Annotated in this window: 56 protein-coding genes (2 of these 56 only partly in view); 40 read left to right on the forward strand and 16 right to left on the reverse strand. The window is 52.6% G+C overall.

All coding sequences use genetic code 11. From position 1 onward, the window contains the following. Positions 1-75: 75 nt before the first annotated feature. Positions 76-861, reverse strand: coding sequence for a DUF2189 domain-containing protein (locus Q9292_RS08765; protein WP_313986984.1), 786 nt, complete (start codon positions 859-861; stop codon positions 76-78). Positions 862-1,436: 575 nt separating this feature from the next. On the opposite strand from Q9292_RS08765, the gene Q9292_RS08770 reads away from it, so the two are divergent. The 5 genes from Q9292_RS08770 to Q9292_RS08790 all read left to right on the forward strand — a co-directional run bounded on the left by Q9292_RS08770 (position 1,437) and on the right by Q9292_RS08790 (position 6,406). Then, positions 1,437-1,898: a DUF2244 domain-containing protein gene (locus Q9292_RS08770; RefSeq protein WP_313986986.1), complete on the forward strand. Its 462-nt coding sequence runs from the start codon at positions 1,437-1,439 to the stop codon at positions 1,896-1,898. Between the two features lie 20 nt (positions 1,899-1,918). Further along, positions 1,919-3,085 (forward strand): cytochrome c oxidase subunit II, encoded by a 1,167-nt coding sequence (gene coxB, locus Q9292_RS08775; RefSeq protein ID WP_194749335.1) that lies wholly within the window; start codon positions 1,919-1,921, stop codon positions 3,083-3,085. Positions 3,086-3,115: 30 nt separating this feature from the next. Continuing rightward, entirely contained in the window at positions 3,116-4,708 is a 1,593-nt protein-coding gene (gene ctaD / locus Q9292_RS08780) for a cytochrome c oxidase subunit I (RefSeq protein WP_313986990.1), read from the forward strand. Between the two features lie 185 nt (positions 4,709-4,893). Then, on the forward strand, positions 4,894-5,433 hold the full coding sequence (locus tag Q9292_RS08785) for a cytochrome c oxidase assembly protein (protein WP_194749337.1): 540 nt from the start codon (positions 4,894-4,896) through the stop codon (positions 5,431-5,433). Positions 5,434-5,473: 40 nt separating this feature from the next. Then, positions 5,474-6,406, forward strand: coding sequence for a cytochrome c oxidase subunit 3 (locus Q9292_RS08790; RefSeq protein ID WP_275356679.1), 933 nt, complete (start codon positions 5,474-5,476; stop codon positions 6,404-6,406). Positions 6,407-6,463: 57 nt separating this feature from the next. Here the strand turns inward: Q9292_RS08790 and Q9292_RS08795 are convergent, their stop codons facing one another. Beyond that, complete coding sequence (locus Q9292_RS08795; protein WP_194749339.1) at positions 6,464-6,664, reverse strand: twin transmembrane helix small protein; 201 nt, start codon at positions 6,662-6,664, stop codon at positions 6,464-6,466. 49 nt (positions 6,665-6,713) lie between these two features. On the opposite strand from Q9292_RS08795, the gene Q9292_RS08800 reads away from it, so the two are divergent. Genes Q9292_RS08800 through cyoE form a run of 4 tightly spaced genes read left to right on the forward strand, consistent with a single transcriptional unit; the run spans position 6,714 to position 9,949 of the window. Continuing rightward, a complete protein-coding gene (locus Q9292_RS08800; protein WP_313986997.1) occupies positions 6,714-7,439 on the forward strand; it encodes an SURF1 family protein in 726 nt (241 codons plus the stop codon). A 2-nt stretch (positions 7,440-7,441) separates the two neighbouring features. Next, positions 7,442-8,056 carry a hypothetical protein gene (locus tag Q9292_RS08805; RefSeq protein ID WP_313987000.1) on the forward strand — a complete coding sequence of 205 codons (615 nt, stop codon included), beginning with the start codon at positions 7,442-7,444 and terminating at the stop codon, positions 8,054-8,056. A 3-nt stretch (positions 8,057-8,059) separates the two neighbouring features. Beyond that, on the forward strand, positions 8,060-9,034 hold the full coding sequence (locus tag Q9292_RS08810; protein ID WP_313987003.1) for a COX15/CtaA family protein: 975 nt from the start codon (positions 8,060-8,062) through the stop codon (positions 9,032-9,034). Between the two features lie 18 nt (positions 9,035-9,052). Then, positions 9,053-9,949 carry a heme o synthase gene (gene cyoE, locus Q9292_RS08815; protein WP_194749343.1) on the forward strand — a complete coding sequence of 299 codons (897 nt, stop codon included), beginning with the start codon at positions 9,053-9,055 and terminating at the stop codon, positions 9,947-9,949. A gap of 76 nt (positions 9,950-10,025) precedes the next feature. Here the strand turns inward: cyoE and Q9292_RS08820 are convergent, their stop codons facing one another. The 5 genes from Q9292_RS08820 to Q9292_RS08840 all read right to left on the reverse strand — a co-directional run bounded on the left by Q9292_RS08820 (position 10,026) and on the right by Q9292_RS08840 (position 14,992). After that, entirely contained in the window at positions 10,026-10,547 is a 522-nt protein-coding gene (locus Q9292_RS08820; RefSeq protein WP_228518914.1) for a superoxide dismutase family protein, read from the reverse strand. A gap of 157 nt (positions 10,548-10,704) precedes the next feature. After that, positions 10,705-11,568 carry a fatty acid desaturase gene (locus tag Q9292_RS08825; protein WP_313987007.1) on the reverse strand — a complete coding sequence of 288 codons (864 nt, stop codon included), beginning with the start codon at positions 11,566-11,568 and terminating at the stop codon, positions 10,705-10,707. Then, positions 11,569-12,441 (reverse strand): fatty acid desaturase, encoded by an 873-nt coding sequence (locus Q9292_RS08830; RefSeq protein WP_313987010.1) that lies wholly within the window; start codon positions 12,439-12,441, stop codon positions 11,569-11,571. 178 nt (positions 12,442-12,619) lie between these two features. Then, positions 12,620-12,907, reverse strand: coding sequence for a PsiF family protein (locus Q9292_RS08835; RefSeq protein WP_194749345.1), 288 nt, complete (start codon positions 12,905-12,907; stop codon positions 12,620-12,622). A gap of 147 nt (positions 12,908-13,054) precedes the next feature. After that, positions 13,055-14,992, reverse strand: coding sequence for an SMP-30/gluconolactonase/LRE family protein (locus tag Q9292_RS08840; protein ID WP_313987015.1), 1,938 nt, complete (start codon positions 14,990-14,992; stop codon positions 13,055-13,057). 184 nt (positions 14,993-15,176) lie between these two features. Between Q9292_RS08840 and Q9292_RS08845 the strand changes: the two genes are divergently transcribed. Both Q9292_RS08845 and Q9292_RS08850 read left to right on the forward strand, forming a co-directional pair. Then, on the forward strand, positions 15,177-16,142 hold the full coding sequence (locus tag Q9292_RS08845) for an AraC family transcriptional regulator (protein WP_194749347.1): 966 nt from the start codon (positions 15,177-15,179) through the stop codon (positions 16,140-16,142). Between the two features lie 155 nt (positions 16,143-16,297). Next, positions 16,298-17,341, forward strand: a complete 1,044-nt coding sequence (locus Q9292_RS08850; RefSeq protein ID WP_313987019.1) for an NAD(P)-dependent alcohol dehydrogenase — start codon at positions 16,298-16,300, stop codon at positions 17,339-17,341. A gap of 124 nt (positions 17,342-17,465) precedes the next feature. On the opposite strand, the gene Q9292_RS08855 is transcribed toward Q9292_RS08850, so the two are convergent. Next, positions 17,466-17,807 carry a FlxA-like family protein gene (locus Q9292_RS08855; RefSeq protein ID WP_313987024.1) on the reverse strand — a complete coding sequence of 114 codons (342 nt, stop codon included), beginning with the start codon at positions 17,805-17,807 and terminating at the stop codon, positions 17,466-17,468. A gap of 494 nt (positions 17,808-18,301) precedes the next feature. Between Q9292_RS08855 and ureE the strand changes: the two genes are divergently transcribed. The 18 genes from ureE (at position 18,302) to Q9292_RS08945 (ending at position 37,803) form a co-directional block, all read left to right on the forward strand. Continuing rightward, a complete protein-coding gene (ureE, locus tag Q9292_RS08860; RefSeq protein WP_313987026.1) occupies positions 18,302-18,748 on the forward strand; it encodes an urease accessory protein UreE in 447 nt (148 codons plus the stop codon). Further along, a complete protein-coding gene (locus tag Q9292_RS08865; RefSeq protein ID WP_313987028.1) occupies positions 18,741-19,418 on the forward strand; it encodes an urease accessory protein UreF in 678 nt (225 codons plus the stop codon). The genes ureE and Q9292_RS08865 overlap by 8 nt, the downstream gene beginning before the upstream one ends. 25 nt (positions 19,419-19,443) lie before the next feature. Then, entirely contained in the window at positions 19,444-20,145 is a 702-nt protein-coding gene (locus Q9292_RS08870; protein WP_287032402.1) for an urease subunit gamma, read from the forward strand. A 3-nt stretch (positions 20,146-20,148) separates the two neighbouring features. Beyond that, positions 20,149-21,858, forward strand: a complete 1,710-nt coding sequence (ureC, locus tag Q9292_RS08875; protein WP_313987032.1) for an urease subunit alpha — start codon at positions 20,149-20,151, stop codon at positions 21,856-21,858. Further along, the gene (gene ureG, locus Q9292_RS08880) at positions 21,855-22,490 is read left to right on the forward strand and encodes an urease accessory protein UreG (protein WP_313987034.1); all 636 of its coding nucleotides are present in this window, start codon (positions 21,855-21,857) and stop codon (positions 22,488-22,490) included. The genes ureC and ureG overlap by 4 nt, the downstream gene beginning before the upstream one ends. Before the next feature lie 214 nt (positions 22,491-22,704). Continuing rightward, complete coding sequence (locus tag Q9292_RS08885) at positions 22,705-23,403, forward strand: urease accessory protein UreD (protein WP_313987036.1); 699 nt, start codon at positions 22,705-22,707, stop codon at positions 23,401-23,403. Positions 23,404-23,448: 45 nt separating this feature from the next. Next, entirely contained in the window at positions 23,449-24,021 is a 573-nt protein-coding gene (locus tag Q9292_RS08890; protein ID WP_313987038.1) for a HupE/UreJ family protein, read from the forward strand. A gap of 56 nt (positions 24,022-24,077) precedes the next feature. Continuing rightward, entirely contained in the window at positions 24,078-25,229 is a 1,152-nt protein-coding gene (locus tag Q9292_RS08895) for a transporter substrate-binding domain-containing protein (protein WP_313987042.1), read from the forward strand. A gap of 1 nt (position 25,230) precedes the next feature. After that, entirely contained in the window at positions 25,231-25,851 is a 621-nt protein-coding gene (locus tag Q9292_RS08900) for an ANTAR domain-containing response regulator (protein WP_313987045.1), read from the forward strand. Between the two features lie 130 nt (positions 25,852-25,981). Beyond that, a complete protein-coding gene (locus Q9292_RS08905; RefSeq protein WP_313987048.1) occupies positions 25,982-26,485 on the forward strand; it encodes a MarR family winged helix-turn-helix transcriptional regulator in 504 nt (167 codons plus the stop codon). Positions 26,486-26,545: 60 nt separating this feature from the next. After that, positions 26,546-28,033 carry an efflux transporter outer membrane subunit gene (locus Q9292_RS08910; protein WP_313987049.1) on the forward strand — a complete coding sequence of 496 codons (1,488 nt, stop codon included), beginning with the start codon at positions 26,546-26,548 and terminating at the stop codon, positions 28,031-28,033. Next, positions 28,011-30,182, forward strand: coding sequence for an FUSC family protein (locus Q9292_RS08915; RefSeq protein WP_313987051.1), 2,172 nt, complete (start codon positions 28,011-28,013; stop codon positions 30,180-30,182). Before Q9292_RS08910 ends, Q9292_RS08915 begins: the two co-directional genes overlap by 23 nt. Before the next feature lie 12 nt (positions 30,183-30,194). Further along, positions 30,195-30,407: a DUF1656 domain-containing protein gene (locus Q9292_RS08920; protein ID WP_194749352.1), complete on the forward strand. Its 213-nt coding sequence runs from the start codon at positions 30,195-30,197 to the stop codon at positions 30,405-30,407. Between the two features lie 11 nt (positions 30,408-30,418). Continuing rightward, a complete protein-coding gene (locus tag Q9292_RS08925) occupies positions 30,419-31,303 on the forward strand; it encodes an efflux RND transporter periplasmic adaptor subunit (protein ID WP_313987056.1) in 885 nt (294 codons plus the stop codon). A gap of 72 nt (positions 31,304-31,375) precedes the next feature. Beyond that, positions 31,376-32,470 (forward strand): calcium:proton antiporter, encoded by a 1,095-nt coding sequence (locus Q9292_RS08930; protein ID WP_313987059.1) that lies wholly within the window; start codon positions 31,376-31,378, stop codon positions 32,468-32,470. A 51-nt stretch (positions 32,471-32,521) separates the two neighbouring features. Continuing rightward, complete coding sequence (locus Q9292_RS08935) at positions 32,522-33,463, forward strand: DedA family protein/thiosulfate sulfurtransferase GlpE (protein ID WP_313987062.1); 942 nt, start codon at positions 32,522-32,524, stop codon at positions 33,461-33,463. Continuing rightward, the gene (locus Q9292_RS08940; RefSeq protein WP_313987065.1) at positions 33,456-36,650 is read left to right on the forward strand and encodes an efflux RND transporter permease subunit; all 3,195 of its coding nucleotides are present in this window, start codon (positions 33,456-33,458) and stop codon (positions 36,648-36,650) included. The genes Q9292_RS08935 and Q9292_RS08940 overlap by 8 nt, the downstream gene beginning before the upstream one ends. Continuing rightward, on the forward strand, positions 36,643-37,803 hold the full coding sequence (locus tag Q9292_RS08945) for an efflux RND transporter periplasmic adaptor subunit (RefSeq protein WP_313987067.1): 1,161 nt from the start codon (positions 36,643-36,645) through the stop codon (positions 37,801-37,803). Before Q9292_RS08940 ends, Q9292_RS08945 begins: the two co-directional genes overlap by 8 nt. Before the next feature lie 45 nt (positions 37,804-37,848). On the opposite strand, the gene Q9292_RS08950 is transcribed toward Q9292_RS08945, so the two are convergent. From Q9292_RS08950 to Q9292_RS08960, 3 genes are all read right to left on the reverse strand, one after another. Then, complete coding sequence (locus Q9292_RS08950) at positions 37,849-38,220, reverse strand: YidH family protein (protein WP_194749358.1); 372 nt, start codon at positions 38,218-38,220, stop codon at positions 37,849-37,851. Positions 38,221-38,263: 43 nt separating this feature from the next. After that, positions 38,264-40,498 carry a bifunctional (p)ppGpp synthetase/guanosine-3',5'-bis(diphosphate) 3'-pyrophosphohydrolase gene (locus Q9292_RS08955; RefSeq protein ID WP_313987070.1) on the reverse strand — a complete coding sequence of 745 codons (2,235 nt, stop codon included), beginning with the start codon at positions 40,496-40,498 and terminating at the stop codon, positions 38,264-38,266. 115 nt (positions 40,499-40,613) lie between these two features. Continuing rightward, positions 40,614-40,823, reverse strand: coding sequence for a DUF1328 domain-containing protein (locus Q9292_RS08960; protein WP_409934489.1), 210 nt, complete (start codon positions 40,821-40,823; stop codon positions 40,614-40,616). 217 nt (positions 40,824-41,040) lie between these two features. On the opposite strand from Q9292_RS08960, the gene Q9292_RS08965 reads away from it, so the two are divergent. Further along, the gene (locus tag Q9292_RS08965; protein ID WP_313987072.1) at positions 41,041-41,547 is read left to right on the forward strand and encodes a hypothetical protein; all 507 of its coding nucleotides are present in this window, start codon (positions 41,041-41,043) and stop codon (positions 41,545-41,547) included. Between the two features lie 122 nt (positions 41,548-41,669). Here the strand turns inward: Q9292_RS08965 and Q9292_RS08970 are convergent, their stop codons facing one another. Further along, positions 41,670-43,115 carry a sensor histidine kinase gene (locus Q9292_RS08970; RefSeq protein WP_313987074.1) on the reverse strand — a complete coding sequence of 482 codons (1,446 nt, stop codon included), beginning with the start codon at positions 43,113-43,115 and terminating at the stop codon, positions 41,670-41,672. Continuing rightward, positions 43,112-43,783, reverse strand: coding sequence for a response regulator transcription factor (locus Q9292_RS08975; RefSeq protein ID WP_194749362.1), 672 nt, complete (start codon positions 43,781-43,783; stop codon positions 43,112-43,114). Before Q9292_RS08975 ends, Q9292_RS08970 begins: the two co-directional genes overlap by 4 nt. 208 nt (positions 43,784-43,991) lie before the next feature. On the opposite strand from Q9292_RS08975, the gene Q9292_RS08980 reads away from it, so the two are divergent. The 10 genes from Q9292_RS08980 to Q9292_RS09025 all read left to right on the forward strand — a co-directional run bounded on the left by Q9292_RS08980 (position 43,992) and on the right by Q9292_RS09025 (position 52,634). Further along, positions 43,992-44,666, forward strand: coding sequence for an MtnX-like HAD-IB family phosphatase (locus Q9292_RS08980; RefSeq protein ID WP_194749363.1), 675 nt, complete (start codon positions 43,992-43,994; stop codon positions 44,664-44,666). 15 nt (positions 44,667-44,681) lie between these two features. After that, positions 44,682-46,055: an aspartate aminotransferase family protein gene (locus tag Q9292_RS08985; RefSeq protein WP_194749364.1), complete on the forward strand. Its 1,374-nt coding sequence runs from the start codon at positions 44,682-44,684 to the stop codon at positions 46,053-46,055. A gap of 10 nt (positions 46,056-46,065) precedes the next feature. Further along, the gene (locus Q9292_RS08990) at positions 46,066-46,938 is read left to right on the forward strand and encodes an arginase family protein (protein ID WP_313987306.1); all 873 of its coding nucleotides are present in this window, start codon (positions 46,066-46,068) and stop codon (positions 46,936-46,938) included. After that, a complete protein-coding gene (locus Q9292_RS08995; RefSeq protein WP_313987080.1) occupies positions 46,935-47,303 on the forward strand; it encodes an EamA family transporter in 369 nt (122 codons plus the stop codon). The genes Q9292_RS08990 and Q9292_RS08995 overlap by 4 nt, the downstream gene beginning before the upstream one ends. Next, positions 47,300-48,139 (forward strand): alpha/beta hydrolase, encoded by an 840-nt coding sequence (locus Q9292_RS09000; RefSeq protein ID WP_275356715.1) that lies wholly within the window; start codon positions 47,300-47,302, stop codon positions 48,137-48,139. Before Q9292_RS08995 ends, Q9292_RS09000 begins: the two co-directional genes overlap by 4 nt. 31 nt (positions 48,140-48,170) lie before the next feature. After that, entirely contained in the window at positions 48,171-48,425 is a 255-nt protein-coding gene (locus tag Q9292_RS09005; RefSeq protein ID WP_313987085.1) for a phosphopantetheine-binding protein, read from the forward strand. Further along, on the forward strand, positions 48,425-49,663 hold the full coding sequence (locus Q9292_RS09010) for a beta-ketoacyl-[acyl-carrier-protein] synthase family protein (RefSeq protein ID WP_275356717.1): 1,239 nt from the start codon (positions 48,425-48,427) through the stop codon (positions 49,661-49,663). Before Q9292_RS09005 ends, Q9292_RS09010 begins: the two co-directional genes overlap by 1 nt. A gap of 2 nt (positions 49,664-49,665) precedes the next feature. Then, positions 49,666-50,817 carry a GNAT family N-acetyltransferase gene (locus tag Q9292_RS09015; protein WP_313987088.1) on the forward strand — a complete coding sequence of 384 codons (1,152 nt, stop codon included), beginning with the start codon at positions 49,666-49,668 and terminating at the stop codon, positions 50,815-50,817. Beyond that, positions 50,792-51,187 carry a hypothetical protein gene (locus tag Q9292_RS09020; protein WP_194749370.1) on the forward strand — a complete coding sequence of 132 codons (396 nt, stop codon included), beginning with the start codon at positions 50,792-50,794 and terminating at the stop codon, positions 51,185-51,187. The genes Q9292_RS09015 and Q9292_RS09020 overlap by 26 nt, the downstream gene beginning before the upstream one ends. Before the next feature lie 232 nt (positions 51,188-51,419). Next, positions 51,420-52,634 (forward strand): diguanylate phosphodiesterase, encoded by a 1,215-nt coding sequence (locus Q9292_RS09025; RefSeq protein ID WP_313987092.1) that lies wholly within the window; start codon positions 51,420-51,422, stop codon positions 52,632-52,634. On the opposite strand, the gene Q9292_RS09030 is transcribed toward Q9292_RS09025, so the two are convergent. Next, positions 52,631-54,046, reverse strand: a complete 1,416-nt coding sequence (locus Q9292_RS09030) for an efflux transporter outer membrane subunit (RefSeq protein ID WP_313987094.1) — start codon at positions 54,044-54,046, stop codon at positions 52,631-52,633. The two genes, Q9292_RS09025 and Q9292_RS09030, sit on opposite strands and share 4 nt — an antisense overlap. Beyond that, on the reverse strand, positions 54,043-57,170 hold the 3' portion of the coding sequence (locus Q9292_RS09035; RefSeq protein WP_313987097.1) for an efflux RND transporter permease subunit. The gene runs 1 nt beyond the window's last position; the window shows 3,128 of its 3,129 coding nt (coding positions 2-3,129); its start codon straddles the right edge of the window (only 2 of its three bases are visible, at positions 57,169-57,170); its stop codon occupies positions 54,043-54,045. Before Q9292_RS09035 ends, Q9292_RS09030 begins: the two co-directional genes overlap by 4 nt. Next, positions 57,168-57,170, reverse strand: partial view of an efflux RND transporter permease subunit gene (locus tag Q9292_RS09040; protein WP_313987100.1) — the final stretch only. 3,084 nt of this gene lie beyond the right edge of the window; the window shows 3 of its 3,087 coding nt (coding positions 3,085-3,087); its start codon lies off the right edge, out of view — the gene reads right to left on this strand; the stop codon is at positions 57,168-57,170. Before Q9292_RS09040 ends, Q9292_RS09035 begins: the two co-directional genes overlap by 4 nt.

The raw sequence follows: 57,170 nt of genomic DNA on the forward strand, positions 1-57,170 counted from the left end.
TTGCTCATTTAATACTCCTATTAACCTCAAGTATGAGGCTAAAAAGTATCTAATGCAGCCGGGGCGATTCACGGATTAATTTTTTACCTCAATCAAATCCCGATAGACATGCCAACTTGCGTGCCCAACCACGGGCATGGTCAGCATTAAACCTAAAAAGTTGGTCGCCAGGCCAAATCCGATGAGCACGACAATACAAAAAGCCCAGAACAGCATGGGGATAGGGTTGCGGGCGCAGGTGCGCAGGCTAGTAATGGCGGCGGTCCAGGCGCTGGTGTTTCTATCTAGCATGAGGGGCATGGCAATTACGCTGATGCTGAAAATGGCAGCGGCAAACAAGGCGCCAGTGCCAAAGTAAACTAACAGGAAAACCGGTTGTTTGAATGTGAATACATTGATGACGACATCGGTAAAGGTGGGCAGCGCACCGTGAAAGTAATGCGAGAAAATGGTCATGGAGAGCCGCACCCAGCTTAAGAACAAACATACCAGCAACACGGTAAACAGAGTGATGTTGATGAGGTTGGGTAGCCAGGCCATGAGCGTGGGGGCGAGGGCGGGGGGCTCACCAGCTTCCATGCGTCTGCTCAGATCGTATAGCCCCATGGCCAGAAATGGTCCTAGCAGGAAAAACCCGGTAGTGAGCCCGGCTAGCAGCCAGTAATTTTCAGCGAAGATGGTGTGTAACAGAATGCCTGTTGCCGCAAAAAAAATGCCATAAAACAGGCTGGCACGGCCACCGAGATGAATGTCAGTGACGCCGGAGTGTAGCCAGTCTGGAATGATTTGGATTGGGACTTTTCGAATTAAAAATTCATCGTCAGCGTGTATTTTGTTGGCTGAAATATGCTGTATGCCCATGTGTTTGGCCCCCGTCAAAAATGATGGCTATCATTCATTGCTGCTGGCAGTGGGGCCGGTCTTAAAACTAAAAATACACTTTCGTGGACGGCGGTCCCGCTACTGGCATTTCTAATCAATCAACACAAAAAACTGCTTTGAATGCGCCAAGGTTTGAGGCTTTGCGCACGTCACCCGGAGCGCATTTCTGTTCCGAGAGTTGTTTAGCTTAATCATGAATGGTGGCTTAAGCAACAACAAAAATGTGACAACACCCACCGGAATATTTTCTTGATTGTGCTTTTAAGTGACATTTTGCGGTGCGGGTGAGCACAACTATCTTGATGGCCGAACCAAGGTTTTGAATTGCTTTGCCGCGTTTTTAAGGGGCTGTGAGGGGGATTGCAATTGTGAGATTGGTAGAGTGAGAGTGTTTTTTTGTTAAGCGTGGCTATTCATAAATTTACATTGATGACATTGGCACCGGCCATTTTTTGTCTTGTCACTGCGATTATCTTGTGCTAATTTACAACATGTAACAAATTTGTAACTAAACGTAATTTGGTTGATACAAGCTGAATTCTGGGTTGGCAAACATGTTATCTATTTGCGAAACACAATGCGTTACCAGGCCAAATGCCTCGGCTTCATCGGAAAGTGTGTTGAAGTTGTTGCTGAGTTTGGGCGTGTTTTCGGGGCTGATTGCCATGGCTTTTTTGCATATCGGTGCCTGGATGGTGTTGCCATTTGCTGGCTTGGAATTGGTGTTGGTGGTTCTGGCGTTTGTGGTGGTGCTGCGTCATAGCGGTGACTACGAAAAAATCACTTTCGTTGAGGATCATATTGAAATCGAACAAAGTGTGTTGGGGAAAATAAAACACGTTCGGTTTCAGCGCTACTGGACCCGTATAACGCTCAGGGAAGGTGAGAACGGCAAGACGTCACTGTGGATAGGGTCCCATAATCAAGAAGTCGAGTTTGGTCGAGATACCATGGATGATGCGCAACGCGAAGCCCTGGCCTCTCATCTCAAACGAACACTTCTAAAAACTAGATAACTGGATTTTGGAGCGATTAGATGCAAGGGATGAAGAAACTCGGGGTTGGTGCGGTTGCATGGTTTTTGTCTTTAAGTGCGCATGCTGACTACACCTGGAATTTTCCGGAGCCAGTCACGCCAATGGCTTTGGATACCCTCCACGTACATAATAAATTCATGCTGATTACTGCCGTGATTTTTGTGGTGGTGCTGGCAATCATGATTTACTCGATTGTGACCCACCGTCACAGCAAAGGCTACAAACCTGTCGCCGATAACCCCCCCTCTACTGCCGTAGAAATTTTCTGGACCTTGATCCCGTTTGCGATCCTGCTGTTGATTGACTTTGTCATCATGGGTATCCCGGCCTATCACAGCGTAGTGATGATGGAAGACACGCGAGACCAATCGACCATGGTGATCAAAATTACCGGGTCACAGTGGCGCTGGCAATATGAGTATCTTGATGGCGATGCCAAGGGCATCAAGTTCGTCAGCAACCTGGCGACGACTAACGGCCAAATGCATAACGAGGAAGATAAAGGCGAGCACTACCTGCTTGAAGTCGATAATCCGCTAGTGTTGCCTGTCGGCGAGAAGGTGCGCATTTTGATGACGGCCTCTGATGTGTTGCATAACTGGTGGGTGCCACAGTTTGGCTCGTCACGTGTGGCCGTGCCTGGGTTTATCCGTGAAACCTGGGTGCAAGTCGAGAAGCCAGGCGTCTACCGCGGCCAATGCAAAGAACTCTGTGGCAAGGGGCATGGCTATATGCCGGTGGTTGTGAATGCGGTTTCCAAAGAAGAGTTTGCGCAGTGGGCAAACAAAAAACAGGATGAGCAAAAAGCCGCGAATGATGTGAAAGAAATGACCAAGGATGAGTTGGTGGCGCAGGGGAAAGTGGTTTACGAGAAAAACTGTGCCGTCTGCCATCAGGTGACCGGGGCTGGCTTGCCGCCTGCATTCCCGGCCTTGACCGGCAGCAAAATTGCGACGGGCGCTATTTTTGGCTCTGATGGCAAATATCAGAAAGATAGCCACCTTGACCGCGTGCTGAATGGCAAGGGTGTGATGCCCGCCTGGAAGGCAACTTTGAACGATACGGAAATTGCAGCGGTGATCACCTATGAGCGTAATGCCTTGGGTAACGCGGCGGCAGTGGATGCCGTGTTGCAGCCGGCGCAAGTTAAAGCAGCCCGTGAATAAATATTTAAGCGATTGATTTAGGAGAGCACTATGAGTACTACTTCAGTAGCACATCATGACGAGCATCAGGATCACCCAACCGGGATCATGCGTTGGCTGACGACGACAAACCACAAAGATATCGGGACCATGTACCTGACGTTTTCACTGATTATGTTCCTGGTTGGTGGCAGCATGATTCTTGGTATCCGTGCCGAGTTGTTCAAGCCCGGACTGCAATTGATGAACCCCGAGTTCTTTAATCAGTTAATTGGCGTGCATGCGCTGATCATGATTTTTGCAGCGTTGATGCCGGCTGCAACCGGATTTGCCAACTGGATGTTGCCGTTGCAGATTGGTGCGCCAGACATGGCTTTACCGCGCTTGAATAACTGGGGCTTCTGGATTTTGCCCCCTTCCGCCATCTTGCTGACGTTGCCATTCACTCTGGCATTGTTTGGTGTGGGTGATGGCGCGCTGGCCACCGGTTGGACCTTTTACCCGCCGCTGTCTGTGCAAGGCGGCATTGGTGTGGACTTTGCCATTTTTGCGGTGCACTTGCTGGGTATTTCGTCTGTGTTAGGTTCAATCAACATTATTGTGACGATTTACAACATGCGTGCGCCTGGCATGACCTTGATGAAAATGCCGATGTTTGCCTGGGGTTGGCTGATCACCGCTTTCTTGCTGATTGCCACCATTCCTGTACTGGCCGGCGCAGTGACCATGTTGCTGACGGACCGTCACTTTGGTACACACTTCTTTGACGCGGCCGGTGGCGGTGACCCGATTATGTTCCAGCATTTGTTCTGGTTCTTTGGTCACCCGGAAGTCTACATTCTGCTATTGCCCGTCTGGGGCTTTATCCCCCAGATTCTGCAAACCTTCAGCCGCAAGCCTATGTATGGCTATAAAGCGCAAGTGTATTCATTGTGGGCGATTGGCGCTTTGGCGGTCGTTGTTTGGGCGCACCACTTCTTTACAGCCGGTATGCCTGTGCCTGCATTGCTGTACTTTATGTATAGCACCATGGCAATTTCCTTACCGTTGGCGGTACTGTTCTATTGCTGGATCCGCACCATGTGGAAAGGCTCCATGAGCTTTGAAACCCCAATGCTGTTCACGGTCGGCTGGATTATTCTGTTTGGCGTGGGTGGTCTGACTGGTCTGGTGCTCGCAGACGTGGCTGCCGATGCGCAATATCACAACAGTTACTTTGTGGTCGCACATTTCCATTACACCCTGTTTGCGGGTGGCATCATGGGGATTATGGCGGGCGTGTACTACTGGCTGCCAAAAATGACAGGCCATATGTATAACGAGAAACTGGGTAAATTACATTTCTGGTTAACAGCCATTTCATTCAATGTGACCTTTATTCCACAGTTCTTTGTCGGCTTGGCCGGGATGCCGCGCCGTATTCCAGACTATGCCTTGCAGTTTGCCGAATTCAATATGATTTCGAGTATCGGTGCATTTGCCTTGGGTCTGTCACAGTTGCTGTTTGTCTACATCATTATCAGCTGTGTCAAAGGTGGCAAAAAGGCAACAGACCGTGTCTGGGAAGGGGCGCAAGGCCTGGAGTGGACGTTGCCATCTCCTCCGCCATATCACAGCTTTACTGAACAGCCGGTGGTTAAATAAATGCTAAAAAAGCCAGTCAATCCAGTTTTTTGGTTGATTGGCTTTGTTTTAAGGTTGACGTATTTTGAGTGATCCCAAGCAGTCTAATAACAGGAAAATTGCATGGCTGCTCGCTGCGGTAGCAATTCTCTGGTACCTGATTTCGATGTTTACGATCTGGAAGTAAACCAGTTGTTGAAACAGTTATGGCATTAAAACAAGATCAGGTAGAAGCCAATCGAAAATTGGCTTTTAAATTGGTGTGGATCATCGTCGGTGCGCTGTTGTTTGCCTTTGCCTTGGTGCCATTGTATGACGTCATTTGTTCTGTGACCGGGCTCAATGGCAAAACCAAAAATACGGCGGAAACAGCCACAAAAGCAGTTGTAGATTTAAAGCGGGAAGTCACCGTGCAGTTTGTGTCATCGGTGATGCCTGGATTGGGGTGGAATTTTTATCCCAAGCAAAACAGTGTGGTCGTGCATCCTGGCCAAGTCACTACGGTCATGTTTGAGGCAAAAAACATTACCAATGAGGAGGTGGTCGGGCAGGCCATTCCCAGTGTGACCCCAGGCAAAGCATCGGCCCACTTGAAAAAAATAGAGTGTTTCTGCTTTGTCAGGCAATCGTTAAAACCGGGTGAGGTGAAGGCATTGCCACTGCGATTCTTCGTCAGTGCCGAACTGCCCAAAGATGTACAAGAAATGACCTTGTCGTATTCGTTTTTTCCGGCAAGTCAGCAATAAATAATATGAGTAACACGATCAAAGGATAGGGAGTTAATGCATGGCTAGTCATTCAGAAAATCACTATTTTGTCCCGCACGGCAGTATCTACCCGGCATTGATTTCAGTCGGGTTGCTGTCGATGGCGAGTGGCTTTGTCTTTAATGTTACCGGCTCGGACACGCGGCTGGATGGGTCTATGAAAAATCCGGCCTTGTCCTACCTCGCTACCCCGGGCAAGTACATGATGTATCTGGGCCTGGCGATTGTGCTGGCCATGATGTTCAAATGGTTAAGTACAGTTGTCACTGAAAGTGTCACCGGCCAGTATAAAAAATGGGAAGACAAATCTTTCCGTATTGGCATGATCGTGTTCATTTGCTCTGAGGTGGCTTTTTTTGCGGCGTTCTTCGGAGCATTGTTTTATATGCGCGTGTTGTCGGTGCCTGATCTGGCTTCTTACGCGCCAGACATTACGCCTTACAAGGACTTTTTAAGTACTTGGCCATCACAGGGGCCTGGCGGAACGGTTCTGGGGGAGACCTATCAACCAAACACCGCCTTTCACCCCATGACTTGGAGTGGCCTGCCACTGATCAATACCTTGTTGTTGTTGAGTTCTGGTGCGACCATTACCTGGGCACACTGGGGCTTGATCAAAAATAACCGCAAACAACTGATTGTAGGGCTGTTCCTGACGATTGCACTGGGGGTGACCTTCTTGTGCTGCCAGGCAGCCGAGTATCACCATGCTTATACCGAAATGGGACTGACGCTGAAGTCAGGCGCCTATGGTGCGACCTTCTTCATGTTAACCGGTTTCCATGGCTTTCACGTTACCATTGGCACCCTCATGCTGATTGTGATCTGGTTACGCAGCATTCGCGGTCACTTTACTCCCGAGCACCACTTCGGGTTTGAAGGCGTGGCTTGGTATTGGCACTTTGTGGATGTGGTTTGGCTCGGTTTGTATATCTTTGTTTACATGCTCTGATGGTTAAAAAGGGCGCAAACAGCGCCCTTTTTAGTCTGGTGATTCCATCGTTCTGGATTAAAGCGTATGGCCCACGTAGCCAAAATGTGCGGCGATGACCAGTGCCAGAAACAGGAAGATAGACAGACCAATACGCAGGGTAAGTGCTTTAACCGTACGGTCTGATCCGCGTTTGTCTTTGAGTAAAAAAAGCAGGGCAGAAAACAGGCTGCCAATAATGACGATCAGTATCAAAATGGTGGCAATTTTAATTAACATGATGTGATCTCTCGGTAACGTGATGGCATTATGGGCTGTAAGCAAAAAAATGCAAATACCCTTGGGAAATTATGTTTTTCGTCTGCGCTGGATGGTGGTGGCTGTGATGGTGGTGGCAATCTGGAGTTGTCTGCGCTTGGGCCTGTGGCAGTGGCATAAGGCTGAGCAAAAACAGGCGATTATGCTGGCATTGAAACCGCATGGCGATGCCGTGGAGCTGCGCGCACAAGCGCTGGATATTCCCAGTCATGTTGAGGCCCTGCACTTGCAGACAGTGATGATTAGCGGCCGCTATCTACCACAATACAGTTTTTTTCTGGATAACCAGGTGGTTGAAGGGCAGGCCGGATTTGCTGTCATCACACCGTTTTTACTGCATGACCAGAAGCATCTTATTTGGGTGAATCGTGGTTGGGTGCCCGGTTTTGCAGATCATCAAAAAATCCCCGAGATTCAGACCCCTGAAGCAGAGCAAGTCATCCGGGGGATGTTCTGGCAACAAAGCAAAACCGGATTCCGGTTGGATAAAGCGGGCTCAAGCTGGCAGCCGGTGCAACCTGTAATCGATTTTTCCTACTTACGGCAGCATGTGCCTTTTTCGTTTGCAAATGTCATCCTCAAACTAGATCCAGCAATGCCTGCCGGATTCGTTAGAGTATGGGAAGTGCCTGGCGGGCAAATTGAAAAGCATATGAGTTATGCCTATCAGTGGTTTGGGTTTGCCTTGGCGAGTTTTATGATTGGTCTTTATCAAATGATAGAAAAGCGGTCTTGATCATGCAGGAACAGTTGACAGAGGTGGTTTTGGACCCGGTCCAGCAGCGCAAAGGCCGCAGGGTATTTTTTCTGCTGGCGGTATTTTTTACAGTGCCGCTGCTCGTCGTGGTCGCGATGTTCAAGTTTGACTGGCGACCCAGCGGTAAAAGTCATGGTCAGCTCATTCATCCGCCGGTCTCGATTGCACATGCGACGCACTGGGTCAGCGACAGGCAGCAAGCACTGCCCACCTTCTGGCAAGACAAATGGAACATGGTGTTTATCGCACGGGAGTGCGACAGCGCTTGTATGCAGCGGCTGTACGACCTCAGGCAGATTTATGTCTCCTTGTATAAAGACATGATCCGCGTGCAACGGGTGCTCATCACGCAACAGGCCGATACCACAGAGATCCGTGCACGTTATCCTGATTTGCTGATTATTAATGGAGAAACGCAGCAAGTTGCAGAATTGGGTGGGCTATTAAGCGGTGGTGGACAGAATACGCTGGATGCCCACCGCGTGTATTTTATTGACCCGCTCGGCAATATCATGATGCAGTACGGGCCAGAGATGGAAGCCAAGTGGATACGCAAGGACTTGGTCAAATTGTTAAAAGCTTCTTGGGCTGGATAGTCGATGTTTAAACGCTTAAGTGTGCTGGCGGCGATGGTGGCCTTTTGTGTGGTGGTGCTAGGGGCTTATGTCCGGCTCTCTGATGCCGGCTTGGGCTGCCCAGACTGGCCGGGTTGTTATGGTGCGCTCACCGTGCCGCAAAGTGAGGCGGCGATCGCGTCTGCGCAACAGGCCTATCCGGATAAACCACTGCAACATGCCAAAGCCTGGAAGGAAATGGCACATCGCTATCTGGCTGGCAGCTTGGGCCTGTTGGTATTGCTGCTTGGTGTATTGGCTTACAGGCAAAGGCAATTCTTGCACACCACATGGCAGCTCTCGGTGGGATTGATCGGCTTGATTGTGTTGCAAGCGTTGCTAGGTATGTGGACGGTGACTTTGTTGCTGAAACCCATGATAGTGACTTTACATTTGCTGGGCGGCATGACGACCTTGGCTGTCTTAAGCTGGATCGCATGCCGGCATGTTGTCAGCCAGCGCATCGCGATCAGGCCGTGGCAATTGCGCTGGTTGCAACTGGCTTTGCTGGTCTGGATACTGCAGGTGCTACTGGGGGGCTGGACCAGCAGTAATTATGCGGCCCTGGCCTGTACGGACTTTCCCACCTGTCATGGCGCCTGGTGGCCAGACATGGATGTGGGCGAGGCGTTTCATTTGACTCGGGCCTTGGGTGAAAGCCGGGAGGGCGGACAGCTGCACCTGAATGCATTAACGGCCATCCAATGGGTGCATCGGTTAGGGGCACTGCTGGTGTTTGTATGGCTCATGGTCAGCGTCAAGCTGTTGTGGCAATCAGCCATGCCGCGTTGGTTGCCTGCCTGCTTGCTGATGCTCGTGTTGGGTCAGATTGCATTGGGGATTGCCAACCTGATTTTGCAGTTACCGTTAGTGCTGGCGGTCATGCATAACGCCGGGGCTGCGCTGCTCGGAATATGCCTGGTCGCCATTAATGCCAGATTGAAGCATTCATTAGATTAAAACAAGGGGGAGTATGCGATGCAAACAGCATGGATCACACACATGGCCGCTGCAAAAATGGGCTTGCGGCACTTTTATGCCTTATGTAAACCGCGCGTCACTGCGCTGATCGTCTTTACCGCCATGATAGGCATGTTTATGGCCACGCCGGGTATGGTGCCGGTCACTGTGCTGGTGGCCGCCACGGTGGGCATTGCTTTCGCATCTGGGGCTGCCGCGGCATTCAATTGCCTGATCGAGTATAAGATTGATGCCATGATGGCGCGTACGCGCGCACGCCCATTGCCTACCGGCCAGTTATCGCAAATGGAGACCTTGCTGTTTGCCAGCGTGCTGGGCGGGGTAGGGTTGAGCATCCTCTATTACTGGGTAAACCCGCTCACCATGTGGCTGACCTTAGCTACATTTGTCGGCTATGCGGTGATTTACACGGTGTTTCTCAAACCCGCTACCCCGATGAATATTGTGATTGGCGGCGCTTCTGGCGCCATGCCGCCGATTCTGGGTTGGGCAGCAGTCAACAATACCGTCTCGCCAGAGTCGCTGGTGATGTTTTTGATTATTTTTGCCTGGACGCCTCCGCACTTTTGGGCGCTGGCTTTGTATCGCCGCGAAGAATACGCCAAAGTCGGCATGCCCATGTTACCGGTCACCCATGGTGAGCGGTTCACACTGTTGCATATTGTCTTGTATACCGTGATTCTGGTGGTGGTGTCGCTGATGCCTTACGGCCTCGGCATGAGTGGCTGGCTCTACCTGTTGTCCGCCGTGCTGCTCAATGCAGTGTTTATGTATTATGTGGTCAGCCTCTACCGACAGTATTCAGATGCGCTGGCTAAAACCACCTTCAAGTATTCCATCCTCTACCTGAGCTTGATTTTTGCCGCGCTGTTACTGGATCATTACCTCATCTAAAAACTAACAGCGTTTAAAATCAAAGCCACAGTGCCGATGCGGATAGCTCCCGTATCGGCACTGTGCTTTTAGCCCGTTATTTAATCACGCCACACGCGATTCTTGGCCCCGCATTGCCCGCTGGCTGAGTCACATAATCGTCAGCATCGCGATGAAGAATCATCGCATGTCCAATCAGTGCATGTGCCCCTTCAGCCAGGCTGGCATTCTCCAGCGTAGCGCGGTAAATGGCATGGCCAGTGTTGTCTGCTTTCAGGTTAGGAAGGTCGCCAAAATGATGGCTAGGCGTTGCTTGCGAGGCATGTGGATGTGCATCGGGATTGAAGTGCCCGCCTGCACTCGAAGCATCCGCCGCAGAGCAATCGCCTTTCTCATGAATATGAAAGCCGTGTATGGAGTTGGGCGTCAAGCCCGCCACACGGGCAATCAACAGTACTTTCGTGCCCTGTTGAATCAGGTCTACATCGCCGGTGACCTTTGAGTCGGATTTGGCTTCCAGCGTGGCGTGCGCAGAAGTCTGCTGCATGAAAGGTATTTGACTGCAGGAGGCCAATAAAAAAGGCGAGAGGCTGAGCAGCAAGCGGGATAGGGTTTGCATGAAATACTCCTTGGTATGAATCATTGAGCGAGAGATTACTGTCACCAGGCGAGGGCAGGTGTCGCAAAGTCGGGCATAGACCCTTAAAGCAGGCACCGGGCTTTAAAAGTTTCCATGACGATCACTGGCACCATGCCACGATGCCTGGGTGATCCGACTACTTGGGTTGCAAGAAGCCCAGACCATGCGACCAGGTAATCACATGCACGCCGGCCTCTTTCTGTTTGTCAGCAATTTGCAAATGCAGTTCATGCATTTTGGTCCAGTGGTGCTTGGGACGGTAATGGTGCTCGGCATGATAGCCATTGTTAAACCAGATCAGGTTGTAAAGCTTGCTGTAGCTGCTGACCCCCCAGGCAATCGGCAGGTCAGGATTGCCGCGCCAGTGCTCATACCAGCCGTTGAGCGAAGACAGGCAGTGACCAAGGTAATAAAACGGCACCATAAACAGCATGAATTTCCAGTTCAGCACAAAACCGACCAGCACCAGCAGGATGGAGCAGAGGATTTCAAACACACCAAAGCGCGCCAGGCCAGGATTACGTTTTTTAATTTCCCGGTAGATTTCCGCCGGGTCGTCCCTGAAATAACTTTTGAAGGTATACGCCCAGACATTCTCAGGCTCACCGTTGCTGCCATAGCGGTAAATTGAGAGCCAGTCTATGGTGTCGCCATTGGCATCCGGCCGGTCGCTGTTACCGATATGATGGCGTTTATGCACGGCATCATAAAAGGTTTGCGAGAAGACCATGGTCACAGACTCCAGCAGGCTGAATATCCGGTTCAGGAACTCAGACTCGAAGTAGGGGTTGTGGATGAAGTTATGCGAGATGCCATTGATGTTCCATGAAATGCTGATGGCATAGACCAGCCCCAGTAGCACATTGGCGTACCAGGGCAGGCGGTCAAACCATAGAAACATGCCAATCAAATAGGCAAAATGCAGTATTCCGAACACAACGGGGATCACATCCCAGTAAGAGTAGGCAAATAGAAAGCCTGGCTTGTTTTTGGCGGCCATTTATTGTTCCTTCATCCATTCCATCATAAATCCAATCGGGTGTGGCCAAGGGATCACCTTGACCCCGGCTTGTTTTTGTTTCTCGGCAATTTCTGTGTGCAAGGCATGCATCTGTGTCCAGTGATGCTTGGGCCGGTAGTGATGTTCGGCGTGATAGCCATTGTTTAACCACAACCAGTTATAGAGTTTGTTATAGCAGCTGACACCCCAGGCAATTGGCAAGTCCGGGTTGGCGCCGGCGTGCTCATAGTAGCCATTCATGGCCGTCAGCGAATGGCCCAGGTAATAAAAGAACACGAAGAACAGCCCGAATTGCCAATCCCACAGCAAAAAGCCCACGATCATCAAGGTGACCACGACGACTTCAAACACCGCAAAATAAGCCAATGCCTGGCTATGTTTTTTAATCAAACCGTAGATGCGTTTGGGATCATCACGGAAATAACTCAGCAGCGAGTATTTGAGTGGATGCTCGGCTTGACCATGCTCGCCATGCCGATAAATGGAGATCCAGTCTATGGTCTCGCCATCGGCACCTTTGCGGTCATTGTTGCCGATGTGATGTTGCCGGTGGACATAGTCATACATGGTTTGCGAGAAGCCCATGGTGACTGATTCCATCAAGCTGAACAGTCGGTTGAGCAGGGCAGATTTGAAGTAGGCATTGTGAATAAAATTGTGGGAAACACTATTCACATTCCACGAAATACTAAAGGCATAGATCAGTCCCACCACGCATTTTTGCCACAGCGCCAAACTATGAAAGCTGGAAATCATCCATGCAAAAAACAGAAAATGCAGGCAACCGGCAAGGACAGGGATGATATCCCAGGCGCTATAAGCGAACAGGTAAGGAGATTTTTTGACGCGCACGGGCCAAACCTCAGCAATGATCCACGGATAAAATAATCTCGTATCATGCAGCGGATCACTTACTTAAGCCTTACAGCGGCAGAATTTTGCCAAGCAGTGGCATGCGCCGACGTTTAGCGCATCGCAGAAGCAACAAAAAAGCCTGTGTAAAACACAGGCTTTTTTTGCAAGTGGCCGCTTAACTGGCGGACAGGCAGGATTTCATAAATGCTTTACGCTCATCGCCTTTGAGCGCTTTGGTTTTAGCGTCGGCGTTACAGGTTTTCATTTTTTCCTGTTGCGCGGTCAACCCTGAGCTGGCGCCCTCTGCGGACAGGCATTGTTTCATGAATGCTTTGCGTTCATCGCCGGCCAAGGCCTTGGCTTTTGCATCGGCGTTACAGGTTTTCATTTTTTCTTGTTGCGTGCCAGCCTGAACAGAAAAACAGACACAAGACAGCAACATAGCAATCACCAGTTTATTCATCGACGTCTCCAAACAAAATAAATTTTTCGAGTTTGAGGCTGCCAGCGGCGGGCCTGTGTGTTGCATTTTGACATAGAGCGCATGGCTTGTGGAATAAAAAAAGCCCGGGAGATCCCGGGCTTTTATGCCTAACGCTGAGACGTCTATTTAATGAATGGGCATACGATAGAGCAAGCCGGCTTTCATGTCAGGGATCAGTAGCGATTTGCCATCCGCGGAGAGGCTGATATCGGCTGCTGACTGATAGCCCTGGATGATGCGTTGCGGCGTCGCTTTGGGGTCACTGAGTTGCCAGACGTTGCCGCCCGCCCAGTCACTAACATACAGCATGCCGTAGGCGTCGCGGATCAGGCCATCTGCACCACCAAAGCCCTGGTTCAGTAGCGTCACTACCGGCTTGCTGCCACCCAGTTGAACACTGAACAATTTGCCTGTGCCAAAGTCTGCGACCAGCAAACGGTTAGGACCATCCATGAGCAAACCATTGGGGCGTTTGATCCCGGCATTGGCCTTGAGCACTTGCGTGACCTTACCCTCAGGCGTGAGCTTGAAAATCCCCGCGCCCTTGCCGTTGTCATCGCCACTGTCAGAGATGTAGACATTGCCTAAGCCGTCAATCTCGATATCGTTCAGGAACACTGGTTTTTGTGGGAAGGCACTGGGTGCAGCGACTACGGTCTGCTTGCCGTTGCTGGTGTCAATCCGCACCACGCGATCATTATCCGCCACATAAAGTTGGCCGTTAAACAGATCCAGCCCTTTGGGGTCATTCAGGCCTTCTGCCAGTGTGGTACGCGTGCCGTCTGCCGCAATGCGCGTGATTTTGCCATCGCCTGCTTTACCAAATTCACCGATTTCAGACACATACAGGGTGCCGTCCGGGCTGGCAAAGACGGATTCAGGCATGGCGAATCCGCTCAGTGTGTTGGCGGTGTTGGCGTTCACGCCTGACGCACTTACTTTACCGGTGTAGCTGACCCGGTAAATCACGCCATTGTAATCGTCCGAGACCAGCAACGAACCATCCGCAAGCTGTAGAACATCCGTCGGGCGGCCCCAGACTTCGCCATCCGCAGTGAGCCAGCCATCAATAAATGGCTTGGTTTCCTTGACCTGGTGCTGAGCATCAAAAGTCACGCGCACCAACTGGTAGCCAACCGGCACCTTGCGGTTCCACGAGCCATGCTGGGCAATCACCGCATTGCCCTGATACTCGGCAGGGAATTGCTTGCCTGTGTAAAACTTGAAGCCCAGATTGGCGCTGTGCGCCTGGAATTCTGCAACAGGCTTGGTCACCTCAGCGGGCGGCGTTTTGTTTTTCCAGTTGGGATCGCGTGTATCGCCGCCTGCAAAATAGGGAAAACCAAAATGCAGCCCGGCTTTAGGCGCTGCATTAAGTTCGTCATGCGGGATATCAGGTCCGAGCAGATCGACGCCATTGTCAGTGAAGAACAGGGTTTGGGTGCCTGGCTGAAAATCCATGCCGACCGAGTTACGCACGCCTTTGGCAAACGTTTCCACCTGACTGCCATCGGCATTGATGCGGATAATTGAGGCCTCGTGACCTGTCGGGTCACAGATATTGCATGGCGCGCCTATGGTCACATATAGCTTCTTGTCCGGCCCCACCGCCAGATAGCGCCAACCGTGATGCGCCTTGTCCGGCAGTTGTTCATACACGACTTCACGCATGGCCTTAAACGGCAGCGTGAGGTCAAAGTCTGGGGCGGCATAGCGTGTGATGCGATGCTGCTCGGCCACATATAAATGGCCATCCACCATGGCTACGCCATTGCCAACCTTGAGATCGTCCAGAATGCTGACCACCTGGTCAGCCTTGTGATCCTTGTTTTTATCGACGATGGCATACACATGGTTGCCACGCGTACCGACATACACATTGCCATTGGTGCCCAGCGCCATCTGGCGGGCCCCCGGCACCTCGGCATACACATCAATCTGAAAGCCATCCGGCAGATGCAGTTTGTTTAAATTGGCACGTACATCATTGATATCTGCCCAGGATGCATTCGCCGCTGTCGCAAGCACAGCGCCCAACAGGCAGGTGATTAATCTTTTTTTCATCACGGATATCCTCTTCTCTACAAATATTTAAACCAATATACCTAGCTCAGCCAGTGTAAGCACTTGCGCAAGCCCTGCAAAGTTTAAAAATATGAAATGATTGCCTATTCCTATTTTGGATATGCTGCTTATTGCTATTTGGTAGTAATATCAATGCCTGATTATTCAATCAACCGGGGATATTATGAATAATGAATGCTGGCATGCGCACGACAAGGAACGGACTATTTCTCTACTCTCGGCACTGACGCCCAAAGAGGGATTTACCCTGACCGCACTCGATGGCGTCAAACTCATGCGCTGGAACCGGTCGATTGCACGCAGCCCAGTGTTTTACGAACCCAGTATTGTGTTTGTCTGCCAGGGCAGAAAAGTGGGTTACCTAGGCGGTGAGGTCTACCAGTATAACCCGCAGCAGTTTCTGATTCTGTCAGTGCCGTTGCCGTTTGAAAGCGAAACCATCGCCTCCCCAGACGAGCCACTACTGGCCATTTCTATCCGGATTAACTTATCGGTGATCTCAGAGTTATTAATGAGCCTGGAGCACACAACGCCGATGCAGGTGAATGGCAAAAGCGGCATTATTTCTACCGCGCTGGACAAACAACTCTCCAATGCAGTGGTGCGATTACTGGAGTGCCTGCAATCCAAAACGGAGGCTGCCGTGCTTGGCCAGGCGATTATCCGCGAGATTCATTACCGGCTGCTCACCTCGGCGCAATCTTCTGCCATCCTGGCCGCGCATAGCACGCACAGCAATTTGGGCCGCATCAGCAAAGCCTTGCGCCTGATTCATGCCGAATATGCCAACGCCCTCAATGTGGACACTCTGGCGGCGGTCTCTGCCATGAGTGTGCCGTCGTTTCATGCCGCCTTTCGCGATGTCACGGCCACTTCGCCTATCCAGTATTTGAAAAAAACGCGGCTGCACAAAGCCAGGTTGTTGATGGTGCAAGACGGTATGAATGCCACGCTGGCGGCGACCAAGGTGGGGTATGAGAGCGCTTCGCAGTTTAGCCGTGAATTCAAGCGCATGTTTGGCCGCAGCCCGATGGAAGAGGTGAGTGCAGTCCGTAGTGCCTTGATCACTTCACCAGGGGAATTTATTGGCAATCAACGGGACTATGCTTATGTGACCGTTCAGCAATAGCGTCTATGCGGCCTGTCAGAACATCCGAGAGGAATAGGCAACGATTTGAGAAAAGCAGGCAAGCCGGATGACGTACGCTTGTTTAGACTGTTGATCAGACTGCGGACGACTTTGGCCGCGGAACATTTAGTTGAACAAAAAGACATGGAGATGCGATGAAAACTGCAGCCTACGGCGTACAAAATGCAACCTCGCCCGTTGCCCCTATGAGTATAGATCGCCGGGAACCCGGTCCTAACGATGTGCTCATCGATATCGAGTACTGCGGGATTTGCCATTCGGATATTCACCAGGCGCGCAATGAATGGGGTGGCGGTTCACTGTATCCCATGGTGCCAGGACATGAAATTGTCGGCCGCGTGCGGCAGGTCGGCACGCAAGTGAGCAAGTTCAAGCCTGGGCAATTGGTGGGGGTCGGTTGCATGGTGGATTCGTGCCGTCACTGTGAGGCCTGCGATGAAGGCGAAGAGCAATACTGTGACCACACGGTATTCACTTACAACGCCAAAGATCCCAAGCATGGCGGCCTGACCTTTGGTGGCTATGCCGAGCGGATTACCGTTGATGAACACTTTGTGGTCAGCGTGCCGGAAAACCTGGATACCAAGGCCGTGGCTCCCTTGCTCTGTGCCGGCATTACCTTGTATTCGCCATTGAAACACTGGCAGGTGCAGCCCGGCCAGAAAGTCGGCATTATCGGCCTGGGCGGCTTGGGGCACATGGGCGTCAAGCTGGCGGCCGCGATGGGCGCGCATGTGGTGATGATCACCACTTCGGCCAGCAAGGCCGCTGATGCGACCAAGCTGGGGGCGCATGAGGTGCTGATCTCCACACAAGCCGAAGACCTGGCCAAGCATGCTTCCAGTTTTGATTTGATTATTGACACGGTGCCGGTTGCGCATGACCTGAACCCTTATATTGGCTTGCTCAAGCGGGATAAAACTATCGTGCTGGTCGGTCCGCTGGACCCGGTTGACGTCCATGGCGCCAACCTGATCACGCAACGCCGTCATGTCGCCGGGTCACTAATAGGCGGCATTGCGGAAACCCAGGAAATGCTGGATTTCTGTGGCAAACATAATATCGTCAGTGATGTCGAGATGATCGATGCCAACTATATCAATGATGCTTACGAGCGCATGCTCAAGAGTGATGTGAAATATCGTTTTGTGATTGATATCAATTCCATGAAAGCTTAAGCGGTGATGACACGTAAGTGGTGAGTACTTGCCTTCTGGCGATAAAAAAGCCCTGTTGAAATGAACAGGGCTTTTTTATAGGTAATGCCAGGCCCGACCACCAAAGCTGAGGGCCGAAAACAGTTTAAACATATTCGTCTATCATTGAGAGTTTCTGCTTGGCAGGCGCCTGGTTGTTCTGGTTGAGCGTTGAAGAGCCTTCTGTCTGCTTCTGCTTTTCTGCCGTTTCCTGTTTTTGCCGGATAAGTTGGTCCAGTTGTGCTTGCGTTGCCTCGATTTGCAATTGGATGAGCTTGGCTTTGGCCTGCCCTTCTTTCGATTGCGTATTCATCGCTTCCTTCAGGTCTTTTTGCAGGGAGGTCAGCTTTTTCTGCAGTGCTTCTATGGCCGACTGGCTGCTGCCGCTCGTGCTGGCTGTACTGGTCATTTGAGTGCTCACAGCGGACATCGAAATAGAAATGGACATGGCATGCTCATAAAAGTATTGTCTACAATTGAATTACGACACAAGTCAGCCAAACTTGAGAAAAGCGCTGAATGTTTGACCAGGCATGCCTTGGTTTTGAAACCATATTCGCTGAAAAATCTGGCTGGTATTTTGTTTTGTCAGTATTTTGCGTATAGCCTCCGATATTTAGACTGCGCTGGTGGGTAATGAGGTTATTGATACGGCAGGATGATCTCAGTTCATTGACGACTGACCTAGTAGAAAAGTCGGTGTGACCAAGCCGACGATGACGGGTTTTATGGAAATTATTCAAAGCAAAACACAAAAATGTTGACAATGAAAGTATTTGAGAATAGTTTGAATATAGTTTGTTAATTCTACACAAATCGCCAATGTTGCCGGTTTAGTGTATGGCTAGGAAAGCCCTGTTCAGTCAGTTTATTGACTGAACAGGGCTTTTTTTTGCTCAAAATTTACATAGCTGTACTTATCAAGCTTAAGGGAACAGATGAATGCTCGTACTAAATAAAATCATTGCTAACTCGACTGATCAGGGAGTCGCTGAGCAGTTACACGATTTAAATCACCATGGCGTTGTTGAACACTTGGTACTGAATAAGGACGATGTTCTGAGGCACCGACTGCGGATGAAGACGGATAAAGGCACGGAGTGTGCGATTCAGCTTTCCAGAAATGAGATGTTGTCCAACGGGGCTGTACTTCTCCTTGAAGACAAAAAAGCGATCGTCGTTCAAATGGCTAAAGTTGAATATCTTTGCTTGCGCCCAACTAGCGTAGCGGCTGCCCTTGAGGTTGGCTATTTCTGCGGGAATATGCACTGGAAAGTGGATTTTGAGGGCGATATTTTGAGAATCATGTTGAATGGTCCAAAGGAAAGATACATCGAGCGCATTTTTCATTTTATTTCGGATGTGAAAATTGAGTTGGTGTATGAGTAGTGATTCCCTATTCATCACTCTGCAGCATGCAGACAGCTTCTTTCCTTCAGGAGCAACTTCCTTTTCCTGGGGATTGGAGACGCTCTGCAATGAAAAAACAATTCAATCTTCGTTTGATTTAAATACCTATATCGAGGGTCAGTTAAGAGGTCGTTGGATCACCTGTGAATTGCCAGGCCTCATCGCTGCATACCGGGCTAGAGGGGATTTAGAAGCTGTTGCTCGCGTGGATAAAGAGCTACATGTTTTATCGCTTACTAAGGAGTTTAGAACAGGGGCTGAACGTGCTGGTTCTGGCTTGTTAACCACGCATGCAAAATTAGGCACGCCGCATGCAGAAGAATACAAGAAACTCGTCAAAAGCCTAAAAGCGCCTGGGCAACTCTCGGCAGTTCAAGGTTTGCTGTGGTTTGGGGTCGGTTTAACCGAGCATCAGGCAGCCGTGTTGTCTGGATATAGTTTTTGTTCAGCCTTCGTCAGTGCAGCCATCAGGCTGGGTCTGATTGGCTATGTTGATAGCCAGATCATCATCAAGAACATGCATGAGATTTCCTCTCATTTGCTCTCGCAACCCTTGGTCCAGCTTGAAGAACTTCATTCGTATATACCTGAAACAGACATTGCTGTGATGCGGCATGAAACAGCAGATTCAAGATTGTTTTTTAATTGATGGCATACATTGAGGGAGAAAATGAATGTTACTAACACCCGTAGAAATGGAGCGCTTTGCAATATTCAATGCAGCTCAGTTGGCGCGTAGAAGAAGGGAGCGAGGCCTAAAGTTGAACCACCCTGAGGCGATTGCCATTATTGCTGACGAAATTATGGAAGGGGCAAGAGACGGACGTTCCGTGGCCGAGCTCATTAGTTATGGCTCACAGATTCTGACGACTGACGATGTCATGCCAGGCGTGGAAGCCATGGTCACGATGATTCAGGTGGAGCCTGTTTTCCCTGATGGGACAAAACTCGTTACCGTGCACGATCCAATCCGGCCAGGAAAACTCAAGCGAGCGCCAGAGGATGAAATTGTTCCTGGTGAAATCATTGCAGCCGATGGAGACATTGAAATTAACGCCGGTAGAAAACAGGTTTCATTGAAAGCTGTGAATACTGGAGATAGGCCTATCCAAATTGGCAGCCATTATCACTTTTTCGAGGCTAATCGAGCCCTGGATTTTGAGCGTAGATTATCTTTTGGAATGCATCTCGACATCCCAGCTGGTACCGCAGTGCGTTTTGAGCCCGGTGAAAGCAAAGTGGTGACCCTTGTCGCTTTTGGCGGTAAAGCAGAAGTATATGGTTTAAACAACTTGACCAATGGTTCTACAAAAAATGAAGAACTACTAGAGGTCGCTTTAGAGCGTGCACGTCAATCAAACTTTAAAGGTGCGTAAGAGATGGCAAAGATCACGCGTAAAGAATATGCAGCAATGTACGGCCCAACTGTTGGCGATGCTGTTCGACTTGGAGATACCTCACTGCTCGCTGAAATCGAAAAAGATTTTGGATTCCCAGGGGATGAGTGTTTGCATGGCGGCGGCAAAACGCTCCGTGATGGACTTGGAATGGCGCCGGGGTTTGATAGCGCATCCGGATCATTAGATATGTTGATCTCAAATGTGGTGATTATTGATCCAGTACTCGGCATCGTTAAAGGGGACATTGGGATTAAAGCCGGGAAAATAGTCAAGATTGGCAAGGCCGGTAACCCCGCCATTATGGATGGCGTAGATAATGACTTGGTGATTGGCGCAGCGACCACGGTGCGGGATGGTGAAGGGCTCATTGCCACGCCTGGAGGCATTGATGTTCACGTTCATTTTGACAGCGCACAACTTTGCGAGCACGCCCTTAGTTCTGGCCTGACAACCCTCATAGGTGGGTCACTAGGGCCGATTACAGTCGGTATTGACAGTGCCGGGGAGTGGAATGTTGGCAAAATGCATCAATCCAGTGAGCATTGGCCAATCAACTTTGGATTCTTGGGGAGAAGCTCTTCCAACCCTCAATCAATATACGATCAACTTTCAGGCGGTTGTTTTGGGCTGAAAATTCATGAAGACTGGGGCGCGATGCCCGCTGTCATCGACACTTGCCTCTCTGTTGCGGATGAACTCGACTTCCAAGTTTGCCTTCATTCAGACACTTTAAATGAAAGTGGTTTTCTTGAAGACTCATTGGCAGCGGTCAAGGGTAGAACAATACACATGTACCATACGGAAGGCGCTGGTGGTGGGCATGCACCTGACATCATCAAAGTCGTCGGGGAGCTGAACTGCTTACCTTCTTCTACTAACCCCACCAATCCTTACACCATCAATACCTTCGATGAGCACCTGGATATGATTATGGTTTGCCATCATCTGAACCCATCCATTCCAGAAGATGTGGCCTTTGCTGAGAGCCGCATTCGAGCTCAAACAATCGCGGCTGAGGATGTTTTACATGATATGGGCGCCATCTCTATGCTGGGCTCTGACAGTCAAGGCATGGGGCGTATCAACGAAGTAGTTTGTAGAACCTGGCAGTTGGCAAGCAAGATGAAAGACCAGCGCGGCCGTTTAGCCGAGGAAACCTCCCGAATTGGGGATAACGAGCGGATCAAAAGGTACATCGCTAAATATACGATTAACGCAGCACGCGCGTTTGGGATCGATGAACATGTTGGCTCATTAGAAAGTGGAAAAATTGCGGATATCGTTTTATGGCGCCCTGCATTTTTTGGCATCAAACCTGAGTTAGTCGTGAAAGGCGGTTTCATAGTCTGGTCTCCCATGGGGGATAGTGCTGCATCACTAATGACCTGTGAACCAGTCATTATGCGTCCACAATGGGGCGCTTTTGGTGGCGCGCCAAGTCAGTTGAGCTTTAACTTTGTCAATCCTTTGGCAATAGAGGCTGGTCTGTCCGACAAGTTAGGGCTCAAAAAAGGCCTGCTTCCATCGTATGGCACCAGAAAAATCAATAAGTCCAATATGCTTCACAACAAGACCTTGCCTAATATCAGTGTCAACTCTCAAACCTTTCAGGTCTCAATTGATGGCGTTCCAATCACTTGTGAGCCTTCAACGAAACTCCCATTGGCGCAAAGGTATATGTTCAGATGAATACAGAAACTGTCAAACCACATAAGGGGGCCGCCAGGGTCGGCATTGGCGGTCCCGTTGGGTCGGGTAAAACAGCCTTACTTGAGCAACTTATTCCACGATTTATTGCAAGAGGCACCCAACTCGCTGTCATCACCAATGATTTAGTGACTAAAGAGGACGCAATCAGGATTCAACGCAGCGGACTGATTTCACCTGACCGGGTGATGGCAGTCGAAACTGGTGCCTGTCCTCATACCGCTATCCGTGAAGATCCAACGATGAACATCCAGGCGGCTGATTTTCTGGATGAGAAATATGGAAATCTGGATCTCATCCTGATTGAAAGTGGCGGTGATAATTTGGCTTCTTCTTTTTCACTTGATCTCGTTGATTATTGGTTATTCGTCATTGATGTCGCAGGCGGCGATGATATTCCACGCAAACGCGGGCTAGGTGTCATGCAGTGCGATTTGTTGATCATCAATAAAACGGATTTAGCACCCTATGTGGGTGTAAATATCGAACGGATGTTGATGGAAGGTGAAGAGGTTCGAGGTGGCAAGCCAATACTGCTCACCAATTGCGCCAAAGGTCATGGCATTGATGAGGTGGTCGAGAAAATTGCCAGGGAGGTTCTTTTTGAGGGCTAACCATTTACAGGTTGTAGCGCCCATCGTCGAGACAATAGGGGCTGGGGAAGCCCTGCCTTTGTCTTTAATGAAGCTTAGTTCAACAGGCGGTAATCAAGTCAGATTGGTATTTGTGTCTCCTGGGCCTGGTAAGCGCACTTATATTAATGAGCAATTTGTCACTTATCCCTTTCATGTATGCCGTGCGTATTACAAACCAAATGATCCGCCCAGTATGGCTACTTTATGCTTGCAATCAACTAGCGGCGGTATTTTTGAGAGTGATAGAACCAGTGTTTCGATCATCCTTGAAGAGAATAGCCACGCACGCGTTACCACTGCGGCCGCGACGGTTGTGCACAGGATGGAGAAAGACATCGCGCAACAAAAAGTCTTTATTGAAGCGGGGCCGGGCTCATTTTGTGAATATGCGCCTGGGCCTCTGATTATGTTTCCGATGGCCAATTTGAGATCGAGTCTAGAGTTGAAAGTGGATCCATCAGCCACTGTGATATTTTGCGACTCTTTTATCGCGCACAACCCCAATCACAATGGCGAGACGTTTACGAGATTACGGACAGACGTCTGTGTCCGTAATCTCCAAGGAGAAGTACTGGTGAGGGATCGCGCATTGGTGACTGGGGAGACCTACGAAAATAAGACCCTGGGCATTACAGGCAAATATAAGGCGCAGGCAACACTCATGGTGATCGCCCAGCAGGTGTCTGCAGACGCTCTGGTGACCCATCTGCGGGCAGGATTGGTTGCGATGGATGAGTTATATGTGGGCGTGTCAACCTTGCCATCCAACGCCGGGGTGTGGGTAAGGATGCTGGGGGAAGATGGTGCATCCCTCAAGCAAGGGCTGGATTTAGCATGGATATTGGTTCGAGAGTTTATGGTTGACGCTTTGCAATTAGCTGCGCTTGATTAGGGCAGATGCGTAGGAATGATCAATTTAAATGGAAATGAGGAAAATATGAGAAGTGATACTAAATATCTAGTGACGGTGTTTTTGATGATGTGGGCCGGAAGCACCTACGCGCACCCTGGGCATTTCGACGATATGATAGGTTTTTTTGCAGGCTTCAGTCACCCTTTTAGCGGGGTTGATCATTTACTTTCTATGTTTGCAATAGGACTGCTCGCTGGTCAAAGAGATGGCAAATCAATCATGTTGGCGCCGGTGGTATGCCTTTCGGCAATGGCGCTAGCATGTGTTGCAGCCATTTCTGGGTTGGTTATTTCCTTCAGTGAAATGGGTATCCTTTTAACCTTGGTCGTCAGTGGCGTGCTGTTAGCATGCAGGGTCAAATTGTCCCTGCCATTGTTATTACCTTTGGTAGGGATGTTCTCTCTTTTTCATGGCTATGCGCATGGTCTTGAAATGCCGTTTAATGCAAAAGGTTTTGAATACGGGGTGGGTTTAGTGGCAGGTTCTTCATTACTTCTGTTGGCGGGCATGCTCACTTCACTCAAAGGGCGTGAGAAGATAGTTGCCTATCTTGGCGCTGCAACTGCAGTGGTTGGGTTGTCGCTTCTGGTTGTATAAATACAATAAAATGCTTGAAGGCCGATTGCCTTGGTACGTTGTAGGGGTTTAAATTAATGCAAGATCATTCAATCAAAGTGGGCGTTCTGTACTCCCAAACTGGCGTCGTCTCGGCCATCGGAAACTCGCAACTACAAGGTACTCTCCTTGCGATAGATGAGGTCAATGCCGCTGGCGGTGTCAATGGCAGAATGATCGTTCCGATTTCATATGACACCCAGTCAAATCCTGATCTCGATGCTGCTTTTGCTGAAAAGTTAATCTTGGAAGATAAGGTAAAGGTGATTTTCGGAGGGTACACCTCCATCAGTCGTAGAGCTATTTTGCCCGTGGTAGAAAAATGGAACAGGCTACTTTTTTATCCAACCATGTATGAGGGGTTTGAGTTCTCTAATAACGTCATTTATACAGGCGCAACGCCAAACCAGAATATCGTGCAATTAGTCGAGTATATGACATCCAATTATGGTACAAGGGTTTATCTGGTTGGCTCTGACTATATCTTCCCCTATGAGTCGAATCGCATCATGAAAGAATTACTGACCCAGTATGAAGATGGTGAAGTCCTTGGTGAGGTTTATTTGAAGTTGAATGCCAGTGAAGACGAGTTTCTTCCCATTATTGAAGATATCAAAGAAAAAAAACCTGACTTTATTTTTTCGACTGTGGTTGGAGAGACGACTGCATATTTGTATAAACACTATGCTCAGGCTGGACTAAATCCTCAGCAAATGCCGATAGCAAGTTTGTCTACCTCAGAGGCTGAAATTGCACAAATGGGCGCTGAGGCTGCGGTAGGCCACTTTACATCCTCACCCTATTTTCAATCTGTAGACTCTCAAGTCAATCGGGAGTGTCTAACTAACTTTAGAAAAAAATTCGGGCATGGCGCAATCCCAAATATGAATTGGGAAGCAGCGTATTTTCAGGTTCACTTGTTTGCCAACGCGATGGCTCAATCCAACGATGATGATATTGAAGCACTCTTACCCTACCTATTGGATTCAGCGTTTAATGCCCCACAAGGCCTGATCAGTATTGATCCACTCAGTCATCATACAAATCTAAATCCTAGAATTGGACGAGCAAACGCTGATGGCCAATTTACGATTGTGCGTGAATCGTCAAATCAAGTGTATGCGGATCCCTATTTAGTGACACATACATTTGAAGATGTCCGTCTGGTTTCAGGACGATTGGGGATGTAATTTGACCAACGGCCAGCCCACTCAGGCTTTGAGACTAACTTCGGAGTTATTAAGAGATCTGCGATCTTTGAATGTGGTGGTATTTCACCCTCAGGATAAAGATGGGGAAATGCTACTTCAACAATTAGAGCGGATTGGCTGCAAGACGTCGCAATTCTGGCCGCCACGACCAGAGTTATCTGAATTAACAGATTTAATTTTTCTATCCATCAATCCTGAATTTAATGTGGCAGAGTATGCTTGGTTTAACTCAGAGAATTGCCCACCCATTATTGCCGTTGTGGCCTATGAAAACCCAACCATCGTAAACCTGGCATTAAAAATAGGCGTAAAAGGCGTTGTCGCTTGCCCTATTCGCGAATTTGGCTTGCTTACGTCCATGGTGATTACCAGGCAGTGTTTCAAAGATATTGCCGAAGGGCGTAAGCGTATTCAGCGACTTGAAAGGAAAGTTGCGGGGGTGGCAACAGTGTATGAGGCGAAGCGAATTCTAATGGCTTCGAAAAAAATCTCAGAAGAAGAGGCTTATGCAATACTTCGTGACCAAGCCAAGAGTAAGCGAGTTGAGATAGAAGTGATTGCGGAAACAATCATTTATGCTCAATCAATTATGAATATTTGATATTGATTGATTGAGCCTGCGTTGGGTCAATTAAATTTTTTGTGATGTTGCTGAGCCTACATCAAACAACAAGGACTCTTAACAGCAGTACTTGCATTTTGTTTGATGCCATACTATACTGATCCGTACTATGTTGCTGCTCAAAGAATTACCCACCTCCAAAAGCCTGGAAAAGTTTGTGACCCGCTATCCTGGCACAGACATCACAGCGATTTCTGACTTTGTCAGTATTTTGCGCGCCGCGTCGGATATTTCGACGGCGCTGGATGCGTTACTGGCCAGGCATGGGTTGCTGCAAGGCCGCTGGTGGGTGCTGGTCTTGCTGATGCGGCAGGATGACCTGACTTCTTCGCCTTCAGACCTGGCCGACAAAGCCGGCGTGACCAAGGCCACCATGACTGGCTTCATTGACGGGCTGGAGCGTGAGGGCCTGGTGTCGCGCTTTATGGATACCAGCGACAGGCGCAAATTCCTCATCCGTTTGTCGGTGGCCGGGCAACAAAAACTCGATGAAGTGATGCCGGACTATGTGCAATGCGTCACCCAGTTTATGAACGTCCTGGCCAAGGCACAAAGAGACACCCTGATTGCGGATTTGGCGACATTGGCCAGCCGCGTCGATTTGATTAAATAAACGGCGGCAGCATTTTTTTAATTATTTAGTTTGATCCCGTACTATTAATAACCATACTTTATGTCTCTGCCTTTCACCTCAACACTGACTGTTTTGTCGCCGCGTCAGCCCAGGCAGGTTGCGCGCAGTGCGGTCTGGCTCTTGGCGCTGTTGCTCAATGGGTGTCTCAGCAGTCAAGGCATTGCGCCCGTGTCGCAGCCACTGCTACAGGATCAGTTAGCGCTGGGTAAAACCATTTCGGAGGCGCCTGTTATGGCGTGGCCGACCGAGCACTGGTGGCATGTCTATGGGGATGCACAGCTCAACCGTCTGATTGAGAAAAGTCTGCATGACCATCCTGACCTGAAAAAAGCGACTGCCCGCATTGCTTTAGCCACTGCCATGGCGGAGCAGTCACATGCGGCTACCTTGCCCAATATCGGTGGCAAAGTCAGTTCCTCCCGCGAGCGGTTTACCGAGTTGAGCTTTATCCCCAAGCCGTGGGCAGGTCGCTTTAACTGGAACAACCAGGCGACCGTAGACATGTCCTACAACCTGGACCTGTGGAAACAGCAGAAATCGGCGTGGCTGGCGGCACTGGATGAAGCGCGGGTGGCGGATGCTGAAATGCAGCAGGTCAAGATTGAGCTCACGGCGGCGATAGTCAAAAATGAGATCCAGCTTGCGGCCGAATATCAATGGCGCGACCTGGCACAAGACGAGCTGGACGATTTGCGTCACGAGATTGCCATTGCCCAAAAAGCCCTGGCGGCCGGACTCAATACCCAACTCGCCCTGAGTCGTCTGGAGGCGAGGCTACCAGCGGCGCAGAACAAACTGGTATTGATAGACTTGCACCTGACCTTGCTCAAAAACCAGATGGCGGCACTGAGCGGCGAGGGGCCTGGCGCTGGCGAAAGCATTACCCGACCAGCCTTGCATTTGTCCGCCAGCGCTGGCCTGCCCGACCGCTTGCCCGCCAACCTGGTTGGCCGTCGCCCGGATATGGTGGCGGCCAGATGGCGGGTGGAGGCGGCACAGAAGCATATACAGAGTGCCAAAGCCGCGTTTTACCCGAATATCAATTTGCTGGGCTATGTCGGCTTTCAGGGACTTGCGTTTGCGAGTCTGTTTTCCAGTGCCGGTCTGGTGGGTAATCTGGGCCCAGCCATGACATTGCCGCTGTTTGATGGCGGCCGTCGACGCGCCAATCTGTCCGCCGAAACGGCCTTATATGACATGGCAGTGGAGGACTACAACGCCACGCTGCTGAAGGCACTTGAGCGCATCTCCAGCCAGTTGTCGGTCATGCAAACGGTAGAGGCTGAAATGACAAATACCCGGCAAGCCCTGGACAAGAGCGAGCAGACCCATCGGCTGGCGCTGAAAAACTACCGCGCCGGACTCAGTAACCGGGTGGAGAGCCTGCAAACCAATCTGCTGGTCTTGCAGCAAAAAAACGTGCTGGTCGAACAGGAGGCCGCGCGCCTGGAGGCGTATGCGGCACTGATGCTGGCCTTGGGTGGCGGCGTGATGGAGGAGGCGCATGCAACGCAGGCACGCCCTTAGGCAAGGTTGGCACGCGCTGGCGGCTGGCATTGCAATACTTGGCCACGGGGGGCGGTGGCTGGCCATCTGTGCGCAACAGGCCGGACTGGACTGGTACCGGCAGGATTTCCCGCGCATTGGTTATTTGTTCAAGTATTTGCTCGCCTCTTGGCTGGCCTTATGGCTGGCTTTGAAAATGGAAATGGACCAGCCGGCGACGGCGCTGTTGACGGTGGTGATCGTCATGCATTTCCGTTCAGGCATGGTGATTACCAAGAGTTATTACCGGTTGATCGGGACCGGGATCGGCATTCTGTTTTCGCTACTGCTAGTGGCCTGGTTTGTGCAGGACCGGTTCCCGTTTTTTATCGCGGCTGCGCTTTGGATAGGCTTGTGCACGGCGGGATCGCTGGTTTACCGCAACTTTCAATCGTATGGCTTTGTGCTGGCCGGTTACACACTGTGTATTGTCGGCTTGCCGGCCACGCTGACGCCCTGGCACACCTTTCAAATTGCCTCAACGCGCATGTCAGAAATCGGGGTGGGCTTGCTTAGTGCCAGCCTGGTGAGCGAGCTGGTGCTGCCGCAGCGCCTGTGGGAAACCATTCAGGCCGTGGTGCGTGGCAAGTTCCGTGATTTCAGTCTGTTGCTTGGGCAGGGCGAAGCTGCTGGCCTGAATCAGCCCGTGCTCAAGTTTATGCAAGACCTGTATCAACTGGAGTCTTTCCGGGCTTCGGCGCAATTTGAAACCGATGATGCGCGCGTGCATAGCACCACGATTAACCAGCTTAATCTGCAGTTTATGGCGGTTTCAACCACCTACATCGTCTTTCAGCGCCTGCAACAGCGGCTGCAGCGCAGTGGATGCAAGCATGAAGCCGAGGCTTTGCAGGAGTTGATGCAACCCCTGGCGACGGCGGTGTTGAGTAAAGGACAACCCGCCATAAGTGCGCCAGAGCTGACGCAATTGCAACAGGCCGTTGCTGCGTATCAGCAAGCGTTTGCTACCGCGTTTCAGCGGCAGAGGCAGGCCTTGTCGATTCTGCCTGAGGGACAGCTGCTGACATTCGAGAGTGGGGTAGCGTTGTTGCAACGTCTGGCCGCCGAATTAGCGGCTTATCTGGACACCTATGTGTTGCTGGTGGCCAATCCGCGCAAGCGGCAAGTGGCCAGCCGCGAGTTTGCAGCCGCGCAGTTGCAGAGGCATATTGACTGGTTGCCGGTGGCAATTGCCGCGACACGTGGCGCACTCACCTTGCTGGTACTGGCCGTGCTCTGGATGACCATAGACTGGCCCTCCGGCATCCTGGCCATGACCCTGGGGGTGATTACCAGCACCTTGTTTGCGGGCAGCCCGACGCCGATGGCTACCTTGCGCCAGTTTACGCTTGGCGTGGTACTGGGCATTGTGCTGGTTTACCTGAGCAATGTGTTCTGGCTGACGGCGGCACACGACTACGTCATGTTGTGCATCGTGATTGCCCCGGCCATTTTGCTGACGGCCTGGCTTAGTGCCCGGCCTGCCACCGCACTTGTCGGGGCTGGGCTGGGCATTGCCTACTTTTTAATGGTTGGCTTTAACCTGGCGCTGGGTGATCTGCCGGTCAAATATTTCAATGATTCGATTGCGCTCATGATTGCGCTGGCGGTGTCCGCCATCCTGTTCAGCCTGACTGACTATGCCGCCAGCCCATGGGCCAGGCGCCGCTTGCTGGCCCAGTTGCGCGGGCTAGTGGTGGAGGCTTGCCTGAATACCACCATGACCGCGGCGGCGTTTGAAATGCGGGCACGCGACCTGATCCAGCGCTCGGGCGACTTGCATAGACCACAAGCGGCAGACAGCGTCCACGTCGCAGAGGCATTGTGTGCGGCGCTGGAGATGGGCCATGCCGTACTGGCCTTGCGCACGGCGGCGGTGGCGTTGCCGGCGCAGCCGCAGCGATTAGTGCAACATACGCTGTTGCTGGTCGCACACGACTACAAACAGCCCAGCCGCAAACATCAGCAACAGGTCTTGCAATGGCTGGATCACTTTTTGGTCTGGTTGCAAGGCGGTGAATATGCGCAGAGCTTGTCGCCGACGCAAGTGCAAAAGCTGGTAACGCAGTTACATTTTGTCCGGCTGGTGATCGACACCGAAATGCCTGCGCTCAGCCCTAGGTCCTTATGAAGGAGACGACACATGTGGCATGCATGGATTCCGCGTGAACTGACATTTCTGGATGCACATGTGCCGACGCTGTTCGTCGCCTTTTTGCTCGCCGCCGTGGTGGTCTGGCAGCTAGATCAATGGCTGGCGGCATGGGTGATTTACGAGCGGCTCTGGTACCCGGCGCTGTTTCGGGTGGCGCTGTTTTTTGGCTTGTTTTCGCTGTTTGGCTTGATGGTGTATTGAAAGGGAGACACATGCAAACGCAACGTATCTGGATGAAGGTCACCACAGGTGTACTGCGCGCAGGGATCACGCTAGGCATTGCCGTGGCAGCTGGCTGGTTGGCTTACACGTTGTGGGTGCGCTATACCGACTACCCATGGACACGGGATGGCCGTGTGCGTGCCGATGTGGTGAATATTGCCCCGGATGTGGCAGGGCTGGTGACGGCGGTGCCAGTGCACGATAACCAGTATGTGCATCAAGGCGACGTGCTGTTTCGCATAGACCCCCTGCATTATGCACATGCCCTGGCCGAAGCCAAGGCCGTGGCCCAGCAGCGCAAATCGCTATGGGAGATGAAGCAGCAACAAGCCTTACGCCGGGCCCATCTGGATGATGAAGTCATTTCTCGCGAGAACCGTGAAGATACCGATTTGGGGGCGCTGGCGGCGAAAGCCGATTTTGAGGCGGCCGTCGCACAGGTTGAAAAAATAAAGCTCGACCTGGAACGTACCGTGGTGCGCTCCCCCGTGGATGGCTGGGTGTCGAACTTGCTGGTTCGGCCCGGCGATTTTGCCCAGGTCGGGGCGGCCAAGCTGGCAGTCATCGACCAGCACTCGTTCTGGGTCTATGGATATTTTGAGGAACACAAACTGAGCATGATCAAGCCGGGTGACGCAGCCGACGTGCAGTTGCTGGGCAGCCACACCACGCTCAAGGGGCACGTGGAAAGCATTGCCCACGGCATTACCGACCGCGACAACCCTACCGACGTGCGCCTGCTGGCCAATGTCAACCCGACCTTTAACTGGGTGCGGCTGGCACAACGCATCCCGGTGCGTATCCGGCTGGACCAGATTCCGGCAGGCCTGACGCTGGTCGCAGGCATGACGTGTTCGGTGGTCATCAACCCCTAGTGCATTGCGCAACATGCAACAGAAGGGCGCGGCTCTGTTAAGATGAGAACTCATTGATGACAATCTAAGCGCATGCTTAAAGAAAAACCGCCTCAGGGACTGTGGTCCCTGCTCATTTCCATCCTCGCTTATCTGGCGCTGGCGCAAGCCGATAAAGTCATCACGCTCGGGCAGCCTGAGTCGCTCATCATTGCGGTCCTGTTTGTCTTGCTGATTATAAACCTGGCTTTTCAGTTATCGTTTCAGGTGGAATATGTCGCCGAACGGCTCAAAGAGCCTTATGGCACCATGATCCTTACCATCAGCGCTGTCATCATCGAAGTGGTGATTATTGTCATGATGCTCAGCCATACCTCCTCGACCACCTTGGCCAGAGATGCGATTTACTCCGCGGTGATGCTGGATATCAACGGCATTCTCGGCTTGTGTGCCATTGTCGGCGGAATCAAGTACGGCGAGGTCGAGTACAACGTCAACTCGGGCAATACCTATATCGTCATGATCATGACCGCGCTGGGCATCTCGATGGCCTTGCCCGCTTTTTTGCCGCCTGAGCACTGGCGCGTGTATTCCATGTTCACCATCGTGACCATGAGTGTGTTTTATGCCCTGTTTCTCAAGATGCAAACCGGGCGGCACCGCAATTACTTCAGCTACCGTGATCAGCACCAGGCCCTGCTGGAACAGGGCCAGCCTGTGCCGGTGATCAGTACCAATGTCAAATTTTCTATTCTTTACATCCTGGCTGGCATCGTTACCATCGGCTTTCTGTCTGAAGAAATGAGCCTGCATATGGATGCGGGCCTGACTGGCAGCGGCGTACCCCCGATTGTGGCGGCGATTGTGGTTGCGATTATTGCGGCCAGCCCGGAAGTGCTCACCGCCTTAAAGGCCGCCGTTAATGACCGCATGCAAACCGTGGTCAATATTGCGCTCGGGGCCACCTTGTCTACCGTGATTTTGACGGTGCCGGTGATTGAAGCGATTGCGCTGATTGAAGACAGGCAGCTCATTGTCGGCTTGTCGCCCACGCAGATGGTGATGACGTTTTTGACTTTGATTGTGGCCACCATTAATCTGCATGATGGTGAAACCAATGCGATTGAAGGCATGACGCATTTTGTCTTGTTTATGGCGTTTGCCATGCTGGCATCCCTAGGCATGTGATGATGAGCATGTGATGGTCTGTGTGTGATTTCCCGTTAAAAAAGAACTGTTATGAATGTCGTGCTTGAGCTGATTCAGCAATATGGCTTGCTGATAGTGTTTGCCAGTGTATTTCTGGAGCAGATGGGCTTGCCTTTACCGGCCTATCCTACCTTGCTGCTGGCCGGGGTCTTGATCGGTAATGGCCAGTATTCCTGGGCGGCCATGTTGCTGGTGGCGCTGGTGGCAGCCTTGCTGGCAGACTCCATCTGGTACCGCGCCGGGCGCAAATATGGCAAGCGCGTCATGGGCAAGTTATGCAAAATCTCCTTGTCGCCAGACACCTGTGTGCGACAAACCGAGGCGCTCTACCTTAAATTCGGCCCGCCCGCGTTGCTGGTCTGCAAGTTTATTCCGGGCTTTGCCTCTATTTCGAGTGCGCTGGCCGGATCATCCGGCACGCCTTATTGGCTGTTTGCGCTCATGGATGGCTTGGGTGCGCTGCTATGGTCAGGCTCCGCATTGTGGTTGGGCAATCTGTTCAGTTCTGCCATTGACGAGCTGATGCTGACGCTGGTCGAAATGGGTAAATGGGGCACCGGGCTGGTTTTACTGCTGTTAACCGCGTTTATCGCGGTCAAATGGTGGGACCGGCAACGCTTTCTCAAAAGCCTGCGCATGGCTCGGATCAGTGTCGAAGAATTGCATACACTGATCGCCAGTGATGCGGCGCCAGTGATTCTGGATACGCGTGCCCCGCACTTGATAGAAGACGGCTGGATTCCGGGGGCACAGTTTGTCACGCTGGAAGACGTGGACCAATTGACGCTGGATATTGATGAAGATGCGCCCGTCATTTTGTACTGCTCCTGCCCGAATGAGGTCACCGCAGCCAAAGTGGCAAAAAAACTGATTCGTCTCGGCTATCGCAATATCCGGCCGTTAAGCGGCGGCATTGATGCCTGGCGGGATGCCGGTTTTGCCATCACCGCAGCAAAGGACGCGCATGTTTAATGTGGTAGGGATTGCCCTCAAACGGCCCTACACCTTTGTGGTGATGGCGCTGCTGATTCTGATTTTTGGTACTTTGTCTGCCCTGCGCAGCCCGGTGGATATTTTTCCGGATATCCGTATCCCGGTGGTAGCGGTGGCCTGGCAATACAATGGCTTGCCGCCAGATGACATGGCGGGCCGCATCAGTACGCTATATCAGCGCAGCCTGACCACCACCGTCAACGATATCGAGCATATCGAGGCCAATTCATATAATGGGTTTGCCATCGTCAAAATCTTTTTCCATATGGGCGTCAATATCGCCACCGCCAATGCGCAGGTGGCGGCGATTTCGCAAACAGTGACGCGGCAGATGCCCGCCGGCACCACGCCGCCGTTGATTCTTAACTATAACGCCTCCACGGTGCCCATCTTGCAGATTGCCTTGTCTGGTAAAGGGCTGACCGAGCAGAACCTGGCTGACCTGGGCCTGAATGCCGTGCGTATCCGGTTGGTCACGGTGCCCGGTGCGGGCGTGCCATTTCCCTATGGCGGCAAAAGCCGGCAGATCCAGATTGACCTGAATCCGGCCGCGTTGCAGGCCCGTGGCTTGTCGGCACAGGATATTGCCAATGCGCTGGCTGCGCACAATATGATCGTACCGGTGGGGACACAAAAAATTGGCAGCATTGAATACACGCTGAACCTGAATAATGCCGTCACTCAAATTGACGAGCTGTCCAATATCCCGGTCAAGGTGGTCAATGGCGCCACCGTGTACATGCGTGATATCGGTCAGGTACGTGATGGCAACCCGCCACAAACCAATATCGTGCATGTGGATGGCAACCGTTCGGTGCTGATGACCATACTCAAAAACGGTGCCATCTCGACGCTGGATATTGTCGATGGTATCAAGGCCAAACTGGAAGAAATCAAGCCGGCCCTACCTGAGACGCTGGTGGCAACCCCGATCAACGATCAGTCGCTGTTTGTGCGCGCGGCGATTGAAGGCGTGGTGTTTGAAGGCGTGCTGGCGGCGGTGCTCACTAGCCTCATGATCCTGCTTTTTTTGGGCAGCTGGCGCTCGTCACTGATCATTGCCACCTCCATCCCCTTGTCTATTCTGGGGGCGGTGATGGGGCTGTCGGCCATAGGCGAGACGCTCAATATCATGACCCTGGGCGGCCTCGCCCTGGCAGTAGGTTTGCTGGTCGATGAGGCCACCGTGACCATTGAAAATATTAACTGGCACCTGGAGCAAGGCAAGCCGGTCGAGCAGTCCATTCTCGATGGTGCCGCACAGATTGTGACGCCTGCATTTGTGTCGCTGCTGTGTATTTGTATCGTGTTTGTGCCCATGTTTTTTCTTGAGGGCGTGTCGCGCTTTTTATTCGTGCCCATGGCCGAAGCCGTCATGTTTGCCATGGTCAGCTCGTTTATTTTGTCACGGACCCTGGTCCCGACCATGGCCAATTACTTGCTCAAACCACATGTCGCAGGTGAACACCGCCCAGCCAGCCGCAATCCGCTGGTCAGGTTCCAGCAACACTTTGAAACCCGCTTTGAGCAGCTCCGGCATGGCTATCATGGCTTGCTGAGCCTGGCGATTGCCCACCGCCGACTGTTTATGATCGGCTTTATGTTGCTGGTCATGCTGTCATTTTTATTATTGCCCGGGCTGGGGCGTAACTTTTTTCCGGCGGTGGATAGCGGCCAAATCCTCATGCATGCCCGCGTACCGGTCGGCACCCGTATTGAAGACACCGCCAACCGTTTTGCCCGGATACAGGCAGCCATCAAACAGGTGATCCCGCCGGAGGAAATCCTCACCATTGTTGATAATATCGGCATGCCGATCAGCAGTATTAACATGGCCTATAACAATACCGGCCTGACCGGCGCGCATGATGGTGATATCCAGATTGCGCTTAAACCCGAGCACGCGCCGACGGCGGATTACATCCGTACCCTACGCGAAGTGCTGCCCAGGCAGTTTCCGGATACGACCTTTTCATTCCCGCCAGCGGATATTGTCAGTCAGATACTTAATTTTGGCTCACCAGCCCCGATTGACATCCAGATTCGCGGCGGCAAGCTGGCCGAAGATTTTGTCTATGCCAACCAGTTGCTGGCACGCATCCGCGCAGTGCCGGGTGTGGTCGATGCGCGTATCCAGCAGTCGCGTCGGCGTCCCGGTTTTGACATTACCGTCGATAAAACCCGTGCGCAGGAGCTGGGCATCAGTACGCGCGACGTCACCAATAGCCTGGTGGTGAACCTGGCGGGCAGTTCGCAAGTCTCCCCGACTTATTGGTTGAACCCTGCCAATGGCGTGACTTACCCGATTGTGCTGCAAACCCCGCAATACCAGCTCGATAGCCTCAACACGCTGGCCAACCTGCCGATAGGTGGCGCGGATGCGCCGCTGCAGACATTGGGTGGGTTGGCAACATTTAAACGCAGTGTCGGCAATGCCGTCATCAGCCAATATGATATCCAGCCCATGGTGCAGATTCATGCCAGCACGCAAGACCGCGACCTGGGGGCGGTGGCCGCCGATATCCGCAAGATTCTGGAGGACACGCAAGCGCAAGTGCCTAAAGCCGCCAGCGTGGTGATGCTGGGCCAGGTGCAGACCATGCAAAGCGCATTTACCGGTCTGTTCTTTGGGTTGCTGGGCGCCATTGTGCTGATTTACCTGCTGATTGTGGTCAACCTGCAATCCTGGAGTGACCCGTTTGTGATTATTTCAGCTTTACCAGCGGCGCTGGCCGGTATCGTCTGGATGTTGTTTGTGACCTTCACGCCTTTGTCGGTGCCCGCCCTGACCGGCGCCATCATGTGTATGGGGGTGGCGACGGCCAATAGTGTGCTGGTGATCAGTTTTGCCCGCGAACGGCTGGCCGTCTTGCAAGATGCGACTGCTGCGGCGCTGGAGGCGGGCTTCGTCCGCTTTAGGCCGGTACTCATGACCGCGCTGGCCATGGTCATCGGCATGACCCCCATGGCTTTGGGCCTGGGCGAGGGCGGCGAGCAGAATGCGCCGTTGGGCCGGGCTGTGATCGGTGGCTTGCTGTTTGCCACCGTCGCCACCCTGCTGTTTGTGCCCGTTGTCTTTAGTGCGATTCATCAAAAACGACAGGCTTCCCCTGAGGCAAGTGTTTCAGGGCCAGTCAGTGATTCAGGAGACCCTATCCATGAGTAATCCACCCACGGCCAGCCGGGGCCTCAAGCTGGCGGGCCTGATCTTGGCCCTGATCGCCAGTGGCATTGTGATTGCGGGCATCAGCAGCCGTCACAGCCATGACGCCAGCGTCAAGGCCTGGACCGACCAGCAGGCGATTCCGACGGTCAGTATCCACCCGCCTGCACAGTCTGACCAAGGGGGCAGCCTGATCTTGCCAGGGCGATTTGAGGCCTACGCACGAGCACCGATTTATGCGCGCGTCAGTGGCTATCTCAAATCCTGGAAAGCCGATATTGGCACGCGGGTGAAAAGCGGGCAATTGCTGGCCGAGATCGAGACGCCGGATCTGGATCAGGAATTGTTGCAAGCCAAAGCCGATCTCGCCAGTGCGCAAGCCAATGTGGCACTGGCAGAAACCACGGCCAAGCGCTGGCAGGAAATGCTAAAAACGCAGTCGATTGCCCGTCAGGCGGTGGATGAAAAAGTGGGAGACTTGCAAAGCAAGCAGGCGATCGTGAAGGCGGCCGAAGCCAATGTCAACCGCTTGCTTGCCCTCAAAAGTTTTGCCCGTATCGTGGCGCCGTTTGACGGCTCAGTGACAGCGCGCAATACCGACACTGGCGCGCTGATTAATGCGGGCAGTAGCAGTGCGACGGTGTTGCCGCTCTTTGAAGTGTCCAACACACGCAAGTTGCGCCTCTATATCAATGTGCCACAAAATTATGTCGGTCAGATCCGAACCGGTGACAAAGCCAGGTTTACCGTACCGGAAGCTGCGGGTGAAGCGTTCGAGGCCACGATACAGTCGACTTCAGGTGCGATCAATGCGTCCTCTGGTACAACGCTGGTACAGTTACTGGTGGATAATGCGGCGGGCCGTTTTTTGCCTGGGGGCTTTGCCAATGTCAATCTGCTATTCAATGATGCCGTCGCGCGCCTGAGCATTCCTGCCAGTGCACTGATTTTTGACCAGAATGGCCTCAAGGTGGCTACCGTTGGTAAAGATCGCAAGGTGACTTTAAAAACGATTACCATTGCGCGTGACCTGGGTAAGCAACTGGAAGTGCAGTCCGGCCTGACGAGCACGGATATGGTGGTAGAAAACCCGCCAGATGGTCTCAACGATGGGGATCAGGTCAATATTGCCATGAGGGCCGCAGCAGAAAAATGATGATGGCGTAAATCTGCCAATCCAGTTTATCTGAGCCTGGAAAGGCTAGCGAGTAAACACTAACCAGCCGCTTAATGCCGCAGCAGAGACCGCCAGGAACAAGTTGACTGCCGGTGGCAGCCAGTAAACGTGACCACGTGGTTTTTCCTGTGTGCTGAGCGATTGGTAAAACAGCAGAAATTGGATGGCAGACAAGATTGCCGTACAGGCCCCCAGCAGAATAAATCCAACCCCGAGATAGAGCGATAACATGCTTTGGGAGGGCGACACTGGCTGCCCCTGTGCCATGAGCTGCATAAACAAGCCAAAACGCTCAATCACAAAGCCCAGCCCCATCAGGGCAATGGCTGAACGTTGCCAGGCCAGCAATGTCCGTTCTGCCGCAAAATAAACCCGTGGGTCATCGAGGTAAGACATGTGCTGGATTCTCCTGTTTCATGATGTCATCATTCAACGTGGCTTAGGTCTGTCGCTGGGCCATGATCACGCCTGGCACTTGCTTGAGCCTTGCCAGCAAGTGCTCTAGCTGGTCGAGGTCAACCAGTTCCACCGTAAAGTGCATGAGCGCCACATGGTTGCGGCTGAGCGTGTTCGCTTTTGTGGTATTGATTTTTTCACGCGCAAACAGCTCGCTGATGTCACGCAACAATCCCTGACGGTCATTCGCTTCCAGCACAATATCCACTTCGTATACGCCAGATTGTTTATTGCCCCATTGCGCATTGAGCAGACGGTTGTGGCGTGTCTGGTCGAGCCGCGTAATAAACGAGCACGCCTGGCGGTGGATGGTCACACTGTGGTTGCGCGTCAGATACGCGACTATCGGTTCTGGCGACACCGGCTTGCAGCATTTGGCCATGGTGGTTTGTACATTGCCTATGCCTTCAATCATAATGCCCGCATGGTTCACCTGAGAGGCGCTGGGGCGCTTGATGATGGCTGGCGCATTGCCTTGCGCAACCGGTGTCAATTCCCCCTGAATGGTGATGGCAATCTGGTGTTCGCTGATATCGCCGCGGCCAATCGCTGCCAGGCAATCTTCCAGTTTCTGGAACTGCAGTTTTTGTGCGACTTTTTCAAGCGGCAGGCTGCTGGCTCCGGCCCGGTGTAACTCTTTGTCCAATTTAGCCCGGCCCTGGGCGACGTTTTCTTCAAAATGCTGGTATTTAAACCAGTGGCGAACCTTGGCGCGCGCACTGGCACTTTGCAAAAAGCCGAGCGCAGGGTTCAGCCAGTCTCGGCTGGGGGCGCCATGTTTGGCGGTCAGGATTTCCACCCGCTGACCGTTTTCCAGTTTGGTATGCAAGGGGACGATCTGGCCGTCGATTTTCGCGCCGCGGGTGCGATGACCCAGGTCTGTGTGTAAAGCGTAAGCAAAGTCTATCGGGGTGGCGCCTTTGGGCAAGTCCATGACTTTGCCTTGTGGTGTCAACACGTATACTTTGTCCTGCAATAACGCATTGTTGAATTGCTCCAGCAAATCACCGTGTTCAGCGACTTCATCCTTCCAGGACAGGATCTGGCGCAACCAGGCAATTTTTTCGTCGAATTTCGCGTCGGATTTTCCACCTTCCTTATAGCGCCAATGTGCGGCAACGCCCAACTCGGAATACTGGTGCATTTCAAATGTGCGGATCTGCACCTCTACTGCAAGGCCACGAGGGCCGCTGACAGCCGTGTGCAGGGAACGGTAGTTGTTGCTTTTGGGGCGGGCAATATAGTCATCAAACTCACCGGGAATCGGTTGCCACAAGTGATGCACCAGGCCAAGTGCGGTATAGCAGTCTTTCACATCTTGCACCATGATGCGTACCGCACGCACATCATAGAGCTGGTTAAATTGCAGATGCTTGCTACGCATTTTTTTCACGATGCTGTAGATGTGTTTTGGCCGCCCGCTCACTTCCCCCTGGATGCCCGCTTGGGTCAGTTCATGCTGCAGCTGCTGCACGACCTCTGCAATATACTGTTCACGATCCACGCGCCGTTCGTCCAGCATTTTCGCCACTTCTTTATACAGCTGCGGTTCGAGATAGCGTAAGGATAAGTCTTCGAGTTCCCATTTGAGTTGCCACACGCCCAGGCGGTTGGCCAGCGGGGCAAAGATACTCTGGTTCTCGCGGGCAATCTGCACTTGTTGTTCAGGGCTGGCGCCAGACAAATGCCGTAATAATTGGGTACGCTCTGCCAGCTTGATCAACACGACCCGGATATCCTGCACCATGGCCAATAGCATTTTGCGCAGCGCTTCCAATTGTTGCGCGCGGTCATTCTGTTTGTGGTCCGCTTTGGCGTCCGCATGGTGCAAGCCATCCATTTCACTCAAGGCATGGATCTGTGACATGCGCGAAATACCCTCTATCAGACTGACAACGCACGGATTGAAGCGGGCAGATAAGTGGACGGACCAGTCATCAAGAAAGTCTGGCGCGGCATATAGAATGCAGGCAGTCAGGCTGTCTGCATCCATGTTGATATCCGAGAGGGTAGAGGCCGTTTCTAAGGCATGTTGCAATAGGGGATAACGGTTGATGGCATGGTGTTGCGCATACAGAGACGCTGCCAGCTCAGCCGCCTGCCGTATTTGTGTCAATTCATCAGCCGTAAACCGTTGCGCTAAGGAATCCATCCACAAACTGAGTGCCTGTGGATCAAGTACAGTGGGCGTGTGAGTAGAGCGGTGACCAGAAACCATACCCTATTATCGCCGCTATCCCCAGGCAGCGTAAAGATAAAACGCGTCCTGACGCATGGATCAGGACGCGTACCCGCAGCGGAAGGTGGTGTCCGCTGCCAGGGTTGAATGGATATTAAGCGATCATACTAATGCCAAGCACCGCTGCCAGCGCAATGCCGATGGCCAGCAGCAGGAAAATAAAGAAAAATACCTTGGAGATGGTGGCCGCGCCCGACTCAACGCCTCTAAACCCCAAGAGCCCGGCGATAAATGAAATGACCAGAAACAAGAGTGCGTAATAAAGCATGTTCGACCTTTCCCAATTGGTTAAATACATGCTCATGATAAAAAAAAGCCTGGTATGCGCACTATCAGCCTCTGTCGTGACTGCCAGTCAGAAAAGACTGACGCAGCGCGCAGTCGGATCATGCGTGATTGACAAGTATAAAAGTGCTTGGCGAGCGTCAAAATGCGCGTATATTATTTCAAATCAAGGATAGGCAAGTCCGCCAGTGTGAATGGCGGAGTGCAAATGAGTTAACCTGCAGGAGGGCGCAGTCATGGGCGGGATCAAACAGTGTCGAGCAGCCTGGCTGGTCACAGGAAGTTGCCTGTTAAGTCTTTGGTGGCCAGTTTCTTTTGCGCTGGCTTCCAGCGATAGTGCCAAAGTGATCAGTGCCATGACAGTGGCTGAGGATAAGCACGGTAGCAAATCCACAAGCAAGCCTGCCGTCATTGCGCTGGTGAATCTGGATGAAGTGTCGCCTGACTGCCAGCAGCAAGTCACCATGGCCAGAATCAAAACCGTGGCCTATAGTGAAAGTGGCATGACGCCTGAGAAAATCAAGTTTGACTGGCAAGGCAATGCGCTGGATGTGGCCACCAATGTCGGTGAAAACCCGGTATTGACGCTAGAAGAGATTCAGGCCGCCCACCAGTTTATCCGCGTCGGCAAGCAGTACCTGATTCATTTTCAGCTGTGTTCTGATGGTCAGCAACGCAGCCTGATTAATTTATATGCCACGCTGAATCCGCCGAGTCGGCCAGCACGTAAAATCAAATCGTAAGATCGTTCTCCCTATCAAGATGGAGCATGATGCCAGGGTGGGTTGGATGGCCAGCAACCGCTCGCTTTCAGCCCATACTGTTCCCAGCATAGTGCATCAGACCTAGCGAAGTGCATCACACCTTAGCTCAGCTTGGTCGGGCCGCCAGCGTCTGGCCGTTGAAACCGCACCGTCATCAGCGTGCCTATGCCCTGTTCGCCAGCGCTGACGGTGATGCTGGCACTATGCAGCGCCACAATTTCCTTGACGATGGATAGGCCCAAGCCGCTGCCTTCCTGTGAGTGGTTGAGCACGCGGTGAAAGCGTTCAAACACCATGGCATGCTCTTCTTCCGGGATGCCGATACCGTTGTCTTCCACCTGGATTTCCGTCCATTTTTCCTGGGCAATCACAGACAGCGTCACCTTGCCCCCTTCCGGCGTATAGCGCACCGCATTGTCCAGCAGGTTGACCAGCAGAATCTTCAGGCGTTGCTTGTCGGCATGGATGGTGAAGTCTGGCAAAGGTCCGGCACCACTGGATTCCAGTCCCAGATCTATATTTTTTTTCAGTGCAAAATGAATCACTTCCACGCAGGCATCTTGGGCCAGGGCCAGCAGATTGACAGGTTTGAGCGCAATCACGTTGGCGGCTTCAGGCTGGTTATTTGACAGCCGCAACAACTGGTTGACGATATGTGTGAGCTTGCTCACGCTTTCGCTAATCATGCCCAGCTGGTGTTGAGACTGGTCCTTGGCCTGCTCATGGCGCAATGCCAGCTCCAGTTGCGCCTGTATGCCCGCCAATGGGGTACGCAATTGATGGGCGGCATCGGCAATAAACTGGTTCTGCGCCAGGATGGCGTTATTGAGCCTGCCCATGAGCAGGTTGATCGAGTTGATCAACACCATGGCCTCTTCGGGCACGTTGTTGAGCATGACCGGGTCCAGTTGCGTGCTGGAGCGTTTGGCGATCTCTTCGTTGAGCTCGTGCAGTGGCCGTAGACCCTTGGTCACCCCGGCTAACAGCATGACACTGCAGACCAGCAGCAGGAGCAACTGTGGCAGGACGATGGCAAATAGAATCCGGCTGCGCAAGTCATTACGTTTGTGCACGGTTTCGGCAATCAACACAGAGTACATGAGCGGCTGGTTCTGACGATCGACGATCGTGCTTTTCTGATTAAGCAATCGCACGACCTCGCCATGCGCTCTGGCATAGCGTAAATGACGATGATTCAAGCTGTCCTTGTGGTTAAAGGGCAGTGTCGGGTCGCCACTTAAATAATGGCCTTGCGCGTCGTAAATCGCAAAATAGGTTTTATCATCCTTGTCAGAAAACAGCACTGTTTGTGATTCCGTGCTCATTCTGAAATTTTCCGGGGTCTTGCCGGATTCGCTGATCATGGCGATCACGTCATTGGCAATATCCTCCAGCATCTCATCAAACGATTGCTCAATAAAGTGGCTTCCTACCTTGTACAAAATGGTGGTGTCCAGCGGCACCAGGATAAACATGGGGATGGTCACCCACAAGAATAACTGTTTGCGCAGGGTGCGGCCCTGGCTCAATTTAAACAGTCGATTCATGGGTTTTTTTGTTCCATGATATAGCCCAGACCGCGTACGTTGGAAATGCAGACCTCGCCGTCGCCCAGTTTTTTGCGCAAGCGGTGCACATAGACCTCAATCGCATTCTGGCCGATATCCTGTTCCCAGTTGCACAGGCTTTCAATCAGCGCCTCTTTGGTTACCAGCTTGCCGCATTTATTGGCCAGGGTTTCCAGTAAGGAAAACTCGCGTGGCGACACACTGAGTTTCTCGCCCTTGAGGTGAACGCTATGCTCCTTGGTGTCCAGTTCCAGCGGACCTATCGTAATCTTGGAGGAGTAGTGCGCATTCACGCGCCGGATCTGGGCGCGGATTCTGGCAGCCAGTTCGGGCAGTCTGAATGGTTTGATCAGGTAATCATCCGCGCCCATGTCAAAGGCGTTGACGATATCATCCGGGTTGTCATTCGCGGTCAGCACGATGATAGGGACGGATTGTTTGCTGTTGCGCAAGCGCTGAATGACTTCAAAGCCGGTTAAAAACGGCAATCCCAAATCCAGTAACACCAGATCATAGGTTTGTGCTTGTGCCGCCAGTACACCGTCCTTGCCATTTCTGAACCAGTCAACCGCATAGGTTGCATTGACTAGTGATTGCACGACGGCATCACCGAGTACCACATCATCCTCAACCAACAAAATACGCATTCATCTGAGTCCTGCTTCAAGATGACTGCTAGCTTGCCTCATGCCTACTTACAGCTTGCTTACATCAATTTGGCCACTGAATGACTGTAAGTGTTTCGTAAGAATTTGACTGCATGATGACGCCGTAACCAAGATTGACTGGTAGGCGCAACAGGAGAGGCCTGCGGTTCGGACCAGATTGCTGTTGTCGAAAAATAAGGAGAGGGTGATGTTATTTATTGTGGATTTTGATGGCACCATTTCAAAGTCGGACACGATTGATGCCTTGCTGGAGAAGTTTGCCGATGACCGTTGGCAGCAGTATGAGCAGTCGTGGCTGGCGGGCGAGATCGATGCCGTCACCTGCATGAGCAACCAGTTGGCGCTGGTTGAAGCCGATCACATTGCCCTCGAAAGTTTTTTCCGCACCATAGAGCTAGACCGTAGCTTTTGCCAGTTTCATAGCTTTGCCCGCCAATTTGCGCGTGTGGTGATTGCCAGTGATGGCCTGGATCATGCGATCAAGGTTTCCATGCAACACTCCGCCTTTCCTGAGCTGCCGGTGTTTGCCAATCGCCTGAATTTTGAACCCAAAGGCATCCGCATGACTTTCCCTAACCGTCAGCCTGATTGTGCGGGCGGCAACGGCAATTGCAAATGTGCGATTGCCACGGCCCAGCGCGCCTATCCTGGCGAAAAAGTGGTGTTGATCGGCGATGGCAAGTCAGACGCCTGTCTGGCCAAACGCGCTGATGTGGTATTTGCCAAAGGCTCACTGGTCAAGCATTGCGAAAAAAACCAGATTCCTTTTATTCCGTTTTCAACCTTTGACGATGTGGTGGCCGTCTTGCAAGACTGGCCCGAATGTCAGATTTCAACCACCCTTACCCACCAAACAGCCTAGTGAGGCGATTTCATTATGGACCAAAAAATTATAGAAATTCTTGATAAGAACAATCAGTACTGTTCACATGGTGACACGGTGAACTATGCCGATCCCCCGAAAGTGTTTGAGGGCTGTGATGGCAGCTTTTTGTATGACGAAAAAGGGGTGAAATACCTCGATTGGCAAATGTGGTATTCCGCTGTCAATTTCGGCTACAAAAACGAGCGCATTGCCAATGTACTGAAGAAGCAGATTGATACCTTGCCTCAACTGGCCAGCCAATACCTGCACAAGGAAAAAGTCGAGCTGGCAGAAATCATCTGCCGCTACATGGAAGAAAAATATGGGGTCAAAGGTCGCGTCCACTTCAACGTCGGCGGGGCACAAGCGGTTGAAGACTCCTTGAAAGTGGTGCGTAACCATACCGGTAAAACGCATCAGTTTGCGTTTATGGGCGGTTACCACGGCCGTACGCTGGGCGCCTCTGCGATTACTTCCAGCTACCGTTATCGCCGCCGGTTTGGCAACTTTGCTGACCGCGCGCACTTTGTGCCGTATCCATACTGCTTCCGTTGCCCGTATGACATGAAAGTGGAAACTTGCGATACCTATTGCCACAAAGAGTTTGAAAAACTGTTTGAAACCGAATACCAGTCTTTCTGGGATGAAAAATCCAAACAGTGTGAATTTGGCGCGTTTTATATTGAGCCTATGCAGGGGACCGGCGGCTACATTATTCCACCTGAGGGATATATGCAAAAGCTGCAAGCTTCACTAAAAAAACGCAATGTGTTGCTGGTGGCCGACGAAATTCAGATGGGCGTTTACCGGACGGGTAAATTGTGGTCCTGGGAAAACTTTGGCATCGTGCCGGATATTTTTGTGTTTGGTAAGGCGATCACCAACGGCTTGAATCCGCTGTCAGGCATCTGGGCGCGCGAAGAATTGATCTCGCCTGAAAAATTCCCACCAGGCTCAACCCACTCCACCTTTGCCTCGAACCCGCTCGGCACCGCCGTGGCGCTCGAAGTGTTGAAAATGACGCAAGAGTCAGATTTTGAACCGCATGTACGTCAACGGGGTGCGCATTTCCTCAAGCGTCTGCATGAACTGAAGTCGCGCTGGAAATGCGTGGGCGATGTCAGCGGTCTGGGCCTGGCGCTCAGAATCGAGTTGTGCGAGAGCGACGGTTTCACCGCGAGTCGTGCCCTGGCTGACCGCATGTTTAACGAAGGCCTGAAAGGCGATTTGCTGATCGGTGACAAGCAGTATGGCTTGGTGCTGGATATCGGTGGCTACGAGAAAAACGTGATCACGCTGGCGCCTTCGCTGATGATTACCGAGGAAGAAATTGACTTGGGTATCCAGCTGTTTGAAATGCTGCTCAAGCGTTGCGGCGCAGAGTAACTTGCTTGAGATGGAAGTGGTGGCCTACGATTTTGATGGCAGCATTCAGGCGCAGCTGGCCATGCTGAACGCGCAAGGGGTGCAGCCGGTGCTGCATGCCATGCGCCAGCATGAAACGGCGACGCGCCTGTGGGCTTCCGCCAAGGCGTTTGCCGCCATGGCCAGCCAGTTGCGGCCGCGCACAAGCCTGCCGCAATTTTCGCTGATTGGTTCCGGCGACTACCACCATATCTCACTGGCCTTAATTGCGCGTTTTGAAACGCCGTTGACGGTGGTGCTGTTTGACAATCATCCTGACTGGATGCAGCCGCCGCATCAGTATCACTGTGGTACCTGGGTCTATCAACTGGCCCGTTTGCCACAGGTCAAGCGCGTGATCATCGTCGGCCTCGAAAGTGGCGATATTGATTACGATCAGTTTAAAAAAGGCGATGTAGAAAGTTTTCTGCAGCAAAAAATCATTTTGTTGCCTTATCGCAAGGTGCAGGTGAATGCGCCGCAGCCCCTGTTTTTGCACAGCAAGCTGGCGCAAGATCTGACGACGGGGATTCAAGAGGTGCTGTCGTACATAGACACTGAGCAGGTCTATATCAGCATTGATAAAGACTGCCTGCAAGCGGCAGACGCCAAGACCAACTGGGAGCAGGGGAGTCTGCCCCTAGCCACCGTTACCACCGTGATTCAGGCGCTCAGCCAGCATAAACAGGTGATAGGTGCGGATACGGTGGGCGACTTTTCGCCGGTGCGGTTCCGTTCACCACTCAAATGGATCGCCTCTTATTTAGATCGCAAAGTGCATCCGCGTGAGTCTGTGCAGGCTGCCGCCCGGGTTAATGCTGCCGCCAACCTGCGCTTGTTGCATGCCCTGAAGGGGGGCGCATGATGATACATACCGGCGCATTATTTGTCGCAGCCGTCCTGCTGGATACGCTGGGCACCACCTTGTTTAAGCTGGGTGCCATGCAACCGGAAACCACGGTAAAAACTTCGCCGATGGCGCTGTTGCGGTCTTGCCTAAGCCGCTGGCATGTGCCGGCCGGCTTGCTGGTCTACGTGGTGGAATACGTGATCTGGATTACCTATTTGTCCGCTTCTTCGCTGAGCCAGGCTTTTCCGATGTATAGCATCACCATTGTTTTGATCATGCTGGTGTCACGACTGGCGTTAAATGAACAGATTGGCATGAAGCGCTGGCTGGGGGCCTTGCTCATTGTGGCCGGCGTTGGGTTGTTAGGGAGCAACACATGAACACATTGCAACAACTGATAGGCGAAAACGGCTTCTGGCTGCAACAGTCAGAACACGCCGTATTACTGGTCCACGGTTTGACCGGCACGCCTGCAGAAATGAAACATTACGGCAAGCAAATCGCCCGCAAAGGCCTGTCTGTCGTGTGCCCGGTGCTGGCCGGGCATTGTGCCTCGGTGCAGGAGCTGAGTCGCACCCGCTGGCAAGCGTGGTTTACCTCGATTGAAGCCGTCTTTCTCGAGATGCGCAAACATTATAAAAGCGTGTTTGTTTCAGGCCTTTCTATGGGCGCCCTGATTGCCTTGCTGGTGGCTGCCAAACACGGCAAAGAAGTGGCTGGCGTGGTGCTGTTGTCGGCGACCTTTGTCTATGACGGCTGGAATATCCCCCTGTTCAAGCAACGCTTTTTGTTGCCCCTGGTGCTGTATTCGCCCTTGCGCTATGTCATGCAGTGGGAAGAAACCGCGCCTTATGGCATCAAGTGCGAGCGTACACGCGCCATGGTGGCAGCCGTGCTTGAAAACAAAGATGCCCGTACCTCGGAAAAAATCGGCTATTTCAAGACCCCGGCGACCGTCATCTACCAGAGTGTCAAATTGATCCGCGCAGCGCGCAAGCAGCTGCCACAAGTCACTTGCCCGGTCTTGATTGTGCATTCGACCGAGGATGACATGGCCAGCCTTAAAAATGCCTATCTGGTAGAAAAAGAAATTGCCAGCAAGCATGTGGAAACCTTTTATATCGGCGATACCTACCACGTGGTGACACTGGACAAGCGCAAGGATGATATCGCCAGACGCAGTGCAGAGTTTTGTTTGTCCGTGATTAACGCCTGATCACTAGAAGTGAGATAAGTAAGGAGTGCTTATGCAGAATACACAGAATACATTTGAAGTCGTCAGCGGCCTGATCGCCAGCAAGCTGGAGATAGACCAGAAGACGATTACACCGCAAAGCAAGCTGGTCGACCTTGGCCTGGACTCGCTGGATATTTTTGACATTATCTTCCAGGCTGAAGATCAGTATGGCATCAAGGTGCCTAACCCTTCAGAAGAGATTGCCACCGTAGAAGATGTGGTGCGCATGCTGGACGACTTGCTCAAGACCGAGGCCAGCGCATAATGAGCATGCCGCGTCGGGTGGTGATCACGGGGGCGGGCATCGTTTCGCCGCTAGGCAACGATGTGACGACCTTTCAACAAAGCCTGTTGAATGGGGTGTCAGGCATTGGTGCGCTCAAGGCCGAGTTTGCCGAGCAACTCGAAACGCGGATTGCTGCCCAGTGTCAGTTTGAGCCCGAGCAGCATTTCAGCCGCCAGGAGCTAGCCTTGCTCGACCGCGTCAGCCAGTTTGCCTTGCACAGTGCCGAGCAAGCCTTGCAGCAGTCTGGTATCGATTTGGCTGCCTTCAGTCCAGACGCGCTTGGTTGCTTTATCGGCACCGGCATGGGTGGCGCTGCCGCCACGGAAGAAGGCTATGCGCGCTTGTTCAAACAGGGCCTGAACCGGCTCAAACCGTTTACGGTACTGATGGCGATGAACAGTGCCGCTGCCTCGCAAATTGCGACCAAATACCAGCTGGCTGGCCCGAATCAAACCATTTCCACCGCATGTTCTTCTGCCGCGATTGCCATTGGTGAAGCCGCCAAACAGATTGCCTTTGGCCGCTGTGAAGCGGCGCTGGCCGGCGGCAGTGAAGCCTTGCTCACCTTTGGTACCATCAAGGCCTGGGAGGCGTTGCGTACCCTCGCCAAAGAAGACCCGCAAGCCGCTGCAGCCTCCTGCAAACCGTTTTCTGCCGATAGAACGGGCCTGGTACTCGGCGAAGGTGCAGCCGTGTTCGTGCTCGAAACCTACGAACATGCCAGTGCGCGCGGCGCGCATATTCTGGCGGAAATCGTCGGTTTTGGTACGTCAAATGACTTTAGCCATATGACCCAGCCTTCGGTCGAAGGTCAGGCCCTGGCCATGCAAAAAGCCTTGCAAGATGCCGGCCTCAACCCTGAGCAGATCAGCTATATCAATGCTCACGGCACCGGCACCCAGCTCAACGATGTAACCGAGACCCGTGCGATCAAGCAAGTGTTCGGTGAGGCGGCGGCGCAGATTCCAGTCAGCTCCACCAAATCCATGCATGGTCACTTGATGGGCGCTGCGGCCGCGGTCGAGTTGGTCGCCTGCATTGTCGCCTTGCAGCAAAACACCTTGCCACCCACCATGCATTTGCACACCCCGGACCCGGAATGTGATTTGAATTACGTGGCCAACCAGGCGCAACCCGTTCAGCATCTCGAGACTGTCATGAGTAACTCGTTTGCCTTTGGCGGCACCAGCGGTGTCCTTATTTTGAGAAAGATCTAATCATGCAAACTGCCTTATATATGGATCCCAACCTCAGTGCCGAAATGCCTGTGTTTGACGTCGAAGTTGGCTACAGTGCCGCCAAGTTTCCCGAGGAAACCTGGAAAACACTGTTAAAGGATGATCTGGAAGGCTACCGCTTGCATCTGGCGTTTGACTCCGCCAATGTGCAGGGTTTTAAAACCGGTTACCTGGCGGTCAAGAAAAATCAGGTCATTGTTTGCCTGGCGCCGTTTTTTATCACCGATTACAACCTGGATACCACGGTGCAAGGGCGCCTGAAACCCTTGCTGCAAAAAGTCCGCGAGCGTATTCCTTTCCTCATGCGGGTCAAATTACTTTGCGTCGGTTCGCCGATCACCGATGCCTGCAAAATGACCTTGCATCCTGACTATCCGTTTGATCCGGCCATGATGCAGGCCCTCAATGCGCAGTTGCAAAAAATTGCCGCCAAAGCCGGTGCCTCGGTGATTGCCTTTAAAGATGTGCTGGCACGTGACCTGCAAAAAGTGGGTGCCCCGCTCAATGCGCTGGGCTACAGCACGCTCAGAAACATGCCGGTCGCCGTCAATCAGATCGCATTTGACTCGATGGAGGCCTACTTCGCCAGCCTGAGTTATGCCACGCGCAAAGACCTGCGTAGAAAGCTCAAAAAACGCTCGCAGATTGAAATCCGCGAAGTGCAGGGCATGCCGTCCAATCTGGACGAAATCTACAAGCTGTATCTCGAAACCTATGAGCGTAGCGAATTGAAGTTTGAAAAATTGACCAGCAGCTTTTTTGAGTTTGTGGCGGGCCTGATGCCAGAAAATACCCGCTTTGTGCTGTATTACCTCGAAGGTAAGCTGATTGCGTTTAACATGCTGCTGCACAATGGCCATACCCTGATGGACAAATACATCGGCATGCATCAGCCTGTCGCGGCGGAGCACAACATTTACTTCTTAAGCTGGATCTATAACATCGAGATGTGCCTGCGCGATGGCATCACACAGTTTCAAAGTGGCCAGGCTTCGTATGAAGTGAAGAAAAGACTGGGCGCCGAGCTTGAAGACACTTATTTGCTGTTTAAACATACCAACCGCTTCCTGAATCAACCGCTGGCTTGTCTGGCCAAATTGCTTGCTTATGAAAACTTTGACCAGAACATCTAACGCCAGTGTCGTCTGGTTATTTTCACTGCTGATTTTCTGCGATACGTTTAGTCAGGTGTTATTTAAGATGGCCTCGCTGGAGGTTGGCGCGGCCTCATTGGAAAGCTGGCAGAGTTTTTTTGCCTTTGCCGGCTCACTGTTGCTGCAGCCTGCGCTGGTGGGTGGGGTGATGCTGCTACTGGTGGCGTTTTGTTGCTGGATGCTGCTCATGTCTCGCACCGACCTCTCCAAGGCACATTTGATCTCTGGCATTGCCTATGCCACCGTGCCACTGGTCTCTGTCTATTTGTTTGCCGAGCATCTGAGCCCGGCGCAAATCATGGGCATTGGCCTGATCACCCTGGGGGCGACGATTTCCAGTCTCAGCTAGCAGCGGGCGATTAGCGCAATGCCAGCCTCCATTCACGCGTCCAGCATGCGATGTCACACCTGAATGTGCGGGTGACAGGGTTTAAAAATAACAGTGTCACATCTCCCCACTACAGTGTTGACGGTTTTCCGGTGAAACATCTGACTTTTTTGCTGTTTTAGATAATGTTTTTATGTTTAGATTAATTTTTGTTTGTATAATACATTAATATAAATTTGTTTTTGTAATAAATATGTTTACGGTATTGGTGTATAAAAGTCGCTCAGTGAAGCAGCTGGTGGGGGATGAACTTGCTGCATTGGTTGACGCTGCTGCTGAAAAGAATCAAAAGAATGCCATTTCAGGCGTGCTCTTATACGATGGCGACTATTTTCTGCAATATCTGGAAGGTCCGGATATTGCCATCAAGCTGCTTTATCATCTGATTACCTTGGATGACAGGCATCGTAATGTGGTCAAGCTGATGGAGGACTTTTCTCCTGCGCGGCGATTTGGCGGCTGGTCCATGTACTGCATTGATGTGCAAAAGGTGTATGGTGAAGACATTTATGCCCTGTTGTCAGAGGGGGCTACCTTTAATAGCGGCGAGTCGCTCCCCGATCATGACCGTGTTATTAAACTGATCACGGCCTTTGCCACCTCCCGCTGGAGCGATGGCGAGCGGACACTGCACGCGGAAGACTGGCAGTTTCAGCCCCAACCATCCCCTTTTGATGTCGTGAATCCTGCCCGCATTCAGCAGGCGGCTTGCCAGTTTGCATTTCAACCGATTGTTTCTCCGCTGACTGGACTGATCTCTTCGATTGAAGCGCTGATCCGCAGCCCGTCTGGCGGCTCCCCGCAGCAGTGTTTTGAGGGATTGTCAGCCGAGGAGTTATATCTATTCGATCTGGAATCCAAGCAGCACGCGTTGGCCCTGGCATCGCAGATGCAACTGGGACCGATCAAGTTATCCATCAACCTGTTGCCGATGTCTTTGGTGCGGGTGCCCAATGCGGTGGAAAAGCTGCTCAGTTATATCGCACAGTTTGATTTCAAGCCGCAGCAAATCATCGTTGAAATCACCGAGCAAGAGTCTATTGCTAACTTTGATGACTTTCAGCGCGCCATCAGGGAGTTACGTCTGGCAGGCATTAGCGTGTCGATTGATGATTTTGGTGCCGGCTTTGCCGGCCTGACCTTGCTGTCCAAATTCCAGCCTGAGAAGCTTAAGGTGGATAGACTCATTGTCGAAAATATTCACAAGGATGGCCCCAAGCAGGCGATTGTGCGGGCGCTGATTGAGTGTGCCCATGCGCTGGGCATTACGATTGTGGCCGAAGGGGTAGAGACCGTGGAAGAATGGTGCTGGTTACAATCTGCCGGCGTCGATTTGTTTCAAGGGTTTTTATTTGCCAAGCCCATGCTCAATGGGGTGGCACCTATCCAGTGGCCTGTTCAGACTTAATAGTTAGACTGGGGCAGCACGTAAGCGCCACCCAGTGCCACCATCAAAGCCACTGAAGCATTGAGCCTGCGCCCGGTGATGGAGAGCAGGTTGCGCTCGGCGGTCAACAGGGTGGATTGCACGTTGACCACGTATTGGTATTCACTGATGCCGGCACGGTATCGGTTCTCGGTTTGGGTGACGGCTTCGCGTGCAAATTTGACGGCGGTTTCCTGTTCTTTTGCCTCCGCCTCCAGAATACGCAGCAAGGCCAGATTATCCTCAACTTCGCGCAAGCCATTAATCACGGTTTGTTTATAGGTGGCGACACTGGCATCGTAGCGGGCAATGGCGGCATTGGTGTTCGATCTACGCAGCTGGTTATCAAAAATCGGCCCGGCCAGCGCGGGGCCCAGTGACCAGAGGCGGTTAGGCAGCGAAAGCAGATTGCTCAGGCTGTTGTCGCTATAGCCAAAGGTCGCGCCCAGCGTCAGCGTGGGGAAGAGTGCCGCACGTGCAACGCCGATCTGTGCATTGGCGGAGGCGACCCTGCGCTCAGCCCCGGCAATGTCTGGTCTGCGTTCCAGCAGGCTGGCAGGCAAGCCTGTATTCGCGGCGGGCAGAGACAAATTGGCCACGTCCTTGTATGGTTGTTCGGGGATGGACAGCTCTGCTGGCGGCTTGCCGATCAGTACTGCAATCGCATGCTCCAGTTGCGCTCGTGAGGCGCTGATATCAATCGACTGTGCCAGTGTATTGCGTAATTGCGTTTCGGCCTGGGCGATTTCCGTGCGCGAGGCCAAGCCCACGTTATAGCGGTTGGTGGTCAGCTTGAGTGAGCGATCAAAGCTTTTGGCCGTGTTATCCAGCAGCAGCTTTTGCGAGTCCAGAATCCTGAGCTGAAAATAGGTTTGTGCCAGCGTAGACTGGACCGAGAGCTTGGCCGCTGCCAGGTCGGCGGCCGTGGCTTCGGCATTGGTTTCGCCGGCAATCACGCTGTTACGTATTCTGCCCCACAAGTCCATCTCCCAACTGGCATTGAGGCCAATGCTGTAATCACTGCGCACGCCAGTGGTATTGGTGGTCTCTCCGCGGGTGGCGCCTGCCTGCCCGTTGAGTGCGGGCAATTGCGGCGAGTGGCTCGCCCGCGCCAGTGCCAGCCCTTGCCGATAATTGGCCTCCGCAATCAGGATGGTATAGTTGGCTTGATTGGCCTGTGTGAGTAAGGCGGTCAGTTGGGGATCGTTGTAGCGTTCCCACCAGGCCGCAGACAGTTCTGGTGAACCGGGCTCGGCCACTTTCCAGCCTGCAGGCGGCGGTTCTTTGTATTGTGCCGGTATCTCGACGCGCGGGCGTACATAGTCTTGCCAGACACTGCATCCTTGTATCATCAGGCCTGCCATGGCCAGCACCCACATTTTGACTATGTTCATACCGTTTGATTCTTCAAAGAATTTGAGTTTAACGAGAGGCCGAAACGCTGGCTGAGCCAACGTCCCGCATCATCCAGATACAGATAAACCACGGGCGTGGTGACCAGCGTCAGTACTTGCCCTACCAGCAGGCCACCGACGATGGAGATGCCCAGCGGCTGGCGGATTTCAGCACCATCGCCGACACCCAGCAACAAGGGCACCGCCCCCAGTACCGCCGCCAGCGTGGTCATTAAAATGGGCCGCAAGCGTTGCAGGCAGGCCTGGGTGACGGCGGCTTCGGCAGAGAGCGCGTGTTCACGCCGCAAATGAATCGCCGCATCAATCATGATAATGGCGTTTTTCATGACAATGCCCACCAGGAGCACAATGCCTATCATGGCGATAATGGTCAACTCGCTGTCAAACCATAACAGGGCCAGCAAGGCGCCTATGCCCGCCGAGGGCAGGGTGGAGAGGATGGTCAGCGGATGGATCAGGCTTTCGTACAGCATGCCCAGCACGATGTAGATCGCGATCACGGCGGTCAGGATCAGCCACGGCTGGCTATCCATGGAATCCTGAAACGCTTTGGCTTTACCGGCAAAGGTGCCATGGATGCTCTCTGGCGGCACCAGCGCGGAAAAGGTCGATTCGATGGCCTGGCTGGCGGCATCCAGCGCATAGCCCTGGGCCAGGTTAAACGAAACCGTGGCGGCGGCAAACTGCCCCTGGTGATTGACCGCCAGCGGCGTATTCACCGGTTGCCAGTGGGCAAAACTGGCCAGCGGAATGCGCTGGTTTTTCAGGCTGGTCAGGTAGATATTCTGTAAGGATTCCGGCCCCTGCGCAAAGCGGGCAGCCACCGTCATCACCACATAGTATTGATTGAGCGGCTCGTAAATGGTGGAGACTAGCCGCTGGCCAAAGGCATCATTCAAGGCACTGTCAATTTGCTGCTGGGTGATGCCCAGGCGCGTGGCCGCATCGCGGTCCACCACCAGATTAATCTGCAAGCCCTTGTCTTGTGCATCACTGGAGACGTCAGTCAGTTGCGGCAGCTTGGCCATGGCATCTTTGAGTTTGGGAGCAAACTGGCGCAAATCGTCTACGCTGCTGGAGAGCAAGGTGTATTGGTATTCTGCCGAGCCCGGACGCAAGCCGATATTGAATTCCTGTTGTGGCCGCAAGCGTAACGAAGCGCCAGCCACGCGGTCCAGTTGCGGGCGCAAGCGATCCACCACTTCTTGCGCCGAGGCCTGGCGCTCTGCACGGGGTTTCAGCCGCGCATTGAGCATGCCGGTATTGGATTGCCCGCCGCCAAAGCCACCCGTGTATTCATAATAGGTATCGATATCGGGGTCGCGGGCGATGATCTGCATGAATTGGGCCACTTTTTCACGCATGGCCCAAAACGACAGATTCTGGTCGCCCTCGAAGTTGCCTTGCAAGCGGCCGGTATCTTGCAGTGGAAAAAAGCCCTTGGGCACCAGGGTATACAGATAAAGGTTGCTGGCGATGGCCACGGTGAAGAGCAGCAGAATCAGGCGCCTGTGGTGCAGGCTCCAGCGCAGCACACGCTGATACACCGACGCAGGCCAAGGCTGGTCCTGCGTGGCGAGAGCGGGACGCGTATGGTCAGCGCCGCCTGCCTTTGCGCCATGCTTTGCTGCCTGCGGCCGCAGTAGTTTGGAGGAGAGGACGGGTGTCAGTGTCAGCGACACCAGCAATGAAATGATCACCGCACTGGCCAGCGTGATTGAAAACTCGCGGAACATGCGCCCGACCACACCGTCCATGAACAGCAGCGGAATAAATGCCGCAATCAGCGCCAGGCTCATGGCGATAATGGTAAATGACACCTCGTGCACTGCCCGCAGCGCTGCCTGCAAGGGGCTGAGGCCATGTTCAATGTGCCGGGCCGTATTTTCGACCACCACAATCGCATCATCCACCACAAAGCCGGTGGCAATAATGAGCGCCATCAGGGTCAGGTTATTGAGGCTGAAACCGCACAGGTAAATCACGGCCAGCGTCCCCAGCAAGGACACCGGAATGGCGATGCTGGGAATCAGCGCCGCGCGCCCGCTTTTTAAAAACAGAAAAGTCACCACGATCACCAATCCAATCGAAATCAGCAGGCTGTGTTCGACTTCTTCTAACGATTTGCGGACGATGGTGCTGCGGTCTATGAGTACTTCCATGGCAATGCCAGGCGGCAACAAGGGCTGCAGCCGGGGTAGCAAGGCCTTGATGCCATCAACCGTGGCGACAATATTGGCGCCCGGGATATTATTCACCGCGATGACCACGCCGGGCTTTTGCTTGACGCTGCCGGCGCTGCGCAGCTCCTGCACCGAGTCTTTCACCTCGGCAATGTCGCGCAGCCTGACCGGGGCGGCATTGCGCCAGGCCACAATCAAATCACGAAAATCGGCCGCCTGGCGGTTACTGTCGTTAACCTCCAGCTGCCAGCGTTTGCTGGCACTCTCGATAAAGCCTTTGGGTAAATGGGCGTTGGCATTGGCGATGGCCGTGCGGATCTGGTCCAGGCTAATGCCATATTGATTGGCAGTGAGCGGATTCACTTCTACCCTGACCGCCCGCAAGGCGCTGCCATTGACGTTGACCTGGCCCACGCCATCCACTTGCGAGATGCGCTGCCCGACCAAGCTGTAGGCCACATCGTACAGCTCGGACTGGCTGTAGCGGTCCGAGGTCAGCGCGATATGCATGATCATGGTCGGGCCACTCTTGCGCCAGGTTGGGTTGCTTTGCATGCCGGCTGGCAGCAAGGGGATGGCGGTATTGATGGCCGCTTGCACATCGCGTGCGGCACTGTCTGCATTGCGGTCCAGATCAAACTGCAAACTGACCCGGGTCTGGCCTTTGGTGCTGCTGGAGGTCATTTCGTTGAGGCCGGCAATATTGCCCAGCGAACGCTCCAGCGGCGAGGCAACGGCGGAAGCCATGGTTTCGGCGCTGGCGCCGGGCAGGCGCGCAAACACATCGATGCTGGGCATTTCCACTTGCGGCAGCGAGGCAATCGGCAGCGCCACATAAGCCGCAATGCCGGGCAAGGCAATGGCCAGTGCCAGCAAGGTGGTGGCCACGGGGCGGCGCAAAAACAGCGTGAGCCCACTCA

It is taken from the genome of Methylophilus sp. VKM B-3414, from assembly GCF_032248435.1.
In the GTDB taxonomy this organism is placed as follows: domain Bacteria; phylum Pseudomonadota; class Gammaproteobacteria; order Burkholderiales; family Methylophilaceae; genus Methylophilus; species Methylophilus glucosoxydans.

Bases quoted from the DNA above. Each gene is read 5' to 3' on its own strand.
- Q9292_RS08765 (WP_313986984.1), bottom strand. From the start codon at position 861: ATGGGCATACAGCATATTTCAGCCAACAAAATACACGCTGACGATGAA.
- Q9292_RS08770 (WP_313986986.1), top strand. From the start codon at position 1,437: ATGTTATCTATTTGCGAAACACAATGCGTTACCAGGCCAAATGCCTCG.
- coxB (WP_194749335.1), top strand. From the start codon at position 1,919: ATGCAAGGGATGAAGAAACTCGGGGTTGGTGCGGTTGCATGGTTTTTG.
- ctaD (WP_313986990.1), top strand. From the start codon at position 3,116: ATGAGTACTACTTCAGTAGCACATCATGACGAGCATCAGGATCACCCA.
- Q9292_RS08785 (WP_194749337.1), top strand. From the start codon at position 4,894: ATGGCATTAAAACAAGATCAGGTAGAAGCCAATCGAAAATTGGCTTTT.
- Q9292_RS08790 (WP_275356679.1), top strand. From the start codon at position 5,474: ATGGCTAGTCATTCAGAAAATCACTATTTTGTCCCGCACGGCAGTATC.
- Q9292_RS08795 (WP_194749339.1), bottom strand. From the start codon at position 6,664: ATGTTAATTAAAATTGCCACCATTTTGATACTGATCGTCATTATTGGC.
- Q9292_RS08800 (WP_313986997.1), top strand. From the start codon at position 6,714: ATGCAAATACCCTTGGGAAATTATGTTTTTCGTCTGCGCTGGATGGTG.
- Q9292_RS08805 (WP_313987000.1), top strand. From the start codon at position 7,442: ATGCAGGAACAGTTGACAGAGGTGGTTTTGGACCCGGTCCAGCAGCGC.
- Q9292_RS08810 (WP_313987003.1), top strand. From the start codon at position 8,060: ATGTTTAAACGCTTAAGTGTGCTGGCGGCGATGGTGGCCTTTTGTGTG.
- cyoE (WP_194749343.1), top strand. From the start codon at position 9,053: ATGCAAACAGCATGGATCACACACATGGCCGCTGCAAAAATGGGCTTG.
- Q9292_RS08820 (WP_228518914.1), bottom strand. From the start codon at position 10,547: ATGCAAACCCTATCCCGCTTGCTGCTCAGCCTCTCGCCTTTTTTATTG.
- Q9292_RS08825 (WP_313987007.1), bottom strand. From the start codon at position 11,568: ATGGCCGCCAAAAACAAGCCAGGCTTTCTATTTGCCTACTCTTACTGG.
- Q9292_RS08835 (WP_194749345.1), bottom strand. From the start codon at position 12,907: ATGAATAAACTGGTGATTGCTATGTTGCTGTCTTGTGTCTGTTTTTCT.
- Q9292_RS08840 (WP_313987015.1), bottom strand. From the start codon at position 14,992: ATGAAAAAAAGATTAATCACCTGCCTGTTGGGCGCTGTGCTTGCGACA.
- Q9292_RS08845 (WP_194749347.1), top strand. From the start codon at position 15,177: ATGAATAATGAATGCTGGCATGCGCACGACAAGGAACGGACTATTTCT.
- Q9292_RS08850 (WP_313987019.1), top strand. From the start codon at position 16,298: ATGAAAACTGCAGCCTACGGCGTACAAAATGCAACCTCGCCCGTTGCC.
- Q9292_RS08855 (WP_313987024.1), bottom strand. From the start codon at position 17,807: ATGTCCATTTCTATTTCGATGTCCGCTGTGAGCACTCAAATGACCAGT.
- ureE (WP_313987026.1), top strand. From the start codon at position 18,302: ATGCTCGTACTAAATAAAATCATTGCTAACTCGACTGATCAGGGAGTC.
- Q9292_RS08865 (WP_313987028.1), top strand. From the start codon at position 18,741: ATGAGTAGTGATTCCCTATTCATCACTCTGCAGCATGCAGACAGCTTC.
- Q9292_RS08870 (WP_287032402.1), top strand. From the start codon at position 19,444: ATGTTACTAACACCCGTAGAAATGGAGCGCTTTGCAATATTCAATGCA.
- ureC (WP_313987032.1), top strand. From the start codon at position 20,149: ATGGCAAAGATCACGCGTAAAGAATATGCAGCAATGTACGGCCCAACT.
- ureG (WP_313987034.1), top strand. From the start codon at position 21,855: ATGAATACAGAAACTGTCAAACCACATAAGGGGGCCGCCAGGGTCGGC.
- Q9292_RS08885 (WP_313987036.1), top strand. From the start codon at position 22,705: ATGGCTACTTTATGCTTGCAATCAACTAGCGGCGGTATTTTTGAGAGT.
- Q9292_RS08890 (WP_313987038.1), top strand. From the start codon at position 23,449: ATGAGAAGTGATACTAAATATCTAGTGACGGTGTTTTTGATGATGTGG.
- Q9292_RS08895 (WP_313987042.1), top strand. From the start codon at position 24,078: ATGCAAGATCATTCAATCAAAGTGGGCGTTCTGTACTCCCAAACTGGC.
- Q9292_RS08905 (WP_313987048.1), top strand. From the start codon at position 25,982: ATGTTGCTGCTCAAAGAATTACCCACCTCCAAAAGCCTGGAAAAGTTT.
- Q9292_RS08910 (WP_313987049.1), top strand. From the start codon at position 26,546: ATGTCTCTGCCTTTCACCTCAACACTGACTGTTTTGTCGCCGCGTCAG.
- Q9292_RS08915 (WP_313987051.1), top strand. From the start codon at position 28,011: ATGCAACGCAGGCACGCCCTTAGGCAAGGTTGGCACGCGCTGGCGGCT.
- Q9292_RS08920 (WP_194749352.1), top strand. From the start codon at position 30,195: ATGTGGCATGCATGGATTCCGCGTGAACTGACATTTCTGGATGCACAT.
- Q9292_RS08925 (WP_313987056.1), top strand. From the start codon at position 30,419: ATGCAAACGCAACGTATCTGGATGAAGGTCACCACAGGTGTACTGCGC.
- Q9292_RS08930 (WP_313987059.1), top strand. From the start codon at position 31,376: ATGCTTAAAGAAAAACCGCCTCAGGGACTGTGGTCCCTGCTCATTTCC.
- Q9292_RS08935 (WP_313987062.1), top strand. From the start codon at position 32,522: ATGAATGTCGTGCTTGAGCTGATTCAGCAATATGGCTTGCTGATAGTG.
- Q9292_RS08940 (WP_313987065.1), top strand. From the start codon at position 33,456: ATGTTTAATGTGGTAGGGATTGCCCTCAAACGGCCCTACACCTTTGTG.
- Q9292_RS08945 (WP_313987067.1), top strand. From the start codon at position 36,643: ATGAGTAATCCACCCACGGCCAGCCGGGGCCTCAAGCTGGCGGGCCTG.
- Q9292_RS08950 (WP_194749358.1), bottom strand. From the start codon at position 38,220: ATGTCTTACCTCGATGACCCACGGGTTTATTTTGCGGCAGAACGGACA.
- Q9292_RS08955 (WP_313987070.1), bottom strand. From the start codon at position 40,498: ATGGTTTCTGGTCACCGCTCTACTCACACGCCCACTGTACTTGATCCA.
- Q9292_RS08960 (WP_409934489.1), bottom strand. From the start codon at position 40,823: ATGAGCATGTATTTAACCAATTGGGAAAGGTCGAACATGCTTTATTAC.
- Q9292_RS08965 (WP_313987072.1), top strand. From the start codon at position 41,041: ATGGGCGGGATCAAACAGTGTCGAGCAGCCTGGCTGGTCACAGGAAGT.
- Q9292_RS08970 (WP_313987074.1), bottom strand. From the start codon at position 43,115: ATGAATCGACTGTTTAAATTGAGCCAGGGCCGCACCCTGCGCAAACAG.
- Q9292_RS08975 (WP_194749362.1), bottom strand. From the start codon at position 43,783: ATGCGTATTTTGTTGGTTGAGGATGATGTGGTACTCGGTGATGCCGTC.
- Q9292_RS08980 (WP_194749363.1), top strand. From the start codon at position 43,992: ATGTTATTTATTGTGGATTTTGATGGCACCATTTCAAAGTCGGACACG.
- Q9292_RS08985 (WP_194749364.1), top strand. From the start codon at position 44,682: ATGGACCAAAAAATTATAGAAATTCTTGATAAGAACAATCAGTACTGT.
- Q9292_RS08990 (WP_313987306.1), top strand. From the start codon at position 46,066: ATGGAAGTGGTGGCCTACGATTTTGATGGCAGCATTCAGGCGCAGCTG.
- Q9292_RS08995 (WP_313987080.1), top strand. From the start codon at position 46,935: ATGATGATACATACCGGCGCATTATTTGTCGCAGCCGTCCTGCTGGAT.
- Q9292_RS09000 (WP_275356715.1), top strand. From the start codon at position 47,300: ATGAACACATTGCAACAACTGATAGGCGAAAACGGCTTCTGGCTGCAA.
- Q9292_RS09005 (WP_313987085.1), top strand. From the start codon at position 48,171: ATGCAGAATACACAGAATACATTTGAAGTCGTCAGCGGCCTGATCGCC.
- Q9292_RS09010 (WP_275356717.1), top strand. From the start codon at position 48,425: ATGAGCATGCCGCGTCGGGTGGTGATCACGGGGGCGGGCATCGTTTCG.
- Q9292_RS09015 (WP_313987088.1), top strand. From the start codon at position 49,666: ATGCAAACTGCCTTATATATGGATCCCAACCTCAGTGCCGAAATGCCT.
- Q9292_RS09020 (WP_194749370.1), top strand. From the start codon at position 50,792: ATGAAAACTTTGACCAGAACATCTAACGCCAGTGTCGTCTGGTTATTT.
- Q9292_RS09025 (WP_313987092.1), top strand. From the start codon at position 51,420: ATGTTTACGGTATTGGTGTATAAAAGTCGCTCAGTGAAGCAGCTGGTG.
- Q9292_RS09030 (WP_313987094.1), bottom strand. From the start codon at position 54,046: ATGAACATAGTCAAAATGTGGGTGCTGGCCATGGCAGGCCTGATGATA.